Source organism: Tenacibaculum ovolyticum DSM 18103 (assembly GCF_000430545.1).
In the GTDB taxonomy this organism is placed as follows: Bacteria; Bacteroidota; Bacteroidia; order Flavobacteriales; family Flavobacteriaceae; genus Polaribacter; species Polaribacter ovolyticus.
Map to the genome: position 1 here is coordinate 288,357 of NZ_KE387163.1, position 51,236 is coordinate 339,592.

Sequence of the window (51,236 nt, forward strand, 5' to 3'; positions counted from 1 at the left end):
CTTTTAACTCACCTTTTTTCGTGTAAATCTTTATAGGATCATTGGTATTGTACGCCTGATGTTTAATTTTATTTGATAAAACAAAATAATTTAAATCACTTTCTTTAATATTACTATTCTCTAAAAGATTCTTGTGAATAGCTGTTAAATAGGTATCTCCGAACGGTTCTTCTTGAATTTCAATTTTTAAAAGATTTCGGTGAATAATCATTTTTGCTAAAGATGAAAGCACAAAATCTTCATGATGAACCCAATCTTTTATTGCAGACATCACATCATAATCATCTAATTCTGAAAATATTTTTAATGTATCATTAGTGAAATTAGTTTCAGATATAGGTGTGTATAAAAAATACTTTAATGCCCTACTAGCATACATTTCAACTCCCTTTAAAGCTAACTCTTTTGCTCTTTTTAATACATTAACCAATGTAATTTCTGCAACTAAACCTGTTTTATGTAAATATACTTGCCAATACATTAAACGACGAGCAATAATAAATTTTTCAACAGAATAAATTCCTTTTTGCTCAATTACTAACTCATCTTCTACCACATTCATCATAGCTATTAACCGTTCTGATGAAATATTTCCTTCAGCTACACCAGTGTAAAAACTATCTCTTTTTAAGTAATCTAACCGATCTATATCTAACTGACTAGATATTAATTGATATAAAAATTGCCTGTGGTATTTTCCTTCAAAAATTTGAATAGCTAAACTTAACTGACCATTAAACTCATCGTTTAAAGCTCTCATAAATTTTAACGAAATTTCTTCATGTGTAATTCCGTTTACAATACTATGTTCTAATGCGTGAGAAAATGCTCCATGACCTATATCATGCAATAAAATAGCTATATATAAAGCATTTGCTTCGTCATCAGAAATAGCAACATTTTTATTTCTTAAAACATATACTGCCTTTTGCATTAGATGCATGCAACCTATTGCATGGTGAAAACGGGTGTGGTTTGCTCCTGGATATACCATATTTGATAACCCCATTTGTGTAACCCTTCTTAATCGCTGAAAATAAGGGTGCTCTATAATATCAAAAATTAAAGAATTAGGTATCGTTATAAACCCATAAATAGGGTCGTTTATAATCTTTAATTTATTTGTTTTTTGATTGTTCAAAATATATAAATACTTCAATTTTAAACAAAATAATCATAATTTATCTACAAAACCAAATTAACAAATACATTATTAACGTATTTTTAGCTTTTAGAAATACAACAAATACATTTTAGAGCGTTCTTTTTAATGTAAACATAGAAAATTAGATGAAAAATATAGATATACTTTGGGTTGATGATGAAATTGATTTATTAAAACCTCACATTTTATTCTTAGAAAAGAAAAACTATTCAGTAACTACATCTACAAACGGTGCTGATGCTATAGATTTGGTTGATGAACAAAATTTTGATATTGTTTTTCTAGATGAAAATATGCCTGGAATAACAGGTTTAGAAACCCTTGCTGCTATTAAACAAAAAAATGCAAATCTTCCTGTGGTTATGATCACAAAAAGCGAAGAAGAGTATATTATGGAAGAAGCTATTGGGTCTAAAATTGCTGATTATTTAATAAAACCAGTAAACCCAAACCAAATATTATTAAGCTTAAAAAAGAATTTAGATCATTCACGTTTGGTCTCTGAAAAAACAACATCTAACTACCAACAGGAATTTAGAAAAATTTCTATGGATTTAGCAATGGTTAACTCATATGAGGAATGGACAGAGTTATATAAAAAACTAGTGCACTGGGAATTAGAATTAGAGAACATTAACGATACTGGAATGTTAGAAATTCTAGAATCTCAAAAATCTGAAGCCAATTCACAATTTTTTAAATTTATAAAAAAGAATTATCAAAAATGGCTTACTAGTGATGATAAACCTACTTTTTCGCATACACTTTTTAAAAACTATGTAGTTCCTAATATTTCTAAAGATCAAGGTCTATTACTTGTTGTTATTGATAATCTTCGTTATGATCAATATAAAATACTTGAGCCATTTATTAATAATTATTACAAAAAAGAAGAAGAACATTCATATTATAGTATTTTACCAACAGCTACACAGTATGCTCGTAATGCAATATTTTCGGGGTTAATGCCTCTAGATATGGAAAAAAAACACCCAGATCTTTGGAGAAATGATACAGATGAAGGAGGGAAAAACTTATATGAACCTGACTTTTTAGATGCTCAGATAAAAAGATTGAATTTAAAAATTCAGCATGAATACTATAAAATAGTATCTCTTAAAAGCGGAAAGGAATTAGCAGATAATTATAATGGAACTAAACAAAATGATTTAACAGTAATTGTATATAATTTTGTTGATATGCTATCGCATGCTAAAACAGAAATGGAAGTTATTAAAGAACTTGCTGGTGATGATAAAGCTTATCGATCTTTAACGGCTAGCTGGTTTAAAAACTCTCCTTTATATGATATTATTCAAAAAGCGCAAAAATTAGGTCAAAAATTAATTATTACGACTGATCATGGTACAATAAACTCTAAGACTCCTACTAAAGTTGTTGGAGACAAAAATATTAGTTCTAATTTACGCTATAAAACAGGTAGAAGTTTAAGTTATGAAGACAAGGATGTTTATGCTGTTAAAGACCCAAAAGATATATTTTTACCTAGTATAGCTATAAATAGTCCGTTTATTTTTGCTAAAGAAGATTTATTTTTTGCGTACCCAAATAACTATAATCATTTCGTTAAATATTTTAAAAACACCTATCAGCATGGTGGTATTTCGCTAGAGGAAGTAATTATACCATGTGCCATTTACAGCCCAAAGTAAAATTGTTTTATTTTTATATTTATCATGAAAATTAAATTTATAATCTTTTTGTTTTTCTTTGTGAAACTAAGTTTCTCACAAGTAAAAGAAAATAAATTAAGTATGGCTGCCTTAGAGCTCACTAAACATAAAGTAACTTATGACCCAAGTTATTTTTCTATTTCATACCCCAATGGTGATGTTCCGCCAGACAAAGGTGTGTGTACTGATGTTATTATTAGAGCTTACAGAAAGTTAGGTATCGACTTACAAAAGGAAGTTCACGAGGATATGTTAAAAAACTTTTCTTTATACCCTAAGATATGGGGGCTAAAGAGAACTGACAAAAATATAGATCATCGTAGAGTTCCTAATTTAATGACTTTTTTCAGTAGAAAAGGTACTGTATATATAAAATCTAACAAATCAGAAGACTATATACCTGGTGATATTGTTTGCTGGAATTTATATGGAGGGATTACTCACATTGGTATTGTTGTAAATAAAAAAACAAAAGATAATAAACGTTATATGATTGTTCATAATATAGGTAATGGTCAAGTACTTGAAGATTGTCTTTTTGATTTTAAAATAATTGGCCATTACAGTTATAAAAATTAAATTTCTTTACCTTTTAACAGTTTTTTATTTTTGCATCTATGAACAAAAATTATTCTTTAGACAATTTACCGCAAATAGCCCAAGACATTATTAAAAATGCCCAAAATAAAGTATTACTTTTCCATGGCGATATGGGTGTTGGTAAAACTACTTTAATAAAAGAAATATGTAAAACGTTAGGAGTTTATGATGTAGCACACTCCCCTACTTTTTCTTTAGTTAATGAATATCAAACTGATAACAATGAAATTGTTTATCATTTTGATTTTTATCGTATCGAACATGAAGAAGAAGCTTATGACATAGGTGTTGAAGATTATCTTTATAGTAATAACTGGTGTTTAATTGAATGGCCAGAAAACGTTAAAAATTTATTACCTTTAGATGCTGTTGATATAAAGATTAGTCTTTTAGAAAACGGTCAACGTAACATTCAACTAAAAACCAACTAAATTAAATGGGCTACACCTCACCTTTCACAAAAGAACAATTAATGCCTCAACCTGAAATGCTTGAAATAAAAAAGCAAAAAGGTGAATTATTAATAGGTTTACCCAAAGAAACTCATTTTGAAGAAAAACGCATTAGCTTGTCACCTGATGCTGTATGTGCTTTAATTGCTCATGGTCATAGAGTTGTTATTGAAACTGGTGCTGGTGATGGTGCTAATTATAGTGACAAAGAATATTCTGATGCTGGGGCAAAAATAGCATACGATATAAAAGAAGCTTTTGCTTGTACTATTGTTTTAAAGGTTGAACCTCCTTCTTTAGAGGAAATTAAAATGTTAAACCCTCAAACTGTTTTAATATCTGCATTACAATTAAAAACTCAAGATAAAAAGTATTTTGAAGCATTAGCAAAAAAACGAATTACCGCTGTAGCTTTTGATTACATAAAAGATGAACATGGTGTATACCCTATTGTAAAATCATTAAGTGAGATTGCTGGTATTGCTTCTATGCATATTGCTGCCGAATTAATGACAACTGCCAATGGAGGTAATGGTTTATTATTAGGTAATATTGGTGGTGTACCGCCTAGTGATGTTGTTATTTTAGGTGCTGGTACTGTAGGTGAATTTGCTGCTAAGACTGCCATTGGTTTGGGAGCGAGCGTTAAAGTGTTTGATAATTCAATTACTAAACTTCGTAAACTACAACACTTTGTTCACTCACCTGTTTACACATCTACTATTCAACCAAAAACTTTAACAAAAGCTTTAATGAGATGTGATGTTGTTGTTGGAGCTATTAGAGGTAAAAAACGATCACCTGTAATTGTTACAGAAAGTATGATCGAGCAAATGAAAGATGGTGCTGTTATTGTTGATGTTAGTATAGATCGTGGAGGATGCTTTGAAACTTCAAAAATTACAACCCATAGTAAACCTACTTTTAACCAACATGGTGTAATTCATTATTGTGTACCAAACATACCTTCAAGATATGCTCGTACAGCTTCTGTTTCTATTAGTAACATATTTACACCATATTTATTAAATATAGCTGAAGAAGGTGGTTTTGAAAATTCTGCTCGTTTTGATAAGAGTTTACGAAATGGCATCTATTTTTACCATGGTATTTTAACAAGTAAAACTGTAGCTGATTGGTTTGACTTACCTTATAGAGATATTAATTTATTAATTTTATAAATTAATAATGCATTTTAATTATCACAAAATAAAGAAAACTTAAAACAGGTTCCTTTTTTTTCATTGTTTGATACCTCTAAATTGGTTTGATGTAACTCCATAATTTTTTTTACTATTGATAAACCTAAACCAATCCCTTTATTTTCATTTGATGTGTTAACTTGAGTATAGCTATTAAAAATATCTTGCTGTTTTAACTTAGGTATTCCTTCACCTGTATCAATAACTTTTAGAGCTACACTATTAATATTTTCATTATATATTTCTATAGTTACTCTTCCTTTTAAAGGAGTAAATTTAATGGCATTCTCAAGAATATTTTGAAGAGCTCTTTCTATTAATAATACATCAGCATACACAGGTTGTATTTTATCTTTTATTTCAACCAATATTTCAATTCCTTTTAATTTAGAAATAAGATTGTATTTTTTTTGTAGATCGAACACCAAATTTGTGATATTAAAAAAATCTTTTTTTACCTCTATTTTTTGAGCTTCAAACTTGGTATACTCAAAGAGTTCATTTATCATATTTTCAAGATGACTAGCACTTTTTTCTATAATTAACATAAAATCTTTTCTATCATCAACAGCTATATCTTCTTTCATTTTTAAAGTTTCAATATAACCTTTGATTACCGTTAAAGGTGTTCTTAAATCATGAGATACATCAGCTATTAATTCTTTTCTAAATTTATTAACGGCGTGTATTTGTTGAATATTAAGCGCTATTGTTTCTGCCATATTATTATAAGTTAACGCTAATACCGATAAATCTGATTTTGCAGGATTAGGAATTCTACTGGTTAAATCTCCTTCTTTAAATTTATTAACATGATAAATTATAACACGTAAATTTCTTGTTAAAAACCAAACACTTAACCAACCAACGAACATCGCAAATAACATTGTTAAAAAAATAGTGTGTACACATAGATTTAAAAAAAAAAGCTGGAATAATTTTTCACAAATTTGTTGATACTTTTGACTTGCTAATATGACATATATATATCCCGTTTGTCCATTTTTTTCAAAATAAGCCGCAGAAAATATTTTTTTCTTCTCTTTGTCTCTAGGATCATCCCCTAAAACATAAAGTTGATTATTATTAATGAAGTTTTTTATTGGTTTTAAATCAACTGATTGAAGTTTTTTGTCTTTTTTTGAATGTTCTAATACTACAGAATAAATTATTTCTCCTTTTTTATTTAATAAATAAACTTCAATAGCTCTATTTACAGCCATCATATCGTGCATTATACCATCAAATAAACTTTTATTAACTAATCCATTATTTAAAAAAGGAGCATCATTTTTAAATTTCTCTTCTACTAAGTACTTAGCTACATTATTATTTAGTTGTTGTGTTGTTTGGCTATAAAACTGTTTTATAAAAAAAAAGGCAGCATATATATATATACCGCCCATAATTAATATAATTGTTAAAAAAGAAATACTTAGTTTTTTAATTAATTTATTTGAAATTGTTCTGTAAAGACTCACTTGTAAGGTATTTTAATTCTCCATTAAATTTATATCCAACGCCCCAAGTTGTTAATATAAATTTAGGTTCGTCGGTGTTTTTTTCTATTTTATTTCTTAATCTATTTATATGTGAGTTTACAGTATGCCTATAACCTTCAAACTCATAGCCCCATATAATTTCTAATAAAGAATCTCTACTATATACTTTACCAGGAGTTGAAGCCATTAAAGCTAAAAGTTCAAACTCTTTAGGCGAAAGATTTATTTTTTCTGAATTAATAACAACTTTTCGTTGTTCTATATCAATAAATAACTCTTCAAATAGTATTCTATTATAAACCTCCTTTATTTGTTTATTTTTAAGTATTGTATTTCTTCTTATAACAGCAGATACTCTAGAAAGTAATTCTCTTACACTAAAAGGCTTAGTCATATAATCATCTGCTCCTAATTCAAGGCCTAGAATTTTATCTATTTCATTACTTCTTGCTGTTAGCATAATAATTGGCGTCTGCTTTCGTCTTCTAATATTTTTACAAACTTCTATTCCATTTAAGTTAGGCAAAGTTAAATCTAGTATAATTAAAGAAAAATTTTCCTTGAGGGCTAATTCTAAACCTCTCTTACCATCTAAACAAGTAGTAACACTATAATGGTTATCTATTAAGTTAAACTCAATTAATCTCGATATATCAATATCATCTTCAATAATCAGTATTTTTTTCATTCTATATGATTTCGGGGTGTTCAATAGCTAACTTAAAGAAATATACCGTGATTTAAAAATGATTTTTTTGTGATACTTCTGTGATAGTATTAAAAGTTATTTACATCATTAAAATAAAGCTGCAGCAGAAAACAAATATTAACTTAATTATAATATCATGAAAAAAACAGTATTTAATGATAATATTCTATATGAAAAAGACATAGAAAATGATGAAAACAAATTATTTTATTTAAAACCATTAATAAATAAAAAAGCCATAGGTAATTTATCTAGTGAAGATCAGCTAAAGTTTATTGAGTATGGAATAGCACCATCAGTTCCCCCGAAATATAAAAACATTTTAGAAGCCTTTGAATATTGGGTTTCAAAAACTCCAAATACTATTGCCGCTATTCATCTTAAAAAAGAAATAACCTATAAAGAACTTGATGATGAAGCTACAATATTAGCACTTCTACTAAAACAAAGAGGAATATCTTCTGGTGATAGTATTGCTTTATACATGCATCGATCTATAGATATGTTAATCGGTATTATAGCCTCTTTAAAACTAGGTGCTATTTATATACCACAAGACCCTCGAATCGTTCCTGAAAAGATGCTTCAATCTATTTATAAATTAAGCAATTCATCTATAATTGTTTCGAATTCTAATTACCAAAAACTAAATTATTTTAAAGAGAAGGCTAAAATTATTTTTATAGATAAAGAATTATCTAAAGATACTTATCGTCATTTATATGGCAATGTTAAACTTATCAATCAAAAAGGAAATGCACCTAATGATACTTGTTTTATTCTCTTTACATCAGGAACTACAGGAACTCCAAATGGTGTTCAAGTAACCAATAAAAATTTATGCAACATATTATATACATCTCCTGGTGATTTAAATATTCGATCAGGTACTAAAGTTGCTCAAATACTTAATATTTCATTTGATATGGCAGCGTGGGAAATTCTAGGTTGTTTAGGTAATGGAGGAACATTACTTATTAGAGGAAAAAGTATTCAAGAAACAGCACAAAAGGCCCATGTAATTATTGCAACACCTACAATACTTACAACTATAGACATAACTAAATGTAAATCACTTAAAACAGTTGCTGTTGCAGGTGAGCCTTGCCCTGAAATTTTAGCAAATAAGTGGGCAAAAGTTTGTGATTTTTACAATTCATGCGGACCTACTGAAACTACTATTGTAAACACAATGAAGAGATGTAGTTTTAAAAATAAAGAGCTCTCGATAGGTAAACCTACCCCCAATAACACAGTATACATATTAAATGATAGTAAGGAACCCTGTAAGATTGGAGAAGTTGGGATTATGTGGGCTGGTGGAGATTGTGTAACAAAAGGTTATATAAATAATAATACGTTAAACCAAAAACGCTATGCTGTCGATCCTTTTTTAAAGAAAGAAAAGAAAATGTTTAATACAGGCGATTTAGGAAAATGGAATTTAGAAGGTGAGTTAATTCATTATGGAAGAATTGACGATCAAGTAAAAATTAAAGGCTTTAGAGTCGAATTAGATGCTATTTCAAAAATAATTGAACGCATTTCCAATGTTAAAAGGGCTGTTACTATAAAACATCAGAATTTATTAGTCTCTTTTATTAGTGGAAAATTTCAAAATAAAACGGAAGTACTAGCTCAATTAAAAATTGATCTTTCTAATGAACTCCCTTACTACTATTTACCTAGCGAATTTATTTTCATGAAAGAACTTCCTAAAACATCTAGAGGAAAAATAGATAAATCAAAATTAAAAGAAATTTTAAGTTAAACATTGTAAAATGGAAACGATAGTATTACCTCCGAAAAAAAACTTTTTATATCGATTAGGAAAACACCCATGGCTTATTCCTTATCATAGATTATTTATACTTATTGTATTTATAAATTTAGGTGTAATGGTAAAAGCCTTTACAACATGGAATTGGTTTTCTCCTGAAAGTATACAGCTTGGAAAAATAGCAAAAATTATTTTATATAATTTTTCTTTAGCTATATTAATAAGACAGCAGTATATTATTAATATACTTTTTAGAATAGCTACAAACGTACCTAAAAACTGGCCTTTAATTATTAGAAGAGTTTGTGCTAAAGTATATCATTTTGGCGGATTACACAGCTCTAGTGCCACAATGGGAACAATTTGGTATGTTATTTTTGTAGCAAGTTTATACTACCATTATTTAAATGTACTCCCAGGTGTAAACCTATCAATTATAATATTAACATCATTAATATTAGTCCTTTTGATAGTAATAATTATGATGGCATTGCCTAAGGTGAGAACAAAGTATCATAATCAATTTGAAATCACTCATAGATTAGGTGGTTGGACCATTCTTATCTTATTCTGGGCTCAAATGATCTTATTTTTAACTCTAGAACATTCATTGCAGAACATAACGAAAACCTTCAGTTTTTGGTTACTTATAATACTTACTATAAGTGTTATACTTCCTTGGTTGCGCTTAAAAAAAGTGGATATAAATATTGAAAAACCTTCAAATCATGTTGCATTAACTTCTTTTGACTATGGAGTTACTCCGTTTGCAGGTTCAGCTACAGCATTAAGTAGAAATCCATTATTAGAATGGCACTCATTTGCAAATGTTCCATCACCTGAAAAAGATGGGTTTAGATTAACTATTTCTAGAGCTGGGGATTGGACAGGAAAATTTATAAATGATAAACCAAAAAAAGTGTGGGTTAAGGGAATACCTACAGCGGGTGTTGGAAATGTAGATAAAATATTTAAAAAAATCATATGGGTAGCTACTGGTAGCGGAATAGGCCCTTGTATACCTCATTTACTATTAAACGAAACACCTTCATTATTAATATGGGCAACTAGAAATCCCGAAAAAACATATGGAGAAGATTTAGTTAACGAAATTAAGGCTGTACAACCTAATGCTATTATTTGGAATACTGATACCCATGGAAAACCAGACCTTGTTAAGTTAGCTTATAAAGCCCATGTAGATTTTAAAGCTGAAGCAGTAATCTGTATTTCCAATCAAAAATTAACTCAAGAAGTAGTACATAATATGGAGTATTTAGGGATTCCTGCATATGGTGCTATTTGGGATTCTTAAAATAACAAAAACTAAAAATTTTAATATGAATATATTATTTAAACAAATAGACAGAGTTCTTATTGCGCAATTAAATCGACCAAAAGCATTAAATGCATTGAACTCTGAAATAATGCACGAGTTATTAATTGGACTAGAAATGTATGATTTAAAACCTGAAATAGGTTGTATTGTTCTTACAGGAAGTAAAGATTTTTTTTGTGCCGGTGCAGATATTAAAGAAATGATTTCTATGAGTGCGAATGAAATGATTAATGAAGATTATTTTAATCACTGGGAACGTTTAGCTAAAATTAAAACACCAATAATATCAGCTGTAGCTGGATATGCTTACGGGGGTGGTTGCGAATTAGCAATGATGGCTGACATTCTATATACTACAGAGACAAGTACTTTTAGTCAGCCAGAAATAAAACTAGGTGTTATACCAGGTATTGGCGGTACACAAAGGCTTACGAAACTTGTAGGTAAATCTAAAGCTATGGATATTATTCTAACAGGTAGAAATATTTCTGCTGAAGAAGCATACACAGCAGGATTAGTCTCTAGAATTTTCCCAAAACAAAATTTCATGCAACATGTAATGAACCAAGCTAAAATTATAGCCAATTATTCTAAAATAGCTTTAAAAATAGCAAAAGAAACCATCAATCAATCTTTAGAAACTGGCTTAAATTCTGGAATTGTATTCGAAAGAAAATTATTTCATTCTCTATTCAATACTTCTGATCAAAAAGAAGGTATGAGCGCTTTTATAGAAAAAAGAGTTCCACAATTTAATAAAATAAAATAAAACATTTACAACATGAAAAAATCATATATTATCACATTAATTAGTTTATTATTTACTTTTACTTTTATTGCTCAAGAAAAAAAAGAAACTAAAACTACTTTTGCTATTATGCCTATACATAATAGTGGTGCTGGCTTTAATAATGTATTTTTAGGCTCATATGAGTTAAAACCTCGAAAAAAATTAACTTTTTACAGTGTTTTTTGGGTAAATCCGTCATTTGGAAATCAAGGAAAAGATTTATTTTTAGAAACAGGAATTGGGTTAGGTTTTACATCTAAAAACAAGAAATGGTACATCAATCCTAGTTTAGGTTTTGGTCATGGTAAATTATTATCACAAACTTCTGGTACTAAAATAGCTGAAAGTATTATCCCTAGTTTATTCTTAGTTCATAACTCTGGAAGATTTGAATTTGAAGCTTATACTGCGTATTATAAAAGTTTACGAGGTCAAGGTAATTCACAAGACTTAATGCTTAACTGGGTAATCCCTGGCTTTAAAGTTAATAAACATTTTTCTTTAGGAGGTTTTTACGAACACTTAGGGCAAACAAGGGTTGATAATGGTAATAAGGTAACTTTATATCAATTTTTAGGAGGCTATTTAAAAGCTACTATGAATAATGGTGTTTGGTTTCGTTTTGCATTTGGTCCTAATATTTCAGGCGATAATGTTAATGCCAATGAATTCTATAAAATTCAAGCTTTTATCCCTATTTAATAATCCCTCTACACAAAACAGTACTAATAAAATGATAAAGGTTATAACGGAGTTATCTTTAAAAAGATTGCTCCGTTTTACTGTGAATACTTTTTTTATCGATACTTTTGCCTTCATAAAATTTTATTATGCAATTTTTAAAACGTTTTGGTTACTATTCTGTTGGATTAATCTTTGGATCTTTAGTAGTACTTTTTATTTGGAAAGGTAAAGATGTCTCTTTTGATTACGGAATGGATGCTCGTACATTAAAAACGATTAGAATTAGAAAACGTTTATTTTCTGATAACGTGAAACAAGTTTTCGAAAATTCAAAAGTAGATACAGCAACAGTAACTGCAATATTAAAACATGGTGATGTTGATTTTGGAAAAAGTAAAGCTCAATTAAAACCTTGTGCTGAATACTTTATTACAGGTAAAGATAGCTTAAAGCATATTGATTTGTATGTGATTAGATGTGATTCTACAGCCACTATACATAAAATAACAATTAACTAATTATTTATAATTACACTTTAATTATACACATATAAAAAGCGCAAGAAATATTTCTCTTGCGCTTTTTTATTCGTTTAATATATACTATTAGTTATTTATACGTTACTACTTTCTAAAGACATCATCCATCTAATTCCAAATTTATCTTGTAACATTCCAAATTTTCCGCCCCAAAAAGCATCTCCTAAAGGCATCATTACAAATCCACCCTCTGCTAAACCATTAAAAACAGTAATAGCCTCATCTTCATCTTCAGAATTTAGAGTAACAGCAAAGTTATTACCTGAATTAAATTTTTCTTTATCATTAAAAAAATCGGATGCATTAATTGCCAATTCACCAACTTCTAATGTGCAATGCATTGTTAAATCTAATATTTCCTTAGGAAAACTCTTACACATTTCTTCAGGAGCTTCTTTAAACTGCATGAGCATAGTAATGTCTCCTCCTAAAACATCTGCGTAAAAAGTCATCGCTTCTTTGCAGTTTCCATTAAAATGTAAATAAGTACCTGTTTTCATATGAATCGTTTTTAATTTGCTATTTCACTAGTAAATTTAATACGCATTAAACGCAATTCATCATCATCATAATCACCATCAAACTCATCTAATGCTTCTTGAATTTTATCTGTTTCTGCTTCCATAAAATAATCATGAATTTCTTCTTGTTGATCATCGTCTAACAAGTCTTCAACTGCATAATTAATATTCAGTTTTGTTCCAGAAAACACAATCGCTTCCATTTCCTTAATTAGTTCAGACATGTTTAATCCTTTGGATTTAGCAATATCTTCTAAAGGTAATTTTCTATCAGTATTCTGAATAATAAAAAGTTTTAATCCTGAATTTACTCCAGTACTTTTCACTATTAAATCATCTGGTCGAACAACTTCATTATCATTAACATAATTAGTTATTAGCTTTATGAATTCTTTACCGAATTTTTTTGATTTTCCTTCTCCAACTCCATGAACTTTAGATAATTCTTCTAATGTTATTGGAAATTTCAATGCCATATCATCTAATGAAGGATCTTGAAATACAGCAAATGGAGGAACACCTAAACGTTTCCCAACACTTTTACGTAAGTCTTTCAACATACCTACAAGCTTATTATCAACACCTCCTTTTAGCTTTGTGTCTGCTATTATTGTTCCATCATCATGCGTTGCATATACATGATTTTCTGTCATCATAAATGATGTTGGATTCTCTATAAATTTTCTACCTCTTGCAGTTAATTTTAAAACACCATACTGCTCTATTTCTTTTCTAATTAAATCGACTACTAATATTTGACGAATTAAAGCTATCCAATAATGGTTATCCTTTTCCTTTCCTATTCCGAAAAAAGGTTGTTCTGTTGTTTTATGAGATTTTAATAATGCATTTCCTGCTCCGATAATTGTATTTACAACTTCTTTAGGCTTATACATTTCATTAGTATCTCTAATTACAGTTAGTAATGTTTTTACTTCATTTTGTGCTTCATGTTGCTTCTTAGGGTTTCGCATGTTATCATCTAACTCTGCTCCTTCTCCATTTACAGCATCAAATTCTTCACCGAAGTAATGAAGTATATATTTACGTCTATTCATAGACGTTTCTGCATATCCTACAACTTCTTGTAAAAGAGCATGACCTACCTCCTGTTCTGCAACAGGTTTGTTAGCCATAAATTTTTCAAGTTTTTCAATATCTTTATATGAGTAGAAAGTTAAACAATACCCTTCCCCTCCATCACGTCCAGCTCTACCAGTTTCTTGATAATAACTTTCTAAACTCTTAGGAATATCATGGTGAATTACAAAACGAACATCAGGTTTATCTATTCCCATACCAAAAGCAATAGTTGCAACGACCACATCACAATCTTCCATCAAAAACATATCTTGATGTTTAGCTCTTTTCTTTGCATCTAAACCTGCATGATAAGGAAGTGCATTAATACCGTTAACCTGTAAAACTTGAGCAATTTCCTCAACCTTTTTACGACTTAAACAATATATAATACCCGTCTTTCCCATTCGTTGTTTTATAAAACGAATAATATCTTTTTCTACATCTGTTGTTTTTGGACGAACTTCATAAAACAAATTAGGTCTATTAAATGACGCTTTAAAAACATTTGCATCACTCATTCCTAAAGTTTTAAGAATATCTTCCTGTACTTTTTCTGTAGCTGTAGCGGTTAAACCAATTATAGGTACATTATCAATCTGCTTAATAATAGTACGTAAATTTCTATATTCAGGTCTAAAATCATGCCCCCATTCTGAAATACAGTGAGCCTCATCAATTGCAACAAAAGAGATCTTTTGTTGTCTTAAAAATGCTGCATATTCCTCTTTAACCAATGATTCAGGAGCAACATATAATAATTTTGTTATTCCTGATTCAATATCTTCTTTTACCTGAGCTATTTCAGATTTATTTAAAGAAGAGTTTAACACATGAGCAATTCCATGATGCTCTGAAATCCCTCTAATAGCATCTACTTGATTTTTCATCAATGCTATTAAAGGAGAAACAACAATAGCTGTTCCCTCTTTCATTAATGCAGGCAACTGATAACAAAGGGACTTCCCTCCACCAGTAGGCATTATTACAAAAGTATTTTCGTTGTTTAAAATACTTTTTACGACTTCTTCTTGTAGCCCCTTAAATTGGTTAAAACCAAATATTTTTTTCAATGACCCATATAACTCCGACTGCTCTATATTCATCTCCTAGTATCAAAAATTAAAAACGAGAACTAAATTACAAAAAACATTTATACAAATTGAAGTAAATTTTCTTTTTATTAAAAAGTTTTTCTTCTTAAATATTCCTACTTTTACACTTTAAACTTACTTAAAAAAAATTTAAACTTGAAAGACGCAAACGCAATCCTCTCAACGGCAAAAGAAACCATACTTTTAGAAAGTAATGCTATTGCTAATTTAGCAAATTTATTAGACAGTTCGTTTGTTGAGGCAGTAAATTTTATATTCAACTCAAAAGGACGCGTAATTGTTACTGGAATTGGTAAAAGTGCTAACATTGCTAATAAGATGGTTGCTACTTTTAATTCTACAGGAACACCTGCTGTTTTTATGCATGCAGCTGACGCTATACATGGAGATTTAGGGAACGTACAACGAAATGATGTAGTTATTTGTATTTCAAAAAGTGGAAATACTCCTGAAATTAAAGTTTTACTCCCTTTAATAAAAAATTCTGATAACAAAGTTATTGCTATAACTGGTAATCCTGATTCTTTTTTAGGAAAAAATGCAGATTTTTTATTAAACTCTTATGTAGAAAAAGAAGCTTGTCCTAATAATTTAGCTCCTACCACAAGTACCACTGCTCAATTAGTATTAGGTGATGCTTTAGCTGTTTGTTTATTAGATCTTCGTGGATTTACAAGTAGTGATTTTGCTAAATATCATCCTGGTGGCGCTTTAGGAAAACGTTTATACTTACGTGTTTCTGATTTAATCAAAAACAATCAACTACCTAAAGTAAAGAGTACAGATAAAGTAACAAACGTAATTATTGAAATTTCTGAGAAGAGATTAGGTGTAACAGCTGTAATTAACGAAAATAATAAAATATCAGGAATTATTACTGATGGTGATATTCGTAGAATGCTTAGTAAAACAACTAAAATTGATGAACTAACAGCTCATGATATTATGAGTACGAATCCAAAAACGATTGATGTAGATGCTATGGCTGTAGAAGCTTTAGATGCTCTTGAAAACAGTAGTATTACACAAATTTTGGTTACCAATAAAAATGATGATTATGTAGGTGTTGTTCATTTACACGATTTAATTAAAGAAGGTATATTTTAGTATGGCTGTAAAAGAAATGTCTTTTTTAGATCATCTTGAAGAATTAAGATGGCATTTAGTTAGAAGTTTTGCTGCTATTTTTATTTTTGCAATTCTTATTTTTATAAATATTAATTTTGTTTTTAATGAAATTTTATTAGCACATTTAAAACCTGATTTTTCTACTTATCAATTTTTTTGCAAAGTATTTACTTCTATTGGTATTGATAGTAGTTTTTGTAGCATCGAATTTGCGCAAGAGTTACAGGTCTTAAATCCTACAGAAGAACTAATGACAGGTATTTGGTCTGCCCTTATTCTTGGTTTTGTAATCTCTTTTCCTTATATACTTTGGGAATTTTGGCGTTTTATTGCTCCGGGTTTGCATAGTGCTGAAAGAAGAAAATCAAGAGGATTTATTTTTATTTCTTCTCTTTTATTCTTCTTAGGAATACTATTTAGCTATTATGTAATTTTACCTATGTCAGTATTTTTCTTCTATAATTTTTCTATTGGAGATGCTATTGTTAAGAATTTTAAATTAGGAGCATATATTAGTCTTATTACTAACACATTAATCGGTGTTGCTATATTTTTTGAACTTCCTGTTGTTATTTTATTTCTTACCAAAATAGGATTAATAACACCACAGTTTTTACGAAAATATCGTAAACACGCTTTAGTTGTTGTTTTAGTATTGTCTGCAATTATAACACCACCAGATATTGCAAGTCAAGTAATAGTCTCGGTACCAATTATGATACTATATGAAATAAGTATTTATGTATCACAATATGTCTTAAAAAAACAAAATAAAAATGTCTCAAAAAGTCCAAGAGTTTAACGACTACCGAGCTAAAATGAATGATAAGATTTTAGCAGGTGATAATAAAATTATCAAACGTATCTTTAACCTAGATACAAATGCCTTTAAAGAAGGACATTTACCTGAAAAAACCAAAGAGTTACTTGGTTTAGTTGCATCAGCAGTTTTACGTTGTGATGATTGTATTGCTTATCATTTAGAAACAGCACATAAAAAAGGGGTAACTAAAGAAGAAATGATGGAAACAATGAGTATTGCTACTCTAGTTGGTGGAACAATATTAATTCCACACCTTCGTCGTGCTGTTGAGTTTTGGGATGCTATAGAAGAAGGTAATTAATAACTCATTATTTTAAAATCATAATACTTCATATTAAAAATGAACTAATTCTTTATAAATGAAATTAAGAGCAGACAACATACAAAAGATTTACGGTAGTAGAAAAGTTGTAAAAGGAATTTCTTTAGAAGTAAAACAAGGGGAAATTATAGGTTTACTAGGTCCTAATGGAGCTGGAAAAACAACTTCTTTTTATATGATTGTTGGAATGATTAAACCTAATTTTGGAAATATTTATCTTGATGATAATGAGATTACCACAGATGCAATGTACAAACGTGCTCAAAAAGGTATTGGATATCTAGCTCAAGAAGCTTCGGTATTTAGAAAACTTTCTGTAGAAGATAATATTATGTCTGTTTTAGAATTTACTGACAGATCAAAAACTGAGAGAAAGGAACGTTTAGAAGAATTAATTGATGAATTTAGTTTAGATCATGTTCGTAAAAATAAAGGAGATTTACTTTCTGGAGGAGAACGTCGTAGAACAGAAATAGCTCGTTGTTTAGCTTCTGATCCTAAATTTATTTTACTAGATGAGCCTTTTGCAGGTGTAGATCCTATTGCTGTTGAAGATATTCAAGGTATTGTAGCCCAGCTTAAAACTAAAAATATTGGTATATTGATTACCGATCATGATGTACAAGCTACATTAGCAATTACTGATAGAACCTATTTAATGTATAATGGAGAAATTCTTAAAGAAGGAACTCCCGAAGAATTAGCTGAAGATGAAACCGTACGACGTGTTTATCTTGGAAAAGATTTTGAATTAAAAAAGAAGAAATTTTAGTTAGTTCAAAAAAAAAGAGAAGTTATATCTATAACTTCTCTTTTTTTTTTTTTTTGAATTATTTAATATACTTATCCTTAAACCTTCTTTAAATTATTTATAACTGAAAGCATTACATATATAAAAATTATTAAAGGGATTGCTACAAATTTAAACACAACCAATAATACAATAGAGAGCAGTAAGAAAAAATATTTCAGTCCATTTTCTTTAAAACCAAAAGTTTTAAATTTTAAAGCAAATAAAGGAATTTCTGCATTCATTAAAAAAGTCAATAATACTGTTATTCCTATTAAAAAATACTCATTACACATTAAATTAACAAAGAATAACTGACTTCCAAACTCTGCAATTAACGGTAAAGAAATTACAAATAGTGTCATTGCAGGTGTTGGCAACCCTATAAATGAATCTGATTGACGTGTATCTATATTAAAATTAGCCAATCTATAACAAGCTCCTAAGGTTAATAATAATCCAATATAAGGTAAATTGCTTCCTGTTGCTCCGTATGAATCAATTCCAAAATAACCTGAAGCATCTAAATCTATTGCATTTATCAAAAGTTGCAACATTACAATACCAGGTACTACTCCACTGGTAACCATATCTGCCAAACTATCAAGCTGTTTTCCTAATTCTCCTTGAACATTTAATAATCGAGCAGCAAAACCATCTAAAAAATCAAAACCAATACCTATTGTAACTAAAATAGCTGTCCCTACAAAATCACCTTTTATAGCGCTAATTATAGCTAGTGTACCGCATAATAAATTTCCCAAGGTTAATAAATTTGGAATATGTCTTTTCATTTATCTAAAAATTTATAGCGAAAATAAGAAATCATTTTATCAGTTCTACATTTTACTTTTTTTTTATCATATTTGTTAATCATAGTAATACCTCCAAAAAAATGCCTATTCTTTCTTGTAATTTCAATCCTGCTTTACCATTTAAAAGTGCACATTTTAATACTATGTATCGTCCTTTATTTATGAAGGATACAATTAAATATCAACGAAAGAGAATAACAACTTGGGATAGCGATTTTATTGATTTAGACTTTTCAACTATAGGTTCAGAAACACTAGTCTTATTAATTCATGGTTTGGAAGGAAGTTCACAATCAAACTATATGATTACAACTTCAAATTACTTAAATAATACTGGTTTTGATACAGTTTGTATGAATCTACGAAGTTGTAGTGGCGAAGATAACGCACTCTTAGAAACCTATCATAGTGGAAAAACTGATGATGTAGACTTTATCGTTAGACATCTCACAACTAATTATAGATATAAAAATATCATTATTGTAGGTTTTAGTCTCGGTGGTAATTTAACCTTAAAATATTTAGGAGAATATCTTAATATCCCTTTAAAAGTTAAAGGAGGAATTGCGATTTCCGTTCCTATTGATTTAACTACGTCACAAGCAGAGCTATCTAAACTAAAAAATAAAATATATTTAAATGAATTTTTAAAAACTTTAAAATTAAAAATATTAGAGAAATCAGAAAAATTCCCAGAATATAAAATAAATAAAAGGTTATTATTTAAGGCTACAAAATTTCGCCACCTAGAAAAACAATACACAGTTCCTGTATTTGGGTTTAAAAACTCAGATGATTATTGGTTAAAAGCGAGCTCTAAACCTTACATTCCTAAAATAAAAATACCTACCTTGTTAATTAATTCACTTGATGATAGCTTTTTATCGAAAGAGTGTTACCCTTTTAAAGAGGCTAAAAATTCAGCTAACTTCTATTTATTAACACCTAATTATGGTGGTCATGTAGGTTTTACATCTTCTTTTAATAATAATGAGAATAAATGGGTTGAAAAAAAAATTACAGAATTCATTCAAGAAAATATTGGAATATGTTCTTAAAAAAACAATTATTATAATCTTAATTAAGATATTTGTAATAATTAATTATCTCTTACTAGATTTAAATTATGCTAAAAAAACACTTTGCTATTTTCTTTATTCTTTTCTGTATTAATATAGCAGAATCTCAGGTCTCAAAAACAGTTAATTTATCTACTTTCTCTAAAATAAGTATTATAACTTCGGGTCCTGGAGAAGCTTTATATGAAAAATTTGGTCATACAGCAATACGTGTTAAAGACCCTGTTTTACAATTCGATTTAATTTATAATTATGGAATTATTAATTTTGAAAACCCCAATTTTTATATTGATTTTACTAAAGGGTTTATGAAATATAAATTAGTTCGATATCCTTTTTATTTAGCTTTAAAAAGTAACCAACAAGATAAACGCTGGGTTAAGGAGCAAATATTAAACTTAACTGAAGAGCAAAAAAATGAAATTTTTCAATTTTTAGAAATAAACGCTGACCCTAAAAATGCAAGTTATTTTTATGATCCATATTTTAATAATTGCGCAACTAAACCTCGTGATATTATTAAAAAAGTACTAGGTAAAAACTTAGTTTTTAATGACAATTTCGTATCTGAAAACTTATCTTTAAGAGCATTAATGAATAAAGAAATTCATCCAAATACTTGGGGAAGTTTAGGTATTAATATTGCTTTAGGTAGTAGATTAGATAAAACTGCAACAGCTAATGAATACCTATATTTACCTGATTATGTATATGAGGCTTTAAATTTATCTAAAGTAAAAAAAGAGAGAAAAGAAGAGAATTTAGTTTTAAAAACGAATATTTTATTAGATTTTGATGAAAAAAAGTCACAAAGCGATACAGTGAGTCCATTTTTGGTAATTTTATTACTTTCTTTAATAGGATTATTTATAACATATAAAGATTATAGAAACAACAAAAGAAGTAAATGGTTAGACTTTATATTATTCTTTTTTACTGGAATTATAGGTATATTAATTGTTTACATGTGGTTTTTCACAAATCATTCAACCGCACCTAATAACTTTAATTTCTTATGGGCTTTTGCTCCTAATTTTATTATAGCTTTTTTACTATTGAAGAATAAAGCACCTAATTGGATAGCTAAATATTCTATTATTCTGTTATTCTTTTTACTAATTACTTCTTTTATATGGGTAATAAAAATTCAAGTACTTTCATTTACTTTAATACCTTTACTCCTTTTATTAGGCTTTAGGTATTGGTTTTTACAAAAAACTTTGAATTGCTAACTTATAACTTTGTAAACCAAAGCCTGTAATAACTCCCTTTGTATTAGGTGCTAGGTAACTTATGTGTCGAAAAGTCTCACGCGAATGTACATTAGAAATGTGCACCTCTACCACTGGTGTTTTAATCCCTTTTACAGCATCAGCAATTGCCACTGAAGTATGTGTATAGGCAGCAGCATTTAAAACAATACCATCGTACGTAAAACCTACTTCATGTAATTTATTTATAATTTCACCTTCAATATTAGATTGAAAATAATATAATTCAATAGTATTATAAGTTTCTTTTAATTCATTAAAAAAATCTTCAAAAGAACTAGCTCCGTATATTTCAGGTTCACGCTTTCCTAATAAATTTAAATTAGGTCCGTTTATAACAATTAGTTTTTTCATTTCATTTATTTAAAATACAAAAATACTGTTTTTAATTTTTAACTATAAAAAAAGGGAAGCAAAATAAATTGCTTCCCTTTTTTTAATATATAAATATTAGATTACCACGCGTAACCTAAAGATAATCCTAATTTAGGTAAGAATCCTTCAATACCAGTTGAAGAAATAGAACCACTTGTGCTAATTGAGGCATATTGAGCTCCAAAATTTAAATCTAAAGCAAAACCTGAATCTCCTCCACCAAATACCCATTGGTATCCAGCAACAGCTCCAGCTCCAAAGAAAGAAAAATCACCTGACTCACCAGCTGAATCTAAAGAAGTACTAGAGTAAGATACAACAGGAGCTGCATACCATCCTCTAGGTGTTTCATCACCAAAGTAAAATTTATATTTTCCTTCTACCCCAAATCCCTCTGATTTAGCGTCAACTTGCCCTCCAATAGTGTTTACTTTTAAACTTGAATAAGCTACAGCCAATTCAACAGAACTTGATTCTGAAACAACTCTTTCATATCCTACTTCAAAAGAACCGAAAGCCAAAGCTAAAGGGTTTGCTTTAACTACATTTTTTTGTGCGTTAGCAGTAAATCCTACACCAACAATAGCAATTAATAATAATAATTTTTTCATAATGTTAAATTTTACATAATTTTCAAGCTGCAAATATAGAATTATTATTGAAATTATCAACTTTTCACTAAAAAAAACTAAAAACACGAAAACCTACTAACACCAATAATTTTCTAATTTTTAGGCATAAAAAAAGGGAAGCAAAATGCTTCCCTTTTTAGTAATTAATTTTATCTTAGATATGTAATGCAAATCCAATGTTAAATTGTGCTGAATTAAAACCATCAGAATCACCTAAACCTAAATTATATCTAAATCCTGGCTCAACACTTACCATATCTCCTAAGAAAATAGCGTAACCTGCTTGAAATCCTAAAAAAGAAGCGTCATTTGTGTTTCCTGAATAATCAATCTGAACAGGTATCTTACTAATAACGTAGTATTTAGCTCCTATTTTATAAGAAAATGTGTCATCAGTTCCGTTATCTCCATAACCTAAACCTAACTTCACAGCTAAATCATCCATAACAAAATAACCACCTTCTAAACCTAAGTTATAGCTAGCGTCAGAACCTGTTTGTTTCTTATAAAAAAAACTAGTACTAGAAGGATTAGCCTCACCAAAACCAGTGTTACCTTCAATTAAAAATTTCCCTTTAGCAGTTTGTCCTTCTGTAGTCTTAGCATCTTGTGCGTTTGCTGTAAATCCTGCTGCTACAATAGCAATAAGTAATAATACTTTTTTCATAATTCTAAATTTTAATATTTTTTTTTAAATGTTCAGCAAAAGTAAATATATTTTCAACATACACAAACTTTATTTTCATAAAAAAATCACCTTTTACAATTATTTTTTTTTATGAAACCGCTGTTTATTTCTATTTTATAGAGTAAAAGAATAAGTTCCTCCTAAACCGATAGTTGCAGGCGTAGAGTTTTCAAGAACAACTGCTGAATAATCAACATGAATTGTAATTTTTTCTGTTGCTTTATAACCTACCATTGGTCTGTAATAAAAACCATCTTGAGTATACTTAGAAGGTCTAACTCCAATACCGTATCCTAAATCTAAACCTAAAATAAATTTCTCAGACACATCAAAACGACCAGCAGCTCCTACAGGTAAAAAAGCAAAATCAGCTCCATCTTGTTGAAAATGTAAATAAGAAACAGTTGGTCCTACTTTAAACTGAGGAGAAACTTTAAATAAATAGTTAGCTTCAATTGCTCCAGTTATGTTAGCAGTATCTGAATCTCCTACAGGTAAACCTACAGTACCACCAACGCTTAATTCTGCTTCTTGTGCATTCACAGCTATACCAAAAGCCATCATTGCAACTAATAATAATTTTTTCATTAATTTTAATTTTATTAATTATTTTTGTCCTGCAAAATTAGTAATATTATGGTTCTCTCCCCTCTTATTTCATGTTAAAAAAACATATTTTTCATAATGAATTGGAAACAAGCAACATCTGATTATACAAACTATTTAAAAATTGAAAAAGGGCTCTCCAAAAACTCAATTGATAGTTATAATAGAGACATAAAAAAGCTTATTTTATTTATTAACGACCTAACTAGTTCTTATAGTCCTATATATATTACTTCCGAAATTATTCAACAATTTATATATGTTGCTAGTAAAAACATTAATCCACGAAGTCAAGCTCGTTTAATTTCAGGATTACGTAGTTTCTTTGATTATTTAGTTTTTGAAGACTATAGAAAAGATAATCCTACCGATTTAATTGAAAGCCCAAATATTACAAGAAAACTTCCTGATACTTTAGAAAAAGAAGAAATTGATACTTTAATTGCCGCTATCGATTTAACACATACACAAGGAGAACGAAACAAAACAATTATTGAGACTATATACAGTTGTGGTTTACGAGTAAGTGAGTTAATTAACTTACAATTATCTGATTTATTTTTTGATGATGGATATATACGAATACTAGGAAAAGGAAATAAGTATCGTTTTGTTCCCATACACATAACAACAATTCGTCGTTTAAACTTTTATATTAATAATATTCGTTCTAAAATTACACCTAAAGAAAAAGAGGAAGATATTATTTTCTTAAATAGGCGAGGAAAACGGTTAACACGCCAAATGATCTTTATTATACTTAAAGAATTAGCAATAAAAACAAATCTTAAAAAAAGTATTGGCCCACATACTTTACGACACTCATTTGCTACCTATTTATTAAAGAATGGTGCTGATTTACGTGTAATACAACAATTGTTAGGTCACGAAAGTATTACGACTACTGAGATTTATGTACATTTAGATACAAGCTATTTGAAAGAAGTAGTAGAATTATATCACCCTAGAAGTAATATTAATTTAAAAGAAGAGTAGTTTCACGAAAGTATTGGGTACAAAAAAAGGCAAGCTACCTACATCACACTGCTACAACCTAATACCCTTGCTGCGTTCCCGCCCTGGGGGATTCAAAGGGAGCTAGTTGTGTAGGACTTGCCGCTGCAAATCTACGTCCTTGTTTTGAAAAAACAATGAAAAAAAGTTAGTTTTTTTTGTAACATTTTTAACTATTTGAATACTAACATATTGTTAAGGATCTTTTTTGAAAACAATTCGATTCAAAATCAAAATAATATATTTGTTAAACTAACTAAATTCAAACAATGGAAAATCAAGTAAACAGTAAAAGCATTATTTTAAATTACGGATTAATTTATGGTGGAATTATAATTTTCATCAATTTAATAATATACGCATTAGGAATGACATTTGATACAATAGGTGGTGTAATTAATATGGTTGCCTTAGCTGTTTGTATTATAGGTTTACCTATTTTAGCTATCAAAAAATTCAAAAAAGAAAATTATGGTTTCTTAGCCTGGGGGCAAGCCTTAAAAATTGGTGTTGGTATTGTTGCTTTAGGTGCTCTTATTAGTATTTTATACACTCATTTATTTACAGGTGTTATTGAACCAGATTTTTATAACCAACTTAATGAATTTCAATCAGTAAAACTTTTAGATGCTGGTTTAACAGAAGAACAAATTGAAGCTCAATTAGCTATGCAATCTAAATTTCAAGGAACAATTATTGGTGATGCATTAGGTTTGTTGTTTTATGTCTTTTTAGGTTTTGTAACTTCAGCTATTGGTGGAGCAATTATGAAAAAAACAGAAGAAGATCAATATTAAGAATACTTTAAAAAGGTAAAGTTATAAAGTTTAAGAAAGACTTCGTAACTTTACTCTTTTAAATTTTGTACCAAATAAATATGAATATATCGGTAGTAATACCACTTCTTAACGAAGAAGAATCTTTACAAGAATTACACAATTGGATTGCAACTATTATGCAATCCAATAATTATTTATATGAAATTATATTTATTGATGACGGTAGTACCGACACTTCTTGGCAAGTAATTGAACGATTATCAGAAAAAAACAAATCGGTAAAAGGCATTCGTTTTCAAAAGAACTATGGTAAATCTCAGGCACTAGATGCTGGTTTTGGTATAGCTAAAGGAGACGTCGTTATAACAATGGATGCTGATCTACAAGATAGTCCTGATGAAATTCCTGGGTTATACAATTTAATAATTAATGATAATTTTGATTTAATTTCTGGTTGGAAAAAGAAGCGTTATGATAATGTTATGACGAAAAACATTCCATCTAAATTATTTAATTGGGCAGCTCGTAAAACTTCTGGTTTAAAATTAAATGATTTTAATTGTGGATTAAAAGCCTATAAAAATGAAGTTATTAAAACAGTAAAAGTTAGTGGTGAAATGCACCGTTATATTCCTGTATTAGCAAAAAATGAAGGTTTTAATAATATTGGCGAGAAAATAGTGCAACATCAAGCACGTAAATATGGTGTTACTAAATTTGGAATAGATCGTTTTATAAACGGTTTTTTAGACTTAATTACTATTTCTTTTCTTTCTAAGTTTGGAAAACGTCCAATGCATTTCTTTGGCCTTTGGGGTAGTTTAATGTTTATATTCGGCTTTTTTGCCGCATTTTTTATTGGGGTATTAAAGATTTATCATTTATCTACCAGTGTAAAAACCATTTTAGTAACAAATAATCCATGGTTTTATATCGCTTTAACATCAATGGTTTTAGGAACACTTTTATTTTTAGCTGGTTTTTTAGGTGAATTAATTATAAAAAGTAATCCGCAACAAAAACATTATACAATTAAAGAAAAATTGAATTTTTAAAACATGTACTTTTGTACTTTATAAATTTGACATATGAAAGAGATACTAAATAAAGCAAAACTATGGCTTTCTGATTCATTCGATTCAGAAACTAAAAATGAGATTCAACAATTAATAGACACTAGTTCTAATGATTTAGCTGATCGATTTTATAAAAATTTAGAATTTGGTACTGGAGGAATGCGTGGTATTGTAGGTGCTGGAACCAATCGAATAAATAAATATACTTTAGGTAAAGCAACGCAAGGGTTAAGTAATTACTTATACAAAGTTTACCCTAAGAAAGAATTGAAAGTAGCGATTGGTTATGACTGTCGTCATGATAGCAAATGGTTATCTAAAGTTGTTGCTGATGTTTTTTCTGCAAATAACATTAAGGTTTTTCTTTTTGAAGACCTACGCCCTACTCCAGAGTTATCATTTGCTGTAAATCATTTAGGATGTGATGTTGGTATTGTATTAACAGCTTCTCATAATCCTCCAGAATATAACGGATACAAGGTATATTGGTCTGATGGTGGTCAAATTGTACCTCCAGAAGATAAAGGAATTATTAACGAAGTAAATTCTTTAGAATATACAGACATTAACTTTGACGCGAATGAAAACCTTATTTTTCCTATAGGAAATGAAATAGATGAAGCTTTTTGGCAAGCATCTATTAAAAACGGAACTTTTAATATTAAAGGGCGTGAAGATTTAAAAATTGTTTTTACTTCTTTACATGGTACTTCTATTAAGTTAATACCTGAAGTTTTAAAACGTGCTGGATATACACAAGTTAATATTGTTGAAGAACAAGCTGAGCCTAATGGAAGTTTTCCTACTGTAAAATCACCAAACCCAGAAGAACCTGAAGCATTAAAAATGGCTGTTAATTTAGCGAATAAAATTGATGCAGATATTGTTTTAGGAACTGATCCTGATTCGGACAGAATTGGTATTGCTGTTCGTGACTTAAAGGGTAATATGAAATTATTAAATGGAAATCAAACTATGAGTATGATGACCGATTTTTTAATTAATGAATGGAAAAAGCAAGGTAAATTAAATGGAAAACAATTTATAGGGTCTACTATTGTTTCTACTAATTTAGTAAATGAAATTGCTGAATCTTATGGTGTAGAAACTAAAGTTGGATTAACAGGTTTTAAATGGATCGCTAAAATGATTAAAGATCACCCTGAACTTAATTTCATAGGCGGTGGTGAAGAAAGTTTTGGTTATATGGTTGGTGATTTTGTACGTGATAAAGATGCTGTAACAGCTGCATTATTAGCTTGTGAAATAGCTGCAAATACTAAAGCGAACAATAGTTCTTTTTACAATGAGTTGCTAGCTTTATATACTCGTCATCATTTCTATAAAGAACATTTAATTGCTATTGTTAAAAAAGGAATGGATGGTGCTAACGAAATCAAGCAAATGATGGCTGATTTACGTAGTAATCCTTTTACTGAAATAGACAATACAAAGGTGGAGTTTTTATACGATTATCAATCGTCAATTAGAAAGAATTTAATTACTGGTGAAGAGATAATTATGGATATTCCAAAATCGAATGTATTGATTTATCAAACTACAGACGGTACAAGAATGGCTGCTCGCCCTAGTGGAACTGAACCAAAGATAAAATTTTATTTTAGTGTAAAAACAACCTTAGACACAATTAATAATGCTGTTGCTGTCGAAAAAGAACTAGATATTAAAATTCAAAGAATAATCAAACAATTAAATTTTTAATGGAATATTTTAAAAAAATTTTTAAATACGTATTACCTTATAAAAAATTTGGGTATTTAAATATTCTATTTAATATACTATACGCTTTTTTTTCTACTTTATCTTTCTTGGTACTAATGCCAATGCTTGAAATTATTTTTAAAGAAAAAACGATTATAATAAGCACTACTCCTAAATGGAATGGAATTGAAAATATCATTGATTATTTTAAAGATTATATTTCTTATAATATAAATCAAATTGCTGGTGATGATAAATCTACAGCATTAATGCTTGTAGTTACTTTAGTTATAAGTACATTTCTTTTAAAAAATATATTTAATTATTTAGCTATGTTTTTTATCACTTTTTTAAGAAATGGTGTTTTAAAAGATATAAGGAATGATTTGTATAAAAAAATACTAGAACTTCCAATATTTTATTTTTCTGAAAAAAGAAAAGGAGATACAATGGCACGTATTAGTACTGATGTTTTAGAAATTCAACACTCTTTTTTATCAATTTTAGTTATGATTGTTCGCGAACCACTGACTATTATTTTTACAATAGCGGCTATGATTGCTATTAGTTTTCAACTTACTATCTTTGTTTTTATTTTTTTACCTATTGCTGGTTTTATTATTTCAAAAATAGGGAAGACATTAAAAAAGAAATCTGATGATGTACAAAAAGAACAAGGTTATTTTCTATCCTTAGTTGAAGAAACATTGAGCGGTTTAAAAGTGATTAAAGCTTTTAATGCTGAAAAACAGCATATAGATAAGTTTGAAAAATCAACTCATAGATTCTACAATTACTCTAATACTCTTTTAAATAGAACTAATTTAGCAAGTCCTGCTAGTGAATTTTTAGGAATTGCTGTTATTGCTGTTTTACTTTGGTATGGTGGACGCTTAGTTTTAATAGATCAAACTTTAACAGGTGATAAATTTTTAGCCTATATAGCTCTTGCTTACAATGTATTAACCCCTGCTAAATTAATATCTAAAGCTAGTTATATTGTAAAAAAAGGGAATGCAGCTGCTGAACGTGTTTTAGAGGTTCTAGAAACAGAAAACCCTTTAAAAGATAAAAATAATGCTATAGAAAAAACATCTTTTAATAACGAAATTAGTATTGATAGTATTTCTTTTAAATACCAAGATGATTATGTTTTAAAGGATTTTTCTTTAATAATACCTAAAGGAAAAATGGTTGCTCTAGTTGGTCAATCTGGTAGCGGAAAATCAACAATAGCTAATTTATTAACTCGCTTTTACGATATTAATAAAGGAAGTATTAAAATTGATGGAAACAATATTAAAGACTTAACAAAATCATCATTACGAAGCTTAGAAGGTTTAGTAACACAGGATTCTATTTTATTTAATGATAGCGTAAAAAATAATATTCGTCTAGGACTAGAACATAAAACTGATGAAGAAATTATAGCAGCAGCAAAAATTGCAAATGCTCATGATTTTATATCAGAATTACCTAATGGATATGATACCAATATTGGTGACGGTGGAGGTAAATTATCAGGAGGACAAAAACAACGTTTAAGTATTGCTAGAGCTGTTTTAAAAAATCCTCCAATTATGATTTTAGATGAAGCTACTTCTGCTTTAGATACAGAATCTGAAAAATTAGTACAAGAAGCTTTGGAAAAAATGATGAAAAATAGAACATCTATAGTTATTGCACATAGATTGTCAACTATTCAAAAAGCGGATTTAATTGTTGTTATGCAAAATGGGAGAATTGTAGAACAAGGTACTCATGAAACATTAATAGAGAAAAAAGGTGTTTATAAAAAACTTGTTCAAATGCAATCTTTAGCTTAAAATAAAAAAGCGAAGTTTTTTAAAACTTCGCTTTTTTATTTACTATATAGTTTCTAGCCCTAATTTATGACCTATTTTAAGCATAAAATTAAAAGATGCTTCATGTTCATTTGGTATTTTCCCATCTAAGATAGCTTCTTTTATGGCTTCTTTTATCTGACCTATTTCTCTACATGGAGTTAAATTAAAAGCTCTCATTATTTCTTCTCCTGTAATAGGCGGCTGAAAATTACGAACTTTATCTCGCTCCTCTACTTCTTTAATTTTTTCACGAACAAGTTCGAAATTTTTATGATATCTGTTAAATTTTTTAGGATTTTTAGTTGTGATATCTGCTTCACACAAAGTCATTAAAGAATCAACGTCATCTCCTGCATCAAAAACCAACCGACGAACTGCTGAATCGTTTACATCGCTCGCTAAAACAATAGGTCTTGAACTTAACATAACCATTTTTTGCACAAACTTCATCTTATTATTTAAAGGCAATTTTAATCGCTTAAATAATTTGTATACCATTTTTGAACCAACAAACTCATGTGCATGAAATGTCCATCCCTGTTTTTTATGATAACGCTTTGTTGGTGCCTTACCTATATCATGTAACAGTGCAGCCCAACGAAGCCAAACATCTTCAGTATTTCTAGCTATATTATCGACAACTTCTAAAGTGTGGTAAAAATTATCTTTATGTTTTTGACCTTCAACTTCCTCTACCCCCTTTAAAGCAATCAACTCAGGAATAATTCTTTCTAATAAACCTGTTTCTTCAAGTAATAAAAAACCAACTGAAGGTTTTGATGAAGCTAATATTTTATTTAACTCAACAACTATACGTTCTTTTGTAATAATATCTATGCGCTTTGCATTTTTAGCAATAGCACCTAAAGATTCAGCTTCAATAACAAAATTTAATTGTGACGCAAAACGGATAGCACGCATCATACGTAACGGATCGTCAGAATATGTAATATCAGGATCTAGTGGTGTTTTTATTATTCTTGACTCTAAATCTGATACTCCATCAAAAGGATCTAATAATAAACCAAACGACTCTTTATTTAAACTTAAAGCTAATGCATTTATCGTAAAGTCACGTCTATTTTGATCATCTTGTAAAGTCCCTGACTTTACTTCTGGATTCCTACTATTCTCTTTATAAGACTCCTTACGAGCTCCTACAAATTCTATCTCAATATCTTTATAGCGCAACATTGCTGTTCCATATGTTTTAAAAACCTGAACTTTTGGCTTACTTGGCAATAAAAAAGCTACTTTTTCAGCTAATTCAATTCCATTACCAACAGCAACTACATCTATATCTTTTGCAGTACCTCTTTGTAAAATAAAATCACGTACAAAACCTCCAATTACATAACTTTCTAACTCTAACTCTTCTGTTGCCTTGCTTATATATTGAAATATTTCAGCAGAAATTGCTTCTTTAAAATATTGTTCTTGCATCTAATTATTATATAAAGATGATTATTAATTTATTTTTTATTATTGTAATATAAGTATTTTGTACTATGATAAAAAGAACTTAATAAGCCATCCATTTTTTTTGTTAACTCTTTATTTTCTTTACTAATATCCATCAATGAGTTATTTTTTAAATTCAATAGTTGATATTTATTATTAAAAACTGTTTTATAATAATAAAGAGAGTCTTTTATTATTCCAGAAGCAGGTTCTCCTTTAATATTTTTATAAATAAAAGAAAATGTATCATTTTTTAAGCTATCCAAGGCGTTTTGTCCTAGTGTATAATTAATGTAATTCAATTTCATTAAACTCATTGTTGTTGGAATAACATCTACCAAGTTAACATTTTTTACTATTTTTTTGGCTTTTAAGAGTTTAGGAGCATGGATAAAAAAAGGAACATTATGTCTTAAAATACCTAATTTATCTTCTGTTGATTTGAAATGAGTAATTTCTTTCATACCTCCTTGATGATCACCAAAGAATACAAAAATTGTATTATCATAGTAACCAGATTCTTTTGCTTTTTTAAGAAATTCATTAATATTAAAATCTAAATATCTGATTGCATTTAATTGATCTATTGATCTAAATGCTGATTTTTTAAATACTTTTTCATCTATTTCTTCTTCTTTTAATGGTCTATAACTTCCTTTTTCATCTGGTACTGTAAATGGCATATGATTCGTGGCCGTTTGCAAATAAGCTACAAAAGGTTTCTTTTTGTTATATATTTTTTTAAATATTTTATCTGCTTCCATAAATAAATCATAATCATCTATCCCCCAAACATCTGCTCTATTTTCATTTTCATAACTACCTTCTTCATAAATTTTTAAATCATTTATATTTGCTTGAAAGACAGCTCTTATATTTGCCCAGTTAGCACTCCCTCCTAATAAGTATAATTTTTCATAGTTATCAAACTGGTTAAATAATATTCGTTGATTAATAATCATAGGGTTCCTAGAAGCTGACTTTACATTATCTATGTCTGGCAAACCAGTTATACTTGCAAAAACACTCCCAGCAGTAGTAGATTTGTGTACATAATGATTAGTGAAATTAATACTTTCACTTATCAAACTATCTATTATAGGAGTACTATTTATAGGGTTTCCATAATAACTTAGAGCTCCGTTACCTACAGATTCTAACATTACAAAAACAACATTAGGTGTATTTTTAATAGAATCATTAAAATGATTAGTTCTCTTAAAATTAATTGAATCAGAATTAATTCCTAAATAGTTATTTATTATAGGTGCATATTTTTTTGTTTCAGAAATATTATATCCTTCATTTCTAAACTTAAAACTATCAAAAAAATATAACACAGGATTTAAAGCAAATTGATTTATGCTTTTATTTTTCGAAAAAAAAGCTTGACTCCATCTTAAAGGGTAATGTTGTAAGCTACTATAAACCCCAAAACTTAAAATAAATGTCGTTACTACAGAAAATATAATTTTATTTTTTTGAGTAGAGATAAAATCTATTTTTGAAAATTTATTGTAAATCCATTTATTATATTTAAAAAGTATAATAAATAAAATTAGAAATAATAAAAGCCCTTTATAAACAGGGTAACTCTCAATAAAAACTTGTGTTGAAATTTTCAAATTATCTAAAAAGCGTAATGCACTTGCATTTACTCTTAAATTTAAATAATTATAATGACCGAAATCAAATAAATAAAAAGATAAAATAAAAAGATATATTATACCTATATATATACTATATAATATTCTGTATTTCTTTTTATGAAAGAAATCTTTCACAAAAAAATATAATAAAGCTAGGGGTACAAAAACTAATATTGCTAATTTTAAATCAAATCTAATTCCTAAAAAAAATGCTTTTGTTAAATCGTTATTATCAGTAACTAACTTAGTTATAAAGTATGTATAAAACAAAAATCTTAGAGTAAAAAGAAATATAAATAGACTTAAAATATTTATGTATAAAAAATTTAAAAAATTAGGTATTTTAAAACGCATAAAGATATATTTAATCTAATACAAAGGTAAGTTTCTATTTTAAAAAGCACAATAAATACTTTACTGTAAAGTTCTTAAAAAACCATCTTAATCTTATTATTATATTTATTAAATCATTTAATAGAAAAGATATTATTCTCTTATTAGAACCACAGAATTTCCTTCTATTTTTAAAATAGTAGATGATTTTTCAGTTATCTTATCTTGGCGTAAATTTACTACATAATTTACACGTTGTAAAATAACTTTACTTATTTCTGAAAATGATTTTGGTGTAGGTTGACCACTAATATTAGCAGATGTAGATACTATAGGTTTACCAAACTCTTGTATCAAATTAATGCAAAAATCATCTTTTGGTATTCGAATAGCAATAGTGTTATCAATAGCTATTGTATTTTTAGCTAAATTTTTCGGAACATTATAAATAATTGTTGTTGGCTTTTTAGATTTTACAATTATTTTTATAGCTTCATCTGGAATATAATTTACATATTCCTTTAACATCTTAATTGAAGCTACTAAAATAATTAAACTCTTAGATTCTTCTCTATTCTTTATTTGATATATCTCTTTTACTGCTTCTTCACTTGTAGCATCACAGCCAATCCCCCAAACTGTATCTGTTGGGTATAATATGCTATTTCCTGAGTTTAATACTTTAATAGCATTCATCAAAACTAATTTTGAATATTTTTTTTTAATCATGCTATATCTTTATTTTTATAACTCTTCTTTGACTTTAAGTAATATTTCTCAAAAAAATCTGTTTGTTTTATAGAAAAATAACATTTGATATATAATAAAAAACCTGTTCTTAATAAAGGAATTTTTTTTAATAATTCAAAAATAACATTATTAAGTTCTTCTTCATTCTTAAAAGTTAATTCATTTTTCAACTTAGTAAGAATGAATTTTTTTTTAATTAAGTAAAATCTTTTTAAAAAAATCTTTTCGCTTTTTTTACTTTCAGTTAATAGATGTCTATTAGATTCAAAATATTTTAATTGATTTCTAGTACCAATAAAAAAATCTATATTTTTTTTATTAGAAAAACTAGCAGTTATACTACCTGGGTGCCTAACATAATTATACAATCCTTTCCTTATTTCAACTATCTTAATCGAGTTATCAAATAAAAGATATGTTGTATAGATATCTTCAAAATATCTTCCTTCAGGAAAGGTTATATCTTTAAATAATTCGGTTCTGTACAATTTACAACAACTAAAATTATTTATTCTTTTATTAAGAAACAATAGTGAAAGTGCCTCCTGTTTAGAAAAACATCTTACTTTACCGTTATTAGCCCCTTCTTTAATTTTATCACTAGTACCTTTATATTTATGAATTTCTCTATATCCACAAATAGCTATATCTGCATCATTTTTTTTAATTATTGAATACAAATCTTCTAAATAAGTATCATCTACCCAATCATCTGAGTCTATAAAAGTAACATATGAATACTTAACCAATTTAAGACCTTCGTTTCTGGCTTTTGATAAACCTCCATTCTCTTGAGAAATGATACTTACTCTTTTGTCTATTATAAATTTCTCACAAATTTCTAATGAAGAATCTTCAGAACCATCATTAATAATAATGAGTTCAAAGTTTTTAAATGTTTGATTTAAAATAGATTTAATTGATTTTTCTACAAAAGCCTCTACATTATAAACTGGTAATATTATACTAATCATATTTATATAAAAATTGCCCCTTTTTCATCTGTTTAAGAAAAAAAGAGTATACTCACGAAATAACTTTAGTTAACCATTCTTTAAAAAAAACTAATTTACTATTAGAAGCTTTATCTAAACTTTGTAAGCACACAAATTTAACATTTTTATTACACAATGAAATTAAACACCTTAGCTTATAATAAAATAAAGGTTTTTTATATGACTGTATATAAAGCAGTTGATATTTATGCTTTAAAACACAGGTATTGTTTCTAATTTCTAAATGATTAGCCAAACCTTGAAGCGTAAATTGATCTACGTGTCTAAATCTATGCTTAACATTAATTTCTTCTAGATCTTTATTAATTTTAAAGTATTTTTGTATTGTTGATTTTCTTAAAGGATGGGGGGTGTGATCAAATTTAAAATATTTATTAAAACCTAATTCTCTAGCTATATTTTGCTGACCTAGTTTATACCCATATTTCCTTTCTTTAGATGTAACTCTTTTTTTTATTTTTTCATACCAAATATTTTCATAAAAATTTTCCCATCTCCCCCTTAATACAGGTTTTTCTTCTATAAAAAAATCAGTGATTTCTACTCTTTTTGACAAAAAACAATCATCATTAAAATAAATAAACCTCTCTGATAAGTTTGGTATATTAACCATCATCGTTTCAATAGGCAAACAATTAAAGGTTGGTAAATACTTTGTGTATTTTCCGAAAATTTCTTTATGATCAATTATAATTACATTAGGATAATCTACCCCCTTAATAAATTCAGGGGTTTGATTATCTGTAACAATAAAAATTTTATTAATAAATTCAGCAAACTTCATTATAGACTTTACTGCGTACTCTATCTCATTAACCTGAGAATATCTATCTTTTATATCTCTAGACTTAGTATTAGTATCATCAGGTAAATACTTCGCCATTTTCTTAATATGATTACTATCATTGCCATCTACCCAAGTAATTACAGCGTCTATCTTCATATTTAAAACTTATTACACCGCTACATCATACTCTCTAAGAGCATCGTTTAACGAAGTTTTCTTATTAGTACTTTCTTTTCGTTTACCAATAATTAGCGCACATGGTACTTGATACTCCCCTGCTGCAAATTTTTTAGTATAACTACCTGGAATTACAACTGAACGAGCAGGAACAACTCCTTTTGTTTCAATAGGTTCATCACCTGTAACATCGATAATTTTTGTACTCATTGTTAATACAACGTTCGCACCTAAAACAGCTTCTTTTTCTACTCTAACACCTTCTACTACTATACAACGAGAACCAATAAAAGCCCCGTCTTCAATAATTACTGGAGCTGCTTGTAATGGCTCTAGAACGCCACCAATTCCTACTCCACCAGATAAATGTACATTTTTACCTATCTGAGCACAAGAACCAACTGTTGCCCATGTATCAACCATAGTACCTTCATCTACATAAGCACCTATATTTACATAACTAGGCATTAAAATCGTCCCTGCTGAAATATACGCTCCGTGACGTGCAACAGCGTTTGGTACAACACGTATTCCTCTTTCTTTAAAATTTCTTTTTAAAGGAATTTTATCATGATATTCAAAAATACCAGCTTCTAAAGTTTCCATTTTTTGAATTGGAAAATATAATACAACTGCTTTCTTAACCCATTCATTTACTTGCCATCCATTATCTATTGGTTCTGCTACACGCAACTCCCCAGCATCTAATAAATCAACAACTTTTCTTATTGTATTAATCGTATTATCTTCTTTTAATAAATCGCGATTATCCCACGCTTTTTCTATAATAGATTGTAATTCTGTCATCTTTAAAATTTTCTTCAAATATAAAATCTCTATTTCTATATTACGCGAATATACATTTTTTAAACAACTATTATTTTCTTGTTTAAATTACTTGTTTAAAGTTAAAAAAACTTAAATAATTAGCATACATCTTAACTAATTTAAAAATTGGCTATTTTATAGAAACTTAACTATTATTTTTGTAAAAAATTAAAACAAATTTGGGAAGAGTTTTAGCCATAGATTTCGGAAAAAAAAGAACAGGAATTGCTGTTACAGATGAATTACAAATTATTGCTTCGGGTTTAACAACAGTCAATACAAAAGAATTAGTTTCTTTTTTAAAGGAGTATATTAAAAAAGAAAATGTAGAATTGTTCATTTTAGGAAAACCTAAGCAGATGGACAATACAGATAGTGAAAGCGAGGCGCTAATTACACCTTTTTTACAAAAATTAGAAAAAGCTATCCCTAATATTCCAATAAAACGAGAAGATGAACGTTTTACCTCTAAAATGGCTTTTCAAACAATGATAGATAGTGGGTTAAATAAAAAACAACGTCAAAATAAAGCTTTAGTTGATGAAATAAGCGCTACAATCATTTTACAATCATATTTGTACAATAAATAATTTTATAGACAAACCATTCTTTGTATTTTCGCATTCTTAAAAAAATTAAAATAACATGATTTTACCCATTGTTGCTTACGGAGATCCCGTATTACGTAAAGTAGGAAAAGAAATCGATAAAGAATATCCTGAGTTAGAAAAATTAATTGCTAACATGAAGGAAACCATGTATAACGCTAATGGTTTAGGATTAGCAGCTCCACAAATTGGAAAAGATATCCGTTTGTTTTTAATTGATGCTTCTCCTTTTGCAGATGATGAAAGTTTATCAGAGGAAGATCGAAAAACTTTCGAAAACTTTAATCGTGTGTTTATTAATGCAAAAATTATTAAAGAAGAAGGTGAAGAATGGGCTTTTAACGAAGGTTGTTTAAGTATTCCATCTGTTAATGAAGATGTTTTTCGTCAAGAAAAAATTACGATTGAATATCAGGATGAAAACTTCGAAAAACATACAGAAGTTTTAAGTGGTTTAACAGCAAGAGTTTTTCAACATGAGTATGATCATATTGAAGGTATATTATTTACTGATAAATTATCTTCTTTAAAGAAAAGATTAATTAAGAAAAAACTAGAAAATATTTCTAAAGGGAAAGTAAATGCTGATTATAGAATGCGCTTTCCTAATGCAAAGAAAAAATAAAATATAAAGACATTAAAACATATGGAATTTAACAAAATTATATCTGTAACAGGAAAACCAGGTTTATTTGAAATTTTATCACAAACAAAAACTGGTGTAATTGTAAAATCAATTATTGATGGTAAACGTTTTCCTATAACAGCTACTCATAACGTTAGTTTATTAGAAAATATAGCAATCTATACTTATGAAGAAGAAGTTCCTTTAGCAAAAGTATTAAAGAACATAGCAGATAAAGAAGATGGTAAAGAAACGATTTCTCATAAAGAAAGCGCTAAAAAATTAACATCTTACTTTGGTGAAGTTTTACCTGGATTTGATGAAGAACGTGTATACGCATCAAACATTAAAAAAATTATTCAATGGTATAATACTTTAGCTAATTCTGATTTTGACTTTGGCTCTTTAGTAGAGGTAGCAGCAACTGAAGAAGAAGAATAAATTATGAATACTCGTAAGCAACAATTAGATGCTTTTAGCCGTTTATTAGATATTATGGATGAACTTCGTGAGAAATGTCCATGGGATAAAAAACAAACTTTAAAAAGTCTACGTCATTTAACAATTGAAGAAACTTACGAACTAGGAGATGCAATTCTAGAAAACGATTTAGAAGAAATAAAAAAAGAATTAGGCGATGTGTTGTTACACATCGTCTTTTATGCTAAAATAGGTAGCGAAAAAAAATCTTTTGACATTGCTGATGTTGCAAATTCAATTTCAGATAAATTAATTCACCGTCATCCACATATTTACGGTGATGTAGTTGTTGAAAATGAAGAAGAAGTAAAACAAAATTGGGAAAAACTAAAACTAAAAGAAGGAAAAAAATCTGTTTTAGAAGGAGTTCCTAAAAGCTTACCTGCTTTAGTTAAAGCTAGTAGAATACAAGAAAAAGTTGCTGGTATTGGTTTTGACTGGGAAGAACCGCAACAAGTTTGGGAAAAAGTACAAGAAGAAATATCTGAACTTAACGAAGAAATAAAAGCTGGTAACATAGAAAATACCGAAAAAGAGTTTGGTGATGTATTATTCTCTTTGATTAACTATGCCCGTTTTATTAAAGTAAACCCTGAAAATGCTTTAGAGAAAACGAATAAAAAGTTTATTAATCGCTTTCAATACTTAGAAGAAACTGCAAAAAAAGAAGGCAAAGAACTCTCTGACATGACTTTAGGTGAAATGGATGTACATTGGGAAAAGTCAAAAGAATTTTTCAATTAATAACCTACACTACTCTTTTTAAAGTTACTTTACATTATTAATCAATTATATTTTTATAAGATGTATTTCTTTTCGTTATATTAGTTTACTTATTTAAACATTAATACTTTCACTCTTTCTTCTTGATTTTTCATAGAAATCGTTTTTTCTAAAACCAGTATTAAATTAAATTTTTAGTTTTTTAAAACTGATTTATATAAAAAATCCCAGAAACTTTTAGAAGTTTCTGGGAAAAAAACTATTTGTATACTACTAGCTATTACCTAGAACTTTTTACAATAAGTTTTTCGATATTACCATCAATCTCTAATAAATAAATTCCTGAAGGTAAATTTAATTGCATATTAACTACTTGTCCTTTAGAAAAACTTATCCTTTCTTTTGAAAAAACAACATTTCCTTGTAATGAACGAATATTAACCGTCGTTACTTTCTCTTTATTATAAATAATATTAATTTCTCCTTCTATCGGGTTAGGATAAAACCTTACATTATCTTTTACTTTTATGAATTCATCAACATTCATTTTATTAACTGCTACTTCATTCTCAGAACAATCTAATGACCAAGGATAATTACCATCATAATCTAAATCACCATTTCCATTTACAAAACTAGCATACTCATTCCAAACTGCCTGAACACTCTTCCCTGTAATAGATCTAAATGCTTTATCAAATGACCATGGATTGATAGTTTTGGCTGATTTATTCAACTTATACACAAAGTTTTTATCAATTTTTTGGGATACATAATGAAAGAAAAAACCTGTTGTAGTGTAACCTCCTAACCATTTTCTTCCATTTAAATCTGGATTTCTTGTCTGATGGTATCCTGCATGAATTCTAACCGCATCTGCAATACCTTCTGTATAGGCCCAAAACTCTGATTGACCATCATATTCTCCTACTCCTGATGGTGAATTATTATATCCGTGTGTTACCTCATGATATAAAATACCATCTATCTCGTCTTTAATTACCTGTGCATTGTTTCCTGAATCTCTATAAATTTTTGCTAAATGTTCTGTACTCACCGCTATTCCAATATCTACACCGTTATTTCCCCATTTATAAGCTACAAAACTATTTCCACTTAGGTCTTTTGCTCTTAACTCAAATGTTAACTTTCTAAACTTTGGAGCCTCTGATGACTTTCTATATAAAATCTGAGCTACTTCTAAGCAACGACGTTGCATATAACTTACTGGATTAGGTATTTCTTGACTGAAAATCCTTGCTCCTAATGATGAACTATCTAAGTTTTTAAAATCTACTGTAGGAGTTAAAAAATCAGAACCCCATTCACAACCTCCAGGTGGTGGTGGTGGCGTTCCTCCCCCTTCTCCAAATACTTCTAATTCCCCTAATTGAAAAAGATTTCCTGAAGTATTATTAAATGTAAACCTTATTCTTGAAAAAGAGGTAGTATTATTAAATGTAAACACCTTTTTCTCTTTTCTCCCAGAAAAACTATTATTATTTCTTCTATCTAAAGCTGTCCAATTTGATCCATCATTTGATCCTTCTAAAACCCAACTCGCAGGATCTCTTTCCGCTGCATCATTCGCTGATGTTAAACTGTATCCAGAAATTACATAACCTTTAACAAAGTTATAGTTTACTGTGGTACTTGCACTAAATGTTAAATATTTTGTACCTGTATTATTATCTACTAAATTAGCTACTCCTTCATTTGTTGGACTATCATTATTAGAGTCTAAGATATTTCCTCTTGGTTCTGTTAAATCATCTGAGTCTCCAGATGGTGGGGTAGTTCCTCCTTCTTTCCCAAACACTTCCAACTCTGCTAATTGAAAAATACCTCCTGAAGTATTTTTAAATCTAAATCTGATTTTTGAATATCCTAAAGTTCCACTAACTTTAAAAGATTTTTTTTCTTTCCTACTAGAAAAACTATTATTACTTTTTGTATCTATCGCTACCCAATTTGATCCATCATTTGAACCTTCTAAAATCCAACTTGCTGGATCTCTTTCTGCTGCATCATTTGCAGATGTTAAACTGTACCCAGAAATCACATAACCTTTAGAAAAATTGTAATTTACTGTTGTACTTGCATTAAACGTTAAATACTTTGTTTCTGTATTATCATCTACTAAATTAGCTACTCCTTCATTTGACGGACTATCATTATTAGAGTCTGAAACATTACCTCCTGGTTCTGTTAGGTCATCTGAATCTCCAGATGGTGGTGTCGTTCCTCCTTCTTTTCCAAATACTTCTAATTCGGCTAATTGAAAAACACCTCCTGAAGTATTTGTAAATCTAAATCTGATTTTTGAATACCCTGAAGTTCCACTAACTGTAAAAGACTTTTTTTCTTCTCTACCAGAAAAACTGTTATTACTTTTTGTATCTATCGCTATCCAATTTGATCCATCATTTGAACCTTCTAAAATCCAACTTGCTGGATCTCTTTCTGCTGCATCATTTGCTGATGTTAAACTGTACCCAGAAATTACATAACCTTTAGAAAAATTGTAATTTACTGTTGTACTTGCACTAAATGTTAAATACTTTGTACCTGTATTGTCATCTATTAAATTAGCTATTCCTTCGTTGGTTGGGCTGTCATTATTAGAATCTGAAATATCTCCTCCTGGTTGTGTTAAATCATCTGAACCTCCTGGAGGTGGAACTGTAGCACCTGTTACAGTAATGTATATATTTTTAACCTCTGTATCAGATCCTTCTGAATTAGAAACATTTAAACTAACATCGTAAACTCCTGCTCTACTATAAGTAACTACAGGATTAGCTTCTGTACTATTTGAAGGTGATCCACCATCAAAGCTCCATGAATACTGACTTGCTCTTGTTGAAGTACTTCTAAATGAAACACGTTCATTTTCTTTAACAGTTCTTTTATCTACTGAAAAAGACGCTACTGGTAAGTCTCCTCCTCCATTATCATCAGAACAATCTAACACCCATGGATAATTTCCGTCATAATCTAAATCACCATTTCCATTTACAAAACTAGCATATTCATTCCAAACAGTCTGGACACTCTTTCCTGTTATAGATACAAACGCTTTATCAAATGACCATGGATTGATAGTTTTGGCTGATTTATTCAACTTATATACAAAATTCTTATCATTTTTTTGGGATACATAATGGAAGAAAAAACCAGTTGTTGTATAACCTCCTAACCATTTTCGTCCACTAATATCTGGATTTCGTGTTTGGTGATATCCAGCATGAATTCTTACTGCATCTGCAATACCTTCTGTATACGCCCAAAATTCTGATTGTCCATCATATGAACCTGCCCCTGATGGCGAATTGTTATAACCATGTGTTACTTCATGATATAAAATACCATCTATCTCATCTTTAATTACCTGTGCGTTGTTTCCTGAATCTCTATAAATTTTTGCTAAATGTTCTGTACTTACCGCTATTCCAATATCTACACCATCATTTCCCCATTTATAAGCTACAAAACTCTCTCCATTTGAGTTTTTAGCTCTTAATTCAAATGTTAACTTTCTAAACTTTGGAGCTTCTGATGATTTTCTATATAAAATCTGAGCTACTTCTAAACAACGACGTTGCATATAGCTTACTGGATTAGGTATTTCTTGACTGAAAATTCTTGCTCCTAATGATGAACTATCTAAATTTTTAAAATCTACTGTAGGTGTTAAAAAATCAGAACCCCATTCACAATTTATTGTTTGTGATTCTCTATTAATATTGTTTGGATAATTAAGATTATCTCGTTCCATTTCGGCATTCACTGCTGTTAACTTGAAGAAAACTAGTAATAATAAAATAAATGCTTTTTTTAATTGTTTTTTTTTCATTTTAATTGAAGGGTTATTAATGATTAATAATAAGTTAACTTTGTATTAACTTTTTCATTTAACAATATTAACGTTCTGTTAAACAATCAATTGGATTTCTTCTTAATATACACCCTAAAATTCATGAATTTTATTAAAAAAAACATATACATATCGTTATCAAGGTAATAACGAACCTAAATATCTTATTCCTTTTCATAATATTTAGTATCTATTGAATAATACATTGACCTTTAAATATTTAAAACATATAAGGTTTTGTATCTATACTATTTTAAAATACTGAGGGAAATTACTTTTTAAAAAAGGACTCCTTTATCCTTTCATTTATCAGTGTTAAATATTACGAATTACAAGAATAAAAAACTTCTAAATCTTGCCATCAATAAAATAAGTGTCTCAAAATAAAAGGAATTAAATGTCACCAACAAATTGTAGATTATACTAAGAAATCACATTTTGTGTATATTCATTATGATGAAATTCTGAGATTTAGTACTTTTTTAAACTAGATAAACAAAACTGATTTAGTAACATTTAAATAAGAGGAAACACATTTATGATTAATGCGATGGGATTTTTAGCAAAACAACAAGTTTCATGAAACAATTTCAATCAAAAAATTATTCATTTAACATTACTGGTATTTATAATACTAAATAGAGAAGAAAAATTACTATCAGATAAAATTAGTTCTTTAATCTTTATATACTCGTTTCAAATTCAATAAATCAATAGGATTAATACCTAAACCTTTTATGTTTTTTTGACTAAAGCGAATTACTTCATCATAATATAATGGTACTATAGGAGCTTCTTCAATTATGATACTATCCATTTTTTGATACAACTTATAACGCTTACTTACATCAACTTCTTTAATTGACGCTTCATATAAATCATCAAATTTCTCATTTTTAAAATGAGTATAATTTGGCCCATTAGGTGTAAAATTCTTACTATAAAATAATGAAACATAATTTTCAGCATCTGGATAATCTGCAATCCAGCTCGCTCTAAAAACAGGTAATTTACCACTCGCCTTCCCTTGTCGTAAAGTAGAAGGAGGAATCACATCTACTTTTGTTTTTAATCCAATATTTTGTAATTCACGTTGAATAAATTCACATAAATCTAAATAATTTCCATTTGTAGTTATAGTAATTTCAGGGTTTTCATCTCCAGTTTCTTTTACATATTGTAAAACTAGAGCAGCAGCTTTTTTTGGCTTATATGTATATCCTTTTTGATTATTAAATGACGGTAATCCTTTAGGGATAAATCCACTTACAGCTGGTGTTCCTATTCCATTACGTAAGAATTTAATCATTTTTACACGGTCAAATCCATAATTTATAGCTTGTCGTATTAATTTTGATTTTGTTGGGTATTTAGCTTCTACATCCATATAAATACCTAAATACTCTGTATTTAAATAAGCTCCCGTTTGCATTCTAATTTTACTTTTATGCTTTTCCTTTAATGTCCCATCAGTATTTAAAATATCATCTTTATAAGAAGCATCTAAACTTTTCATAAAATCGATATTACCTTGAATAAACTGTAAAAACTCACTTTGTTTATCAGGTAAGAAAGTAACAGCAACAGCTTCTAAATATGGCAATTGTATTCCGTTTATATCTTTTTCATAATATAATGGGTTTTTACGTAAAACTAATTTGGTATTTTCAACCCATAATTTATACTTAAAGGGACCTGTACCAATAGGATTTGCTCTAAAATTATTACCAAAATACGTTACTGCTTCTTTAGGAACTACTGAACAATATTTCATTGCCAGTAAACCTAAGAAAGGTGGAAAAGCTTGCTTTAAGTTTATGATAAAAGTAGAGTCATTTTTTGCTTTAAAACTAGCTACATTTTGTAATACCCAACCTCCAGGAGAAGCAACCTTTTTATCTAATAATCTATTAAATGAAAAATCAAAATCTCTTGCGTTAACTATTCTTGTTGAGTCTTTTCCAAATAATGAATGCTTATGAAATTTCACATCATTTCTAAGTATAAATTCATAGGTCTTGCCATCTTCAGAAATCGCCCAACTTTTTGCTATATCTGGCTTTATATGTAAACTATCATTTAACTGTACTAGCCCATTAAATAATTGATTTACTGCCCAAATATTACGCTGATCTTTTGCAAATGCAGGATCTAGTGATGTTATATTTGAATGTTCATTATAACGAAAAACTTGTGAATTAGAAAACGGACTCTTTTCTTTTGAACAAGATATTATTATTAAAATAAAAAGTATCCCACTAAATAAGTTACTTCTTTTTACGTTTGTTTTTGTAGTGTATTTTATCTGCAATGTATATCGTTTTAGAAACTTCTGCATAAACAGTTGAAGTATCTTTATTTGTTATCTTAATATTTTTTATTAGATCTATTTCTTTTTCACGAACTACTCGTTCTTTTACTTGTTCAATTTCATCTTCAGTGAAAATAAAATCAACATATGAATTTTCTTTTGCAGGTCTTTTAAACTTAATACTTGCACTTTTATCCCAAACTACATAATCATTTCCTAAAATATTCATTAATTGAATCATAAATATAGGATCGGTAGCTGAAAATAAACTTCCTCCAAATATAGAACCTACATAGTTTTTATTTTTATAACTAATTGGAATTTTAACTTTCACATCAAGTAAATCATCAGATACTTCAATAATTTTACCTGTAGATCGACGGTACATTGGTGATATATTAAATCCGTACTTAAAAATAACATGTTGTTTTAAAAACTTATTTAATATTTTTGAAATTGCTGCGTACATTTATTACTGTTTTTTAATCCAAATTTACCTTCTACCCTTACAAATTTGACATTGATATTATACATACTTCTTCTATCATAAAACTAATTCATATTTTGTTTCAGGTAATCCTATATCTTCACTTATAAACTTTTTGACTTCTACAAAATTAAATCTTTTTAAGACTTTAGCAGAAGCAATATTAGCATCTACTACATAAGCTACAATTTTTTTCATTCCAACAGATCTACAATAGGTTATTAATCCCTTACATATTTCAGTTGCATAACCATTACCCCAATAATCTTCAATAAATCGATACCCTATTTCATCATCAATATTATCTTTTACTAAAGCTACTGTTCCTATAAAAACAGTGTCAACCTTTCTTTCTACTGCATAAATAAAAAAATCATTTAATCTCTTTTTATACCTAGCTATTAAATCTTTTAATTCTTTTTCACATGCAATAATTGTTTTTACATCTCCTGTTGCATATTTTAAAACTAACGGGTTACTTTCTAATTTAAAAAAGCTGTCTAAATCAAACATAGTAAGTTTTCTAATCAGTAGTCTTTCAGTTTCAAAAATCATGAATAAAATTGTAATTTTGCAGTTAATAAATGCTGTATAAAGCAGGTTTATAAAAATATACTATACGAACTTCTAAAAAAATAAAGACTTACACAAGGCTTTTGCTTTTTATTAAGGATATTAAAAGAATGAATGCAGATAAAAAAGTAGCTTTTTATACGCTAGGATGTAAATTAAATTTTTCTGAAACCTCTACAATTGCTAGAAGCTTTGTAAACGAAGGGTTTGATCGTGTTGAGTTTGATGAAAAAGCAGATGTATATGTAATTAATACATGTTCTGTTACAGATAATGCTGATAAACGTTTTAAATCGATTGTAAAATCTGCTTTAAAACAAAATGATGATGCTTTTATAATTGGTGTTGGTTGCTATGCGCAATTAAAGCCTGAAGAGTTAGCTAATGTTAATGGGGTTGATTTAGTTTTAGGAGCTACCGAAAAATTTAACGTTACTAGTTATATTAATGACTTAACAAAAAATGATATTGGTGAGGTACATTCTTGTGAAATTGAGGAAGCCGATTCTTATATAGGTGCTTACTCTATTGGAGATCGTACACGTGCTTTCTTAAAAGTACAGGATGGCTGTGATTATAAATGTACTTATTGTACTATTCCACTTGCCCGTGGTATTTCTAGATCTGATACCTTAGAGAATGTTTTAAAAAATGCCAAAGAAATTTCAGAAAAAGGAATTAAAGAAATCGTTTTAACTGGTGTTAATATTGGTGATTATGGTAAAGGAGAATTTGGTAATAAAAAACACGAGCATACTTTTTTAGAACTCGTAAAAGAATTAGATAAAGTTAACGGAATTAATCGTTTGCGTATCTCATCTATTGAACCAAATTTATTAAAAGATGAAACAATTGATTTTGTTTCAAACTCTAAAACTTTTGTTCCTCATTTTCATATCCCATTACAATCAGGTAGTGATGATTTATTAAAAAGAATGAAGCGTCGTTATTTAACGAAAACCTATACTAATAGAGTTTCTAGAATAAAAGAAGTAATGCCAAATGCTTGTATTGGTGTTGATGTTATTGTTGGTTTTCCTGGTGAAACAGATGAATTGTTTTTAGAGACTTACAATTATTTAAACGAAATGGATATTTCGTACCTACATGTATTTACCTATTCTGAAAGACCAAATACTGAAGCTGTTGAAATGGATGGTACAGTTCCTAAAAAAACGCGTGCAAAGCGTAGTAAAATGTTACGAGGATTATCTGTTAAAAAGCGTAGAGCTTTTTATGAAACTCAAATAGGAAATACGTTAACTGTACTTTTTGAGAGTGAGAATAAAGAAGGTTATATACATGGATTTACTCAAAATTATGTAAAAGTAAAAACTCCTTGGAATCCTGAATTAGTAAACACATTACATACTGTTACTTTAACTGAAATTGATGAAGATGGTTTAGTTCGTTTTAACTTTGTTAAAAACCAAGTTATTGCTTAAATTGTGAGTAGTTATTAAATTACTAAAAATAAAATTATGAGATATTTATTACTATTATCTTTTCTGTTATCATTAGCTTGTAGTGTTCCTAAAAAGGAAACAGAAGTAAAACCTATCAAAAATATAGAAAAAGAAGTTACAATCAAAAAAACAATTGATAAACCCAAAATAGTAGAAAATGAACTTATTGTTATTTTTAGAAACCCTAAAAATATTGAAAGTGCTAAATCTTTAATTAAAAATAGTGGTTTATCTTTTCAAAAAATGGTGTACAATAAAAACACATCAAAGATTGGAATTATAACTGTACCGGAAGGAAAAAGAGCTTTTTGGTTAGAAAAATTACAAAAAGAAAACGCATTTAAACTAGTTAACATCAATAATAAGAAGACTGCTAGTGATTTAATAAAAAAAGAAGAAAATACGCTTATAAATATAAAGAAAACACCTTGTTCTGGTGATTGTGCAGTATATGAACTCTCTATAGATAAACAAGGAAACGTAATTTATAACGGTATAAAATACGTACTTAAAGAAGGTAAGCATGAATTTAAACTTTCTGATAAAGAATTTGAAAAGTTAAATACCATGTTTAGCCCAAAAGGTTTTGAAAACTTTAAAGATGAATATGATGACCCAAGTATTGTAGGGTTAGCAAATACTTTTATAACTTATAATGACAAGCAAATTAAAATTCGTTTGTGGAGAGACATTCCTGATGAGTTAATTAATATTCATGAATACATTGAAAGTATTTTGTTAAATAAAAAAATTATAGAATAATGCAAAAAACTCATGTGTATTTTGTCCCTGGTTTAGCTGCCAATTCAAAAATATTTGAGTATATTTCTTTGTCTGAAGATCATTTTGAGCTTCATTTTTTAGAATGGTTATTACCTAACTCTATAAATGAAAGCATACAAGAATATGCACAGAGAATGTGTAATAACATTCAACATACAAATATTATACTCGTAGGTGTTTCTTTTGGAGGTATTATGGTACAAGAAATGAGTAAACTAATTTCTTATAAAAAACTAATTATAATCTCAAGTATAAAAAGTAATAAAGAACTACCTAAACGCTTAAAATTAGCTCAAATAACAGGAGTTTATAAGCTTTTCCCTTCAAAAATAATAGCTAATATTGAAAGCTATGAACATTATTTTTTTAATGATTATTTAAAGAAAAGAGCCGAATTATACAAAATATACTTATCAATAAGAGACAAAAAGTATTTACAGTGGGCTATTTATAATGTATTACACTGGCAACAGGAAAAACCAATACAAAACATAACTCATATACACGGAAATGATGATGAAGTTTTTCCTGCAAAACATATTGAAAATTATATTGAAATTGAGAATGGAACCCATATCATGATTTTAAATAAAGCTAAAAGTATTTCAAAAATTATAGAAAAGGAATGTTTTAATTTATTAACTTGTTAATTGAAAAGAAAAATTTAAAAAAATGAAAAAATATATACGTTTACTATCATTTATAGCTATTGTTTTTGTAACGGTTTTATTTACAAATACAATAAGTAAATCTAATGAACCTGAAATAAAAAATGTCGCTGAGAGTTATGAGATTAGAGCTGTTAAAACACCTGATAAGATGGAACTAGCAGGTGAACCTGTGCCCTTAAATAAAGCTGATATTAAAGAGCGTATGGATCGTGAGCTATTAGTAAATACTTACTGGCAATCTAACGGTTTATTACTCATTAAACGCGCTAATAAGTTTTTCCCTATTATTGAACCATTATTAGAAAAATATGGTTTACCTGATGATTTTAAATACTTATGCGTTGCTGAAAGTGGTTTAATTAATATTCCATCATCAAAAGGAGCTGCTGGCTATTGGCACTTTATGCCTGCCACTGGTCGTGAGTATGGTTTAGAGGTTAATAAAAATGTTGATGAACGTTATAATTTAGAAAAATCAACAAGAGTTGCGGCAGAATATTTAAAAAGAGCTAAAAGAAAATTAGGTTCTTGGACTTTAGCTGCTGCTGCTTATAATGCGGGTAATGGTAGAATATCTCAGCGTATGAGACAACAACAAGCCAATAGTTATTACGATTTACTTTTAAATGCTGAAACAGGTAGATACATTTTTAGAATTTTGGCATTAAAAGAAGTATTATCAAATCCAAAAAAATATGGTTTTGTTTATGATCAAGAAGATTTATATACATTTCCTCATACCTATGAAGTTAAAGTAGATACAACTATTACTAATATTGCAAACTTTGCTAAAAATTGCGGTATTACTTATAAAGATTTAAAATTAGTAAATCCTTGGTTACGAGAAACAAGGCTTAATAATAAAAGTAGAAAAACTTATACTATAAAAATCCCTGTTCATTAATGAAAAAAGTAATGCCTTATGTATATATAATTATCGGTTTTTTTATTTTAGTGGGAACTATTTCTGTTTTTTTTAATAATCAAGAAGAATATAGAGTCCTATTCAATTTTAAAACAGATAATAAATATATATTCTTACTTGTTAGATTATTATTTGCAAGTTGGTTTTTAATAGATGGTATAAAAAAACTAAAACAACACAAGGTTTAATAATGAAAGCTCATTCTATAAAGAATGAGCTTTTATTATATACTTCATTAACAAATGAGAAAAGATTAAACTTATTCTTCTAATACATTTTTTACTCTCCCTACAATGCCTGATTCTAATTGAACTTTAATTCCATGAGGGTGTTGTGCTGAGTTTGTCAATATTCTACTCACAATTCCTGAGGTTAATTCTCCCGTTCTTTGGTGATTTTTTTGCACCACATCAACGCTCCCTCCTATTTTTATATTAGTTCTATTTTTTCCGTCTTTCATTATAACTATTTACTTATTAAAAATAAGGAAGCCTATCAACTAATTGATAGGCTTCTCTTAAAAGTTTATTCTGATAATAATAATATATATTATAATACTCTTACGTC

50 protein-coding genes and 1 other RNA gene (1 of these 51 only partly in view) are annotated in these 51,236 nt (G+C 28.4%); 29 read left to right on the plus strand and 22 right to left on the minus strand.

The window, feature by feature from the left end:
• On the minus strand, positions 1–1,159 hold the 5' portion of the coding sequence (locus H518_RS0111250; RefSeq protein ID WP_043706871.1) for an HD domain-containing protein. It extends 92 nt beyond the left edge of the window; 1,159 of the gene's 1,251 nt are visible here — the first part of the coding sequence; it begins with the start codon at positions 1,157–1,159; its stop codon lies off the left edge, out of view.
• Between the two features lie 131 nt (positions 1,160–1,290).
• Here H518_RS0111250 and porX point away from each other — a divergent pair, with 131 nt between their 5' ends.
• Genes porX through H518_RS0111270 form a run of 4 tightly spaced genes read left to right on the plus strand, consistent with a single transcriptional unit; the run spans position 1,291 to position 5,092 of the window.
• Positions 1,291–2,838: a T9SS response regulator signal transducer PorX gene (gene porX, locus H518_RS0111255; protein WP_028889146.1), complete on the plus strand. Its 1,548-nt coding sequence runs from the start codon at positions 1,291–1,293 to the stop codon at positions 2,836–2,838.
• A 24-nt stretch (positions 2,839–2,862) separates the two neighbouring features.
• Positions 2,863–3,438: a DUF1287 domain-containing protein gene (locus H518_RS0111260; RefSeq protein WP_028889147.1), complete on the plus strand. Its 576-nt coding sequence runs from the start codon at positions 2,863–2,865 to the stop codon at positions 3,436–3,438.
• Positions 3,439–3,476: 38 nt separating this feature from the next.
• Positions 3,477–3,890: a tRNA (adenosine(37)-N6)-threonylcarbamoyltransferase complex ATPase subunit type 1 TsaE gene (gene tsaE, locus H518_RS0111265; RefSeq protein WP_028889148.1), complete on the plus strand. Its 414-nt coding sequence runs from the start codon at positions 3,477–3,479 to the stop codon at positions 3,888–3,890.
• A 5-nt stretch (positions 3,891–3,895) separates the two neighbouring features.
• The gene (locus tag H518_RS0111270; protein WP_028889149.1) at positions 3,896–5,092 is read left to right on the plus strand and encodes an alanine dehydrogenase; all 1,197 of its coding nucleotides are present in this window, start codon (positions 3,896–3,898) and stop codon (positions 5,090–5,092) included.
• Between the two features lie 14 nt (positions 5,093–5,106).
• Here H518_RS0111270 and H518_RS0111275 read toward each other — a convergent pair whose 3' ends face one another.
• Both H518_RS0111275 and H518_RS0111280 read right to left on the minus strand, forming a co-directional pair.
• Complete coding sequence (locus H518_RS0111275; RefSeq protein WP_028889150.1) at positions 5,107–6,594, minus strand: HAMP domain-containing sensor histidine kinase; 1,488 nt, start codon at positions 6,592–6,594, stop codon at positions 5,107–5,109.
• On the minus strand, positions 6,566–7,303 hold the full coding sequence (locus tag H518_RS0111280) for a response regulator transcription factor (protein WP_028889151.1): 738 nt from the start codon (positions 7,301–7,303) through the stop codon (positions 6,566–6,568). The genes H518_RS0111275 and H518_RS0111280 overlap by 29 nt, the downstream gene beginning before the upstream one ends.
• Positions 7,304–7,460: 157 nt before the next feature.
• Here H518_RS0111280 and H518_RS0111285 point away from each other — a divergent pair, with 157 nt between their 5' ends.
• From H518_RS0111285 to H518_RS0111305, 5 genes are all read left to right on the plus strand, one after another.
• A complete protein-coding gene (locus H518_RS0111285; protein WP_051263747.1) occupies positions 7,461–9,095 on the plus strand; it encodes an AMP-binding protein in 1,635 nt (544 codons plus the stop codon).
• Positions 9,096–9,105: 10 nt separating this feature from the next.
• Complete coding sequence (locus H518_RS0111290) at positions 9,106–10,419, plus strand: ferredoxin reductase domain-containing protein (RefSeq protein ID WP_028889153.1); 1,314 nt, start codon at positions 9,106–9,108, stop codon at positions 10,417–10,419.
• 25 nt (positions 10,420–10,444) lie between these two features.
• Entirely contained in the window at positions 10,445–11,212 is a 768-nt protein-coding gene (locus tag H518_RS0111295) for an enoyl-CoA hydratase-related protein (protein WP_028889154.1), read from the plus strand.
• 12 nt (positions 11,213–11,224) lie between these two features.
• Entirely contained in the window at positions 11,225–11,935 is a 711-nt protein-coding gene (locus tag H518_RS0111300) for a DUF6733 family protein (RefSeq protein ID WP_028889155.1), read from the plus strand.
• Positions 11,936–12,063: 128 nt separating this feature from the next.
• A complete protein-coding gene (locus tag H518_RS0111305; RefSeq protein ID WP_028889156.1) occupies positions 12,064–12,435 on the plus strand; it encodes a hypothetical protein in 372 nt (123 codons plus the stop codon).
• Between the two features lie 95 nt (positions 12,436–12,530).
• On the opposite strand, the gene H518_RS0111310 is transcribed toward H518_RS0111305, so the two are convergent.
• Both H518_RS0111310 and H518_RS0111315 read right to left on the minus strand, forming a co-directional pair.
• Entirely contained in the window at positions 12,531–12,956 is a 426-nt protein-coding gene (locus tag H518_RS0111310) for a VOC family protein (protein WP_028889157.1), read from the minus strand.
• Positions 12,957–12,967: 11 nt separating this feature from the next.
• A complete protein-coding gene (locus tag H518_RS0111315) occupies positions 12,968–15,163 on the minus strand; it encodes a RecQ family ATP-dependent DNA helicase (protein WP_028889158.1) in 2,196 nt (731 codons plus the stop codon).
• Positions 15,164–15,307: 144 nt separating this feature from the next.
• Between H518_RS0111315 and H518_RS0111320 the strand changes: the two genes are divergently transcribed.
• The 4 genes from H518_RS0111320 to lptB are packed head-to-tail and all read left to right on the plus strand — an operon-like array spanning position 15,308 to position 18,217.
• Complete coding sequence (locus H518_RS0111320; RefSeq protein ID WP_028889159.1) at positions 15,308–16,279, plus strand: KpsF/GutQ family sugar-phosphate isomerase; 972 nt, start codon at positions 15,308–15,310, stop codon at positions 16,277–16,279.
• A 1-nt stretch (position 16,280) separates the two neighbouring features.
• Positions 16,281–17,102, plus strand: a complete 822-nt coding sequence (gene tatC, locus H518_RS0111325) for a twin-arginine translocase subunit TatC (protein WP_028889160.1) — start codon at positions 16,281–16,283, stop codon at positions 17,100–17,102.
• Complete coding sequence (locus H518_RS0111330) at positions 17,077–17,424, plus strand: carboxymuconolactone decarboxylase family protein (protein ID WP_028889161.1); 348 nt, start codon at positions 17,077–17,079, stop codon at positions 17,422–17,424. Before tatC ends, H518_RS0111330 begins: the two co-directional genes overlap by 26 nt.
• Before the next feature lie 58 nt (positions 17,425–17,482).
• The gene (gene lptB / locus H518_RS0111335; protein ID WP_028889162.1) at positions 17,483–18,217 is read left to right on the plus strand and encodes an LPS export ABC transporter ATP-binding protein; all 735 of its coding nucleotides are present in this window, start codon (positions 17,483–17,485) and stop codon (positions 18,215–18,217) included.
• Positions 18,218–18,294: 77 nt separating this feature from the next.
• Here the strand turns inward: lptB and H518_RS0111340 are convergent, their stop codons facing one another.
• Positions 18,295–19,029: a CDP-alcohol phosphatidyltransferase family protein gene (locus tag H518_RS0111340; RefSeq protein WP_028889163.1), complete on the minus strand. Its 735-nt coding sequence runs from the start codon at positions 19,027–19,029 to the stop codon at positions 18,295–18,297.
• Between the two features lie 101 nt (positions 19,030–19,130).
• On the opposite strand from H518_RS0111340, the gene H518_RS0111350 reads away from it, so the two are divergent.
• Together H518_RS0111350 and H518_RS0111355 are read left to right on the plus strand one after the other, a co-directional pair.
• Positions 19,131–20,108 (plus strand): YheT family hydrolase, encoded by a 978-nt coding sequence (locus H518_RS0111350; RefSeq protein ID WP_028889164.1) that lies wholly within the window; start codon positions 19,131–19,133, stop codon positions 20,106–20,108.
• A 68-nt stretch (positions 20,109–20,176) separates the two neighbouring features.
• Complete coding sequence (locus H518_RS0111355) at positions 20,177–21,361, plus strand: lipoprotein N-acyltransferase Lnb domain-containing protein (RefSeq protein ID WP_028889165.1); 1,185 nt, start codon at positions 20,177–20,179, stop codon at positions 21,359–21,361.
• On the opposite strand, the gene aroQ is transcribed toward H518_RS0111355, so the two are convergent.
• The 4 genes from aroQ to H518_RS0111375 form a co-directional block, all read right to left on the minus strand.
• Positions 21,338–21,754, minus strand: a complete 417-nt coding sequence (aroQ, locus tag H518_RS0111360) for a type II 3-dehydroquinate dehydratase (RefSeq protein WP_028889166.1) — start codon at positions 21,752–21,754, stop codon at positions 21,338–21,340. The two genes, H518_RS0111355 and aroQ, sit on opposite strands and share 24 nt — an antisense overlap.
• 101 nt (positions 21,755–21,855) lie before the next feature.
• Positions 21,856–22,386, minus strand: a complete 531-nt coding sequence (locus tag H518_RS0111365) for a DUF3575 domain-containing protein (RefSeq protein ID WP_028889167.1) — start codon at positions 22,384–22,386, stop codon at positions 21,856–21,858.
• A gap of 175 nt (positions 22,387–22,561) precedes the next feature.
• Positions 22,562–23,074, minus strand: coding sequence for an outer membrane beta-barrel protein (locus H518_RS0111370; protein WP_028889168.1), 513 nt, complete (start codon positions 23,072–23,074; stop codon positions 22,562–22,564).
• A gap of 135 nt (positions 23,075–23,209) precedes the next feature.
• A complete protein-coding gene (locus H518_RS0111375; RefSeq protein WP_028889169.1) occupies positions 23,210–23,683 on the minus strand; it encodes an outer membrane beta-barrel protein in 474 nt (157 codons plus the stop codon).
• Between the two features lie 96 nt (positions 23,684–23,779).
• On the opposite strand from H518_RS0111375, the gene H518_RS0111380 reads away from it, so the two are divergent.
• Positions 23,780–24,697, plus strand: a complete 918-nt coding sequence (locus H518_RS0111380) for a tyrosine recombinase (protein ID WP_028889170.1) — start codon at positions 23,780–23,782, stop codon at positions 24,695–24,697.
• A gap of 24 nt (positions 24,698–24,721) precedes the next feature.
• Here H518_RS0111380 and ffs read toward each other — a convergent pair.
• An RNA gene (gene ffs, locus H518_RS20850) (signal recognition particle sRNA small type) lies at positions 24,722–24,820 on the minus strand.
• 164 nt (positions 24,821–24,984) lie between these two features.
• Between ffs and H518_RS0111385 the strand changes: the two genes are divergently transcribed.
• The 4 genes from H518_RS0111385 (at position 24,985) to H518_RS0111400 (ending at position 30,118) form a co-directional block, all read left to right on the plus strand.
• Positions 24,985–25,512: a DUF4199 domain-containing protein gene (locus H518_RS0111385; RefSeq protein ID WP_028889171.1), complete on the plus strand. Its 528-nt coding sequence runs from the start codon at positions 24,985–24,987 to the stop codon at positions 25,510–25,512.
• Between the two features lie 80 nt (positions 25,513–25,592).
• On the plus strand, positions 25,593–26,549 hold the full coding sequence (locus H518_RS0111390; protein ID WP_028889172.1) for a glycosyltransferase family 2 protein: 957 nt from the start codon (positions 25,593–25,595) through the stop codon (positions 26,547–26,549).
• A gap of 33 nt (positions 26,550–26,582) precedes the next feature.
• Positions 26,583–28,292, plus strand: a complete 1,710-nt coding sequence (locus H518_RS0111395) for a phospho-sugar mutase (protein WP_028889173.1) — start codon at positions 26,583–26,585, stop codon at positions 28,290–28,292.
• Complete coding sequence (locus H518_RS0111400; RefSeq protein ID WP_028889174.1) at positions 28,292–30,118, plus strand: ABC transporter ATP-binding protein; 1,827 nt, start codon at positions 28,292–28,294, stop codon at positions 30,116–30,118. The genes H518_RS0111395 and H518_RS0111400 overlap by 1 nt, the downstream gene beginning before the upstream one ends.
• Positions 30,119–30,160: 42 nt before the next feature.
• On the opposite strand, the gene H518_RS0111405 is transcribed toward H518_RS0111400, so the two are convergent.
• From H518_RS0111405 to H518_RS0111430, 6 genes are all read right to left on the minus strand, one after another.
• The gene (locus H518_RS0111405) at positions 30,161–31,582 is read right to left on the minus strand and encodes a CCA tRNA nucleotidyltransferase (protein WP_028889175.1); all 1,422 of its coding nucleotides are present in this window, start codon (positions 31,580–31,582) and stop codon (positions 30,161–30,163) included.
• 29 nt (positions 31,583–31,611) lie between these two features.
• The gene (locus H518_RS0111410) at positions 31,612–33,519 is read right to left on the minus strand and encodes an LTA synthase family protein (RefSeq protein ID WP_240472517.1); all 1,908 of its coding nucleotides are present in this window, start codon (positions 33,517–33,519) and stop codon (positions 31,612–31,614) included.
• Positions 33,520–33,735: 216 nt separating this feature from the next.
• Complete coding sequence (locus tag H518_RS0111415) at positions 33,736–34,311, minus strand: L-threonylcarbamoyladenylate synthase (protein WP_051263748.1); 576 nt, start codon at positions 34,309–34,311, stop codon at positions 33,736–33,738.
• Complete coding sequence (locus H518_RS20535; RefSeq protein ID WP_051263749.1) at positions 34,308–35,306, minus strand: glycosyltransferase family 2 protein; 999 nt, start codon at positions 35,304–35,306, stop codon at positions 34,308–34,310. Before H518_RS20535 ends, H518_RS0111415 begins: the two co-directional genes overlap by 4 nt.
• A gap of 52 nt (positions 35,307–35,358) precedes the next feature.
• On the minus strand, positions 35,359–36,291 hold the full coding sequence (locus H518_RS0111425; protein ID WP_028889178.1) for a Stealth CR1 domain-containing protein: 933 nt from the start codon (positions 36,289–36,291) through the stop codon (positions 35,359–35,361).
• A gap of 12 nt (positions 36,292–36,303) precedes the next feature.
• Positions 36,304–37,119, minus strand: a complete 816-nt coding sequence (locus H518_RS0111430) for a 2,3,4,5-tetrahydropyridine-2,6-dicarboxylate N-succinyltransferase (protein ID WP_028889179.1) — start codon at positions 37,117–37,119, stop codon at positions 36,304–36,306.
• 200 nt (positions 37,120–37,319) lie between these two features.
• Here H518_RS0111430 and ruvX point away from each other — a divergent pair, with 200 nt between their 5' ends.
• The 4 genes from ruvX to mazG are packed head-to-tail and all read left to right on the plus strand — an operon-like array spanning position 37,320 to position 39,597.
• On the plus strand, positions 37,320–37,730 hold the full coding sequence (gene ruvX, locus H518_RS0111435; RefSeq protein WP_028889180.1) for a Holliday junction resolvase RuvX: 411 nt from the start codon (positions 37,320–37,322) through the stop codon (positions 37,728–37,730).
• Positions 37,731–37,785: 55 nt separating this feature from the next.
• Positions 37,786–38,373 (plus strand): peptide deformylase, encoded by a 588-nt coding sequence (gene def / locus H518_RS0111440; RefSeq protein WP_028889181.1) that lies wholly within the window; start codon positions 37,786–37,788, stop codon positions 38,371–38,373.
• Between the two features lie 21 nt (positions 38,374–38,394).
• Positions 38,395–38,814, plus strand: a complete 420-nt coding sequence (locus tag H518_RS0111445) for a DUF5606 family protein (protein ID WP_028889182.1) — start codon at positions 38,395–38,397, stop codon at positions 38,812–38,814.
• 3 nt (positions 38,815–38,817) lie between these two features.
• Entirely contained in the window at positions 38,818–39,597 is a 780-nt protein-coding gene (gene mazG, locus H518_RS0111450; RefSeq protein WP_028889183.1) for a nucleoside triphosphate pyrophosphohydrolase, read from the plus strand.
• A gap of 259 nt (positions 39,598–39,856) precedes the next feature.
• Here the strand turns inward: mazG and H518_RS0111455 are convergent, their stop codons facing one another.
• The 4 genes from H518_RS0111455 to H518_RS19740 form a co-directional block, all read right to left on the minus strand.
• Entirely contained in the window at positions 39,857–43,432 is a 3,576-nt protein-coding gene (locus tag H518_RS0111455) for a basic secretory protein-like protein (protein WP_028889184.1), read from the minus strand.
• A 697-nt stretch (positions 43,433–44,129) separates the two neighbouring features.
• Complete coding sequence (locus H518_RS0111460; protein WP_051263750.1) at positions 44,130–45,791, minus strand: ABC transporter substrate-binding protein; 1,662 nt, start codon at positions 45,789–45,791, stop codon at positions 44,130–44,132.
• Positions 45,721–46,233, minus strand: coding sequence for a DUF4442 domain-containing protein (locus tag H518_RS0111465; protein ID WP_028889186.1), 513 nt, complete (start codon positions 46,231–46,233; stop codon positions 45,721–45,723). The genes H518_RS0111460 and H518_RS0111465 overlap by 71 nt, the downstream gene beginning before the upstream one ends.
• 75 nt (positions 46,234–46,308) lie before the next feature.
• Positions 46,309–46,806 (minus strand): GNAT family N-acetyltransferase, encoded by a 498-nt coding sequence (locus tag H518_RS19740; RefSeq protein ID WP_064968141.1) that lies wholly within the window; start codon positions 46,804–46,806, stop codon positions 46,309–46,311.
• A gap of 128 nt (positions 46,807–46,934) precedes the next feature.
• Here H518_RS19740 and mtaB point away from each other — a divergent pair, with 128 nt between their 5' ends.
• The 5 genes from mtaB to H518_RS0111495 are packed head-to-tail and all read left to right on the plus strand — an operon-like array spanning position 46,935 to position 50,857.
• Entirely contained in the window at positions 46,935–48,269 is a 1,335-nt protein-coding gene (mtaB, locus tag H518_RS0111475; protein ID WP_028889187.1) for a tRNA (N(6)-L-threonylcarbamoyladenosine(37)-C(2))-methylthiotransferase MtaB, read from the plus strand.
• Between the two features lie 36 nt (positions 48,270–48,305).
• Entirely contained in the window at positions 48,306–49,052 is a 747-nt protein-coding gene (locus H518_RS0111480; protein WP_028889188.1) for a DUF6438 domain-containing protein, read from the plus strand.
• The gene (locus tag H518_RS0111485) at positions 49,052–49,723 is read left to right on the plus strand and encodes an alpha/beta hydrolase family protein (protein ID WP_028889189.1); all 672 of its coding nucleotides are present in this window, start codon (positions 49,052–49,054) and stop codon (positions 49,721–49,723) included. Before H518_RS0111480 ends, H518_RS0111485 begins: the two co-directional genes overlap by 1 nt.
• 22 nt (positions 49,724–49,745) lie before the next feature.
• Positions 49,746–50,648 carry a lytic transglycosylase domain-containing protein gene (locus H518_RS0111490; protein WP_028889190.1) on the plus strand — a complete coding sequence of 301 codons (903 nt, stop codon included), beginning with the start codon at positions 49,746–49,748 and terminating at the stop codon, positions 50,646–50,648.
• Positions 50,648–50,857, plus strand: coding sequence for a hypothetical protein (locus H518_RS0111495; RefSeq protein ID WP_028889191.1), 210 nt, complete (start codon positions 50,648–50,650; stop codon positions 50,855–50,857). Before H518_RS0111490 ends, H518_RS0111495 begins: the two co-directional genes overlap by 1 nt.
• 71 nt (positions 50,858–50,928) lie before the next feature.
• Here H518_RS0111495 and H518_RS0111500 read toward each other — a convergent pair whose 3' ends face one another.
• Positions 50,929–51,129, minus strand: a complete 201-nt coding sequence (locus H518_RS0111500) for a YwbE family protein (protein ID WP_028889192.1) — start codon at positions 51,127–51,129, stop codon at positions 50,929–50,931.
• Positions 51,130–51,236: the final 107 nt, after the last annotated feature.

Excerpts from the sequence above, each read along its gene's own strand:
- H518_RS0111495 (WP_028889191.1), top strand. The coding sequence starts at position 50,648 with ATGAAAAAAGTAATGCCTTATGTATATATAATTATCGGTTTTTTTATT.
- H518_RS0111415 (WP_051263748.1), bottom strand. The coding sequence starts at position 34,311 with ATGATTAAAAAAAAATATTCAAAATTAGTTTTGATGAATGCTATTAAA.
- tatC (WP_028889160.1), top strand. The coding sequence starts at position 16,281 with ATGGCTGTAAAAGAAATGTCTTTTTTAGATCATCTTGAAGAATTAAGA.
- aroQ (WP_028889166.1), bottom strand. The coding sequence starts at position 21,754 with ATGAAAAAACTAATTGTTATAAACGGACCTAATTTAAATTTATTAGGA.
- H518_RS0111315 (WP_028889158.1), bottom strand. The coding sequence starts at position 15,163 with ATGAATATAGAGCAGTCGGAGTTATATGGGTCATTGAAAAAAATATTT.
- H518_RS0111350 (WP_028889164.1), top strand. The coding sequence starts at position 19,131 with ATGCCTATTCTTTCTTGTAATTTCAATCCTGCTTTACCATTTAAAAGT.
- H518_RS0111490 (WP_028889190.1), top strand. The coding sequence starts at position 49,746 with ATGAAAAAATATATACGTTTACTATCATTTATAGCTATTGTTTTTGTA.
- H518_RS0111285 (WP_051263747.1), top strand. The coding sequence starts at position 7,461 with ATGAAAAAAACAGTATTTAATGATAATATTCTATATGAAAAAGACATA.
- H518_RS0111305 (WP_028889156.1), top strand. The coding sequence starts at position 12,064 with ATGCAATTTTTAAAACGTTTTGGTTACTATTCTGTTGGATTAATCTTT.
- H518_RS0111380 (WP_028889170.1), top strand. The coding sequence starts at position 23,780 with ATGAATTGGAAACAAGCAACATCTGATTATACAAACTATTTAAAAATT.
- H518_RS0111290 (WP_028889153.1), top strand. The coding sequence starts at position 9,106 with ATGGAAACGATAGTATTACCTCCGAAAAAAAACTTTTTATATCGATTA.
- H518_RS0111405 (WP_028889175.1), bottom strand. The coding sequence starts at position 31,582 with ATGCAAGAACAATATTTTAAAGAAGCAATTTCTGCTGAAATATTTCAA.
- H518_RS19740 (WP_064968141.1), bottom strand. The coding sequence starts at position 46,806 with ATGATTTTTGAAACTGAAAGACTACTGATTAGAAAACTTACTATGTTT.
- H518_RS0111395 (WP_028889173.1), top strand. The coding sequence starts at position 26,583 with ATGAAAGAGATACTAAATAAAGCAAAACTATGGCTTTCTGATTCATTC.
- def (WP_028889181.1), top strand. The coding sequence starts at position 37,786 with ATGATTTTACCCATTGTTGCTTACGGAGATCCCGTATTACGTAAAGTA.
- H518_RS0111385 (WP_028889171.1), top strand. The coding sequence starts at position 24,985 with ATGGAAAATCAAGTAAACAGTAAAAGCATTATTTTAAATTACGGATTA.
- H518_RS0111310 (WP_028889157.1), bottom strand. The coding sequence starts at position 12,956 with ATGAAAACAGGTACTTATTTACATTTTAATGGAAACTGCAAAGAAGCG.
- lptB (WP_028889162.1), top strand. The coding sequence starts at position 17,483 with ATGAAATTAAGAGCAGACAACATACAAAAGATTTACGGTAGTAGAAAA.
- H518_RS0111375 (WP_028889169.1), bottom strand. The coding sequence starts at position 23,683 with ATGAAAAAATTATTATTAGTTGCAATGATGGCTTTTGGTATAGCTGTG.
- H518_RS0111355 (WP_028889165.1), top strand. The coding sequence starts at position 20,177 with ATGCTAAAAAAACACTTTGCTATTTTCTTTATTCTTTTCTGTATTAAT.
- tsaE (WP_028889148.1), top strand. The coding sequence starts at position 3,477 with ATGAACAAAAATTATTCTTTAGACAATTTACCGCAAATAGCCCAAGAC.
- H518_RS0111400 (WP_028889174.1), top strand. The coding sequence starts at position 28,292 with ATGGAATATTTTAAAAAAATTTTTAAATACGTATTACCTTATAAAAAA.
- H518_RS0111365 (WP_028889167.1), bottom strand. The coding sequence starts at position 22,386 with ATGAAAAAATTATTATTATTAATTGCTATTGTTGGTGTAGGATTTACT.
- mazG (WP_028889183.1), top strand. The coding sequence starts at position 38,818 with ATGAATACTCGTAAGCAACAATTAGATGCTTTTAGCCGTTTATTAGAT.
- H518_RS0111330 (WP_028889161.1), top strand. The coding sequence starts at position 17,077 with ATGTCTCAAAAAGTCCAAGAGTTTAACGACTACCGAGCTAAAATGAAT.
- H518_RS0111260 (WP_028889147.1), top strand. The coding sequence starts at position 2,863 with ATGAAAATTAAATTTATAATCTTTTTGTTTTTCTTTGTGAAACTAAGT.
- H518_RS0111465 (WP_028889186.1), bottom strand. The coding sequence starts at position 46,233 with ATGTACGCAGCAATTTCAAAAATATTAAATAAGTTTTTAAAACAACAT.
- H518_RS20535 (WP_051263749.1), bottom strand. The coding sequence starts at position 35,306 with ATGATTAGTATAATATTACCAGTTTATAATGTAGAGGCTTTTGTAGAA.
- H518_RS0111295 (WP_028889154.1), top strand. The coding sequence starts at position 10,445 with ATGAATATATTATTTAAACAAATAGACAGAGTTCTTATTGCGCAATTA.
- H518_RS0111445 (WP_028889182.1), top strand. The coding sequence starts at position 38,395 with ATGGAATTTAACAAAATTATATCTGTAACAGGAAAACCAGGTTTATTT.
- H518_RS0111485 (WP_028889189.1), top strand. The coding sequence starts at position 49,052 with ATGCAAAAAACTCATGTGTATTTTGTCCCTGGTTTAGCTGCCAATTCA.
- H518_RS0111500 (WP_028889192.1), bottom strand. The coding sequence starts at position 51,129 with ATGAAAGACGGAAAAAATAGAACTAATATAAAAATAGGAGGGAGCGTT.
- H518_RS0111390 (WP_028889172.1), top strand. The coding sequence starts at position 25,593 with ATGAATATATCGGTAGTAATACCACTTCTTAACGAAGAAGAATCTTTA.
- H518_RS0111455 (WP_028889184.1), bottom strand. The coding sequence starts at position 43,432 with ATGAAAAAAAAACAATTAAAAAAAGCATTTATTTTATTATTACTAGTT.
- H518_RS0111280 (WP_028889151.1), bottom strand. The coding sequence starts at position 7,303 with ATGAAAAAAATACTGATTATTGAAGATGATATTGATATATCGAGATTA.
- H518_RS0111370 (WP_028889168.1), bottom strand. The coding sequence starts at position 23,074 with ATGAAAAAAGTATTATTACTTATTGCTATTGTAGCAGCAGGATTTACA.
- H518_RS0111425 (WP_028889178.1), bottom strand. The coding sequence starts at position 36,291 with ATGAAGATAGACGCTGTAATTACTTGGGTAGATGGCAATGATAGTAAT.
- H518_RS0111480 (WP_028889188.1), top strand. The coding sequence starts at position 48,306 with ATGAGATATTTATTACTATTATCTTTTCTGTTATCATTAGCTTGTAGT.
- H518_RS0111340 (WP_028889163.1), bottom strand. The coding sequence starts at position 19,029 with ATGAAAAGACATATTCCAAATTTATTAACCTTGGGAAATTTATTATGC.
- H518_RS0111460 (WP_051263750.1), bottom strand. The coding sequence starts at position 45,791 with ATGCAGAAGTTTCTAAAACGATATACATTGCAGATAAAATACACTACA.
- H518_RS0111430 (WP_028889179.1), bottom strand. The coding sequence starts at position 37,119 with ATGACAGAATTACAATCTATTATAGAAAAAGCGTGGGATAATCGCGAT.
- H518_RS0111270 (WP_028889149.1), top strand. The coding sequence starts at position 3,896 with ATGGGCTACACCTCACCTTTCACAAAAGAACAATTAATGCCTCAACCT.
- porX (WP_028889146.1), top strand. The coding sequence starts at position 1,291 with ATGAAAAATATAGATATACTTTGGGTTGATGATGAAATTGATTTATTA.
- mtaB (WP_028889187.1), top strand. The coding sequence starts at position 46,935 with ATGAATGCAGATAAAAAAGTAGCTTTTTATACGCTAGGATGTAAATTA.
- H518_RS0111300 (WP_028889155.1), top strand. The coding sequence starts at position 11,225 with ATGAAAAAATCATATATTATCACATTAATTAGTTTATTATTTACTTTT.